Raw genomic sequence first — 55371 nt, 5'->3', positions numbered from 1 at the left:
CTCTCCAATGCGACGGCATCGAGCGCACCGATACCGATCGCAAGCATGGGGCACACCGACCGGCACGCGATCGGCATGAGCAAAGCTCGGCAACAACGAGGGAGAGTCAGGCCAACGGCGGTCGCAGCGGCGGTGCGGCAACCCGCGAGGGCAGGCTGAGCCGCCGCGGCATCGCGTAAGCCGCGGTCAACGCCACCGGGGTGAGTGCCACCGCGGCCGCCGGCGCCAGCGCGGTGACGCAGATCGCCGCGCAAGCGCCATGATGGGCGACCAGCTGGCCGCAACAATCCACCGGGTCGGCCCCCGTGGACGCGATGCCTGTCACCGGCCCGGCTGGATCGGCATGCGCACCGGCCGCCGCCATCGGCACGGCATGGCCCCGAGGCATTCCGGCCATCTGCGGCGACGCGGCCGCCAGCGAGTTGAGGACCAGCATCAGCCACGCCAACACGCCCATCGCGCGGAAGCGACGTGAGCGGACCAGCTGGCGCAGCGAGAAAGTCATGCGGCGAGCTTACCTGTGCGGCCCGACGCCCTCAACTCTGGAGGCGGGTTCCAGCGACTTACGGCTTGCTGAACCCCATGTGCAGCGTGATCTTGTCACCGGCTTTCAGGTCGGCCACGGCGACTGGGGGGAAATGCAGCTTGAGCGCCATGCCTTCGGATTCCGCCTCGACCAGGCCGGTCTTCGTATCCACCGTGGTCACCGTGGCCGGCATCATGTGCATGCTCTTCATGTTGCCATGCATGCCTTTCATCATGCCGGCGTGCTGCGCGCGCATGGAGCTGTTCGCGGGCATGCTGTCCTGCGCGGCGACCACGCCGCTGGCAGCCAGCGCCAGGGCCAGTGAACCGGCTATCGACACCAGCGATTTGCGTGACATGTTCATCTGGTCAGTCCTCATGGATGAGTTGCAGGACGCAACACATGCATCCTGCACCCGGCCATGTGTAGACCGGCTGAAATTTGCCGGCAGCTTTCGTTGTGCGGACCGGCTCGGCGCAGCCCCTATACTGGCGCCATGAATTACCGCCACGCCTACCACGCCGGCAATTTCGCCGATGTCCTGAAACACACGGTGCTGCTCGCGCTGGTCGAGGCGATGCAGGCCAAGCCCGCGCCGTTCTGCTACATCGACACCCACGCCGGCAGCGGCGACTATCCGCTGGAAGGCTTCGAGGCGAAGAAGACCGGCGAGCACAAGGACGGCATCGCGCGCCTGCATCCGGCCGAAAAGGTGCCGCCGCTGCTGCAGCGCTGGCGCGCCAGCATCCTCAAGGGCGAAGGCAACGAACAGGGTCTGAAGCACTACCCAGGCTCGCCGCTGCAGGTCACCCGCCTGCTGCGCCCGGGCGACAGCGCCCAGCTGTGCGAACTGCATGCCGAGGAGGCGACGAAGCTGCGCGAACTGTTCCGCGGCAACCCGCAGGTGCACGTGCACCAGCGCGACGGCTACGAGGCGCTGAAGGCGCTGCTGCCGCCGAAGGAAAAGCGCGGTCTGGTGCTGATCGACCCGCCGTACGAAGCGCAGGAAGCCGAATACAGGCTGATCGAGCAGGCGCTGAAGTCGGCCCTGCTGCGCTGGCCTACCGGCGTCTACGCGGTGTGGTACCCGATCAAGCTGCGCAGCCAGGTGCAGCCGTTCCTGCGCAAGCTGCAGCACAGCGGGGTGAAACGCATCCTGCGCGCCGAGCTGCTGGTGCACCCGGACGATTCGCCGCTGCGCCTCAACGGCTCGGGCATGGTGATCCTCAACGCGCCGTGGAACCTGGACGACACCCTGCGCGAACCGCTGCGCGTGCTGGCCAGCCTGCTGTCGCAGGACCGTCCGGCGGAATGGAAGCTGGACTGGCTGCTGGACGAAGCCGGCAGCCAGCTGAACACGCCCAGCCCGCTGCCCGCGTCGCGGCTACCGCGGCCGCCGGGTCGCCGCTAAGCTCGACATCACCCGCAGCGTTCCTCCAGGAGCCCGATCATGCGCACCCGCCCAGCCTTCCTGCTGACCCGTCTCGCCGCGCCGGCCGCCCTGCTGTTGCTGGCCGCCTGCGCCCCGGCGCCGATCTACAAGACCACCGGCGCCGCGGTCACCGCCGCGCCGTTCCAGGTCGCGCAATCACCGGAAAAATTCAGCAACAGCCAGGTGATCTGGGGCGGCCGCATCGTGCAGGTCAAGGTGCTCGCCGACCACAGCGAGGTCGAGCTGCTGGCCTACCCGCTGGATGCCTCGCAACGGCCGAAGGCGAACGACAGCGGCAGCGGCCGCTTCATCGCGGTGATGCCCGGCTACGTGGAGCCGCTGGATTATCCCTCCGGCGCGCTGATGACGGTCGACGGCAAGCTCAGCGGAAGCCGCGCCGGCAAGGTCGGCGAGGCCGACTACGTGTTTCCCTTGGTCAGCGTGGCGCAGTCGCACGTCTGGACCACCGAGGAAATGAACAAGGGCCGCAACAACGTCCATTTCGGCGTGGGCCTGGGCGTCGGCATCCGCTGACACGCCACGCAAAATCCTGCGCCACCGCTAGACTGGGCGACCTCGTTCCCAGGGATTGAAGCCCCATGTCGTCCGGTCACACCAACCCCGTCAAGGCGATCCTGCTCGCGCTGGGCGCCAACTTCGCCATCTTCGTGGCCAAGCTGTTCGCCGCGCTTGTCACCAGCTCCGGCGCGATGATGGCCGAGGCGGTGCATTCGCTGGCCGACTGCGGCAACCAGGGCCTGCTGTTGCTCGGCATCCGCCAGGCCAGGCGGCCGCCATCGGACGAATTCCCGCTGGGCTGGGGCCGCGCGCTGTACTTCTGGTCGTTCCTGGTCGCCATCCTGCTGTTCAGCGTCGGCGGCATGTTCTCGATCTACGAAGGCATCCACAAGCTCACCGCACCGGAGCCGCTGAAATGGCCGTGGCTGGCGCTGGGCGTGCTCATCTTCGGCATCGTGGCCGAAGGTATCTCGATGCGCGGCTGCCTGCAGGAGGTGAACAAGGCCCGCGGCGAGCAGGACCTGTGGACCTGGTTCCGCCAGACCCGCTCCAGCGAACTGCTGGTGATCTTCGGCGAAGACCTGGCCGCCCTGCTCGGCCTGTGCCTGGCCGCGATCGCCGTGGGCGCCACCATGCTCACCGGCAACCTGTTGTTCGACGCCGCCGGCACCATCGCGATCGGCGTGCTGCTGATCGTGGTGGCGGTGCTGGTGGCGATCGAGGTGAAGGCGCTGCTGATCGGCCAGGGCGTGGAACCGCGCCGCCGCGACGAGTTGCTGGCCTTCCTCAACGCCCGTCCCGAAGTCGCCGAGGTGCTGAACCTGCTCACCCTGCAGATGGGTCCCGACGTGATGGTGGCGGTGAAGGCGCGCATGCAGCCCACTGCCGACAACCAGAACCTGATCGAGGCGATCAACACCGTCGAGGCCGCCATGAAGGCGGAGTTCGGCGACGTGCGCTGGAGCTTCTTCGAGCCGGATTTCGCCGACTGAACCCGGGCTCGCAAGCCGCCGCTCAATCCCCCCGCATCGCCGCCTCGCGCCCCAGCTGGCGGATGATCGCTTCTTCCCGCGCGTCGATGATCGACTGCATCACGCTGTCGACGTCGGCGACGGTTTCGTCGAACTCGAAACGGCCAGTGAGTTCGCTGTCCGGGTGCAGTTCGCCCAGTTCGTACAGCGCCCACATTTCCTCGCCGTAGTGGGTGTCCAGCAGCTCCGGCGCGAAGCGCGACAGGCTGATGGTGATGTTGCCCACGTCACGGCGCAGCATGGTGCGCGCCGCGTTGTTGCCCGACGCGCTGACCACCTGCGGCAGGTCGATGATCACCGGGCCGTGCGGCCCCACCAGCACGTTGTACTCGGACAGGTCGCCGTGGATCAGGCCCACGCACAGCATGCGCGCGACCTGCTGCATCAGGAAGCGGTGGTAATCGCGCGCCGTATCGGCCGACAGCTCCACCTCGCCCAGCCGCGGCGCCGAATGGCCGTCCGCATCGGTGACCAGCTCCATCACCAGCACGCCGCTGAAGTAGCCGTAGGGTTTCGGCACGCGCACGCCGGCGGCGGTCAGCTGGTACAGCGCGTCGACCTCGGCGTTCTTCCAGGCGGCCTCGGCTTCCTTGCGGCCGAACCGGGTGGCCTTGCCCATCGCGCGCGCCTGCCGGCTGCCGCGCACCTTGCGGCCTTCCTGGTATTGCACGCGCTGCTGGAAGCTGCGCTGCGCCATGTCCTTGTAGACCTTGGCGCAGCGGATGTCCTCGCCCGAGCGCACGACGTAGACGGAGGCTTCCTTGCCGCTCTTCAGCGGCCGCAGCACCTGGTCGATCACGCCTTCGTCGATCAGGTCCTGCAGGCCCTTGGGGGTTTTCATGCGTGGGGGAGCTTCAAGGTTTCGTGGAATAACGCCCATTATGGCCGATCGGCGCCCCTGCCCGAACCTCCACGGCAGTGGCGCTCAGCTCGCGGCCGATAGCCGATCGCGCACCGCCGCCGCGATCTCGAACGAATGCCGCCGCGCCGCGTGCTCGAACACGTTGGCGGTAAGCAGCAGCTCGTCCGGCCGGTGCCTGGCGATGAATGCCGCGATGCCGTCCTTCACCGTGCCGGCATCGCCGATCACCGCGCAGGCCAGCGCGCGCTCCACCATCAGCTTCTCCGGCGGCGTCCAGTACGACTCGATGTCGCCGATCGGCGGCGGAATCAGCCCCGGCCGGCCGCGGCGCAGATTGATGAAACTCTGCTGCTGGGTGGTGAACAGCCGTCGCGCCTCGGCGTCGCTGCCGGCGGCAACCACGTTGAGGCCGAGCATCGCGTACGGCTGCTGCAGCCGGGCCGACGGCCGGAAATCGCGCCGGTACAGCGCCAGCGCCTCGTCCATCGCATCCGGCGCGAAGTGCGAGGCGAACGCGAACGGCAGCCCGAGCTGCGCCGAAAGCTGCGCGCCGAACAGGCTGGAACCGAGCAGCCACACCGGCACCTCGATGCCGGCACCAGGCACGGCGCGCACCGGCTGGCCAGGCCGGGCCGGCTCGAAATAGCCGAGCAACTCCAGCACGTCGTGCGGAAACGCGTCGGCACTGTCGAAGTAGCGGCGCAACGCCTTCGCGGTGGGCTGGTCGGTGCCGGGCGCGCGGCCCAGGCCCAGGTCGATCCGCCCCGGATACAGCGAGGCCAGCGTGCCGAACGCCTCGGCCACCTGCAGCGGCGCGTGGTTCGGCAGCATGATGCCGCCGGCGCCGACGCGGATGGTCGAGGTACCGCCGGCCACGTGGCCGATCAGCACCGCTGTCGCCGCGCTGGCGATGCCGGGCATGTTGTGGTGCTCGGCCAGCCAGTAGCGGCGGTAGCCGAGCCGCTCGGCCAGCCGGGCCAGGTCCAGCGTGTTGCGGAACGCCTGGCCGGCGTCGCTGCCTTCGGTGACCGGGGCCAGGTCGAGGATGGAAAACGGGATCATGTCGGGCTCTCGCCAGGATGGATGGCCACGATGTGGGGGCGGCCGAGCGGATTGCCACCGGGGCCTGCGCCTACAATGGCCCATCTCCGCCCCACGGCACCCCGATGACCGAACCCGTCCGCCTCGCCAAACGCGTCGTCGCGCTGACCCAGTGCTCGCGGCGCGAGGCCGAGCAATACATCGAGGGCGGCTGGGTGCGGGTGGACGGCATCGTGGTGGAAGAGCCGCAGTTCATGGTCGACACGCAACACGTCGAACTCGACCCGCAGGCCGAACTGGCACCCGCCGAACCGGCCACCCTGGTGCTGCACAAGCCCGCCGGCTACGACGCCGGCAACGGCCTGAACCCGGCCAGCGCACTGGTCACCCCGCAGACACGCTGGGCCGAGGACGCTTCCGGCGTGCGCCCGCTGAAGCGTCACCTGCACCGGCTCGCCACGCCATTGCCGCTGCCGACCCAGGCCAGCGGCCTGCTGATCTTCACCCAGGACTGGCGCGTCACCCGCAAGCTCACCGAGGACATCGAGCGGATCGAGCAGGAGTTCGTGGTCGAGGTCAGCGGCGAATTGATCCCGAACGGGCTGGCCCTGCTCAACCACGGCCTGCGCTTCAACCACTACGCGATGCCGCCGATCAAGGTCAGCTGGCAGAGCGAACGGCGCCTGCGCTTCGCGTTCAAGGTCCTGCAGCCGAGCCGGATCGAGCCAATGTGCAACGCGGTCGGCCTGGAGGTGCTGGCGATGAAGTGCCTGCGCGTGGGCCGCATCCCGCTGGCAAAACTGCCGCCGGGGCAATGGCGCTATCTCGCGCCGGACGAACGCCTCTGAGCGCGGCCGGCGGCCACCCTGCGCCATGACCGGCGGAACGTCCTAGACTTGCCAGCATACCGTATCTCGCCATCACCCAACACCAACATGGAGAACAGCATGAGCAAGGGCATGGACTCGAAGAAGAACGAGAAGAAGAAACCGGCCAAGACCATGAAGGAAAAGAGGGCCGCCAAGCAGGAAAAGAAGAAGAGCAAGTAGGCCGGTGGCCTCGCCCACGGCGAGACCGGGACGACCGCAGCAGCCGGCGGGCCGTTGCGCGGCACGCCTGCCGGCAGCACGCGCAGGCGGCAGGCGACGGCGTCGCCTCCCTCGCTAAACTTTCCCCGCCCGACGCCGATAATTCGATACGGGGCGCCCGGGAGCCGGCGCGCCGGAACGAGGGGCACGGAACATGGGGAATATGTGGCGGCGCATTTTCCGCAGCCGCAAGCCGGCGGCATCAGCGAACCGCGCACAGCCGGCTGCCGTGATGTCCGTGCGTGCGCTGCCGCTTGCGCCGATCGCCCGGTCGGCGATGCCGCCGGCGGAAATTGAAGATCGGTTCCACCGCTTCGTATTCGACCTGCCCGGCAGCGACGCGGGCGAACCCCGCGCCGCCGAGCTGGCCACGCTCAGGCGGCTCGAACTGCTCGGCGCGCGTTTCGACGTGCGCAGCCTGCCGCGCCTGCCGGTGGTGTTGCCGCAACTGCTGCGCACGCTGAAAAGCGGCAATGCCGCCGGCGGCCAGCTGGCCAGGCTGATCGGCCGCGATCCGCTGATCGTGGGCGAGGTCATGCGGGTCACCGGCAGCGTGCACTACCGCGCCGCGCAACCGATCAACAGCCTGCAGCAGGCGGTCGTGGTGCTGGGCCAGGAGGGCCTGCACCGCGTGCTAGCCCAGCATGTGATGAAGCCCATTCTCCAGGCCAATGCCGGCGCCTTCGGCCACACCGCCGGCGAACGCCTGTGGAACCATGCCGAACGCTGCGCGCACGCCTGTGCATGGCTCGGCAAGGCCAGCGGCTGCGATGCGTTCGAAGCCTACCTGGCCGGCATCGTCTGCCATGCCGGTACCGGCGCCGTGGTGCGCCTGCTCGGCCGGCTGGCCCCCATGGACAGCGCGCCGCCCTCGTCGCCTTTCCTCGCCGGCTGCGCCGATCTGGCCGCACGGCTCACGCTGCAGGCCGCGCAGTACTGGGAATTGCCGCCGCGCGTGGTCGAGGCCATCACGGAATACCGGAACCGGGCCAGTCCGGCGGTATCGGCGCTGGGCAAGGCCCTGGTCGTGGCCGACCAGCTGGCAATGGCGCAGTTGCTGGGCGAGCACGAGCGGATCGCGCAGGATCTCGACCTTGGCCCCGCGTGGCCCGAATGGTTCGCCCCCGCATCGGTGGCGCGCTGCCAGCACGACCTGCGCCGCCATTTCCCGCCGCGGGAAGGCGCATGAACCGGCCCGGCCGGCATAGCCGCGTCAGCGCAGGTCCAGGTGCATCGGCTGGGTGACCAGGCCGGTGTCGCTGACCAGCAGCGGCCCGCTCGGCACGAAACCGAAATGCAGGTACACCGGCACCGCCATGGCCGACGCTTTCAGCGTGAAGCGCCGCGTGCCGGCGCGTCGCACCGCATCGCGCATCGTGCGTTGCCACAGCCGGCGTGCGATGCCGCGCCCGTGCATGCGGGTGCTGACGAAGAACTGGAACAGGTGGGAATCGTCGCGCATCGCCGCCACTCCGACCAGGCGCCCGTCATCCTGCCACGCCAGGTGGAAGCGCTGGCCGGCCAGGATCTTGCCCCGGATCATCCTGGCGCCCATGCCGTGAAGCAGCGGCCCGGCCGCACTGGCCGGCTGCCACGGCAGGATCCAGCGCCGCGTTACCCGGCGCGCCAGCGCCCCGATCGCGAGCGCATCCTGCGGGCGGGCGAGGCGATAGCGGATGGTCATGGTTCCTCCCGGAAAAGGCAGCCGGCTCAGGGATGCCGGGCGCGCCATGCCGCCAATGCGGCCTCGTAGCGTTCGAGCGCTTCTTCGTAGACGTCGTAGACGCAGCGCACGCAACCCTCGCCGCAGCAATCGGCGGCATCCGGTTCGCTCGGGCGCACCGGGGGCGGATCGGTCGGGTCGTCCACGGGCGCCGGGGAGGTGGTGGGGTTCATCATCCGGGTCGGCATCATGTACCAGGCGGCGGGTCCGCCCGGTACATGATGGTGCCGCCGGAGCCACGGCAGCTCAAGCGGGCCGGCGTCACTTCGCCGGCTTGCGGAACCGGTAGACGAACTGGTCGGTATGGCCGCGTATCGACTTGTCGAACACCTTGGCGTCGTGCGGGTCGGCGGGGTTACGCAGGGCGTCGCTCTCGCCGTCGAACACGAAGCCGGCGGCTTCCACCTCGCGCTTCACCACGGCCGGGTCGATGCGGTGCAACGTGTCGGTATCGGCCACGCCGGAGCCGGCCGGGGCCACGTGGTCGATCACCACGAACACGCCGCCGGGCTTGAGCGCGTCGTAGACCTGCCTGTCGAACTTGCCCATGTCCACCGGGCCCATGAAGGGGTCGTGGTAATCGTGGTAGTTCTGCGCGGTGAACACCACGTCCACCGGCTCGGGCACGCTCAACTGCGCCGCCGCCTGCTGCAGCAGGCTGACGTTCGCGTAGTGCGGCGTGGCCACCAGGCCCTGCCAGTTCGCGAAACTCTTGGCGGAGTATTTGTCCATCTCGTGCGGCCACACGGTGTAGACATGGCCCTGCGGGCCGACGACGGCGCTGAACACGCGCGTCCAGTAGCCGCTGCCGGGCACCAGTTCCAGCACCTTCCGGCCCGGCGCGACCCCGGCGAACGCCATCACTTCGGCGACCTTGCGGCGGACATCGTCGGCCTTGTCGGCCCGGCGCGCGGGATCGTCGAGCGCCTTGCGCACCGCGGCGGGAACGGCGGCGCCGTGGGGTGGCGGCGCCGCCGGCGCAGCCGCGGGAAGTACGAGAGCAAGCAGTACAGCAAGGACCGTCTGGCGCATGACATCTTCCTCCGCAGACCCAACCAAGCGCCCATTGTGCGCCCGAATCGGCCGTCCGGTCCCGTGACGTCCGGCACGGTGCGCCAGGCCGGCATTGGATCCATGCTGGCCGCCGGACGGCGCGGCCACGCGGCACGATACCCCGTCGCGCGACATCGCCGGCCCGCGCTGGTAAAACAGGGACGAACCGCCTGAACATCCGATCCGGGGAACCCGATGCCGAGCCGCTCGACTCTCCTTGCGTTTTGCCTGGCACTGGCAACGGTGTCCTGCAACATGCCGATACGCGCTCAAACGGCCGGCCAATGGCAGGCGGAACAGCTCGCCGCATCCGAGAAATCCGAGCAGATCATGCGGGAAGCCAACCTGCGCAAGGGCCTGCTGGCCCGCTACCAGGTGATGCGCTACGCCTATGCCGCCGACAGGCATCCCGCGTTCCGACCGATCTTCAGCCAGTACCTGAGCTGGTACCAGACCTTCATCGGCGACTACCCCGACGCCGCAGCCAGCTTCTCCATCAAGCAGCCGCCGCAGAAGGACGACCACCCCTCGCCGCTGGCCGATGGCAGCTGGCAAGCCAGGCCTGCGCTGGAGGCGATACCGGCATTGGCCCGCGGCTACCGGCTGGTCTATCTCAACGAGGCGCACAACATCCCGCTCACCCGTACCCTCAGCGTGCAGTTGCTGAGCCGGCTGCGCCGGGAAGGGTTCGATTATTTCGCCGTCGAAACCGTCTACCAGACCGATACCAGGCTGCAATCGCGCGGCTATCCCACCGACGCCAGCGGTTTCTACACGGAGGAACCGATCAGTGCCGAAATGGTGCGCACCGCCTTGAAGCTCGGCTTCAAGGTGATCGGCTACGAGGCGCTCTCCGACGCCACGGGCGACACCCGCGAAGCCGAGCAGGCGCGCAACCTCTACCGCGAGACGTTCGCGAAGGATCCGCAGGCGCGGGTGGTCGTCGAAGCCGGCTACGCGCATATCCAGAAATCGGGCACGTTCCTGGGCGGCTCCTCGATGGCCAGGCACCTGTATGAAATTTCCCGCATCGACGGGCTCTCGGTCGAGCAGACCATGCTGATCCCGCACCCGGCCAGGGACGACGACCACCCCTATTACGCGCCGATCATCGAAAAATTGCAGCCGACCGCGCCAATCGTGTTCGCGAACACGGAAGGCAAGCCGTGGACGCTGCGCACCGGCTACGACGTCAGCGTGGTGTTCCCGCCGCAGCAGCTGAGCCGCGGGCGGCCGACCTGGCTCACTCTCGGCGGGTTGCGCCGGCCGTATTTCGTCGACAGCGAACGCTGCAAGCACCATTACCCGTGCCTCATCGAGGCACGCTATGCCGGCGAAGGCAATGACGCGATCCCGGCGGACCGCATGGTGCTCGACCCGGTGCCATTGAACGCCACGCCGCAGGACCGCGTGCTCACCGGCATGGAAGCGCCGCCGGGCGAACTCTACCTGCGGCCGGGCAAGTACCACCTGACCATCGGCGACGAGCAGAACCCGACGATCTACTCGCAGAACATCGACGTGCCGGCATCGCCCGCCGGCCCGTCGCCGTAGCACGCTTCACCGCCCGCACGCGCTCCGCCGCCGCGGCGATGCCGCCACCCGCCTTCCGCCCCACCGAGAGATCGCCCATGACCCACCCCAAGATCCGCCCACTGCTGGCGATGGCCTGCCTGCTGGCCACCGCCGCCGGCGCCATCGCCGCCCCTGCCGATCGCGACGACGGCGCGATGCTCGGCTTCAGCCGCGCCGCCGCCACCGCCCAGCAAAGCCTGGAGCAGCGTTTCGACGCGCAGCTCGATCCCGCCGAACTGCGCGGCTGGCTCAAGCAGATGGCGTCGCAGCCGAACCAGGTCGGCTCGCCGCACGACAAGGCGAATGCCGAATTCATGCTGGCGAAATTCCGCGAATGGGGCTGGGACGCGCATATCGAGACATTCAGCGTGCTCTACCCCACGCCGAAGAAAGTGGCGCTGGAACTGCTGGGCCCCAACCCTTACACCGCGGCGCTGCACGAACCGGCCGTCGCCGGCGATGCCACCTCCGACCTCCCGGGTGTCCTGCCGCCGTACAACGTCTACGGTGCCGACGGCGACGTCAGCGCGCCGCTGGTCTACGCCAACTACGGCATGCCGGACGACTACAAGGAGCTGGCGCGGCGCGGCATCGACGTGCGCGGCAAGATCGTCATCACCCGCTACGGCGGGGGCTGGCGCGGCCTGAAACCCAAGCTGGCGCAGGAACACGGCGCGATCGGCTGCCTGATCTATTCCGACCCGCACGACGACGGCTACGCACGGGGCGAGGTCTACCCGCAAGGCGGCTGGCGCCCGGCGCAAGGTGTGCAGCGCGGCTCGGTGGCCGACATGCAGTTGTACCCGGGCGACCCACTGACCCCGGGCATCGGCTCCACGCCCGGCGCCAAACGGCTGGCGCTGAAAGACGCGAAGACCATCCTGAAGATTCCGGTGCTGCCGATCTCCTACGCCGACGCCACCCCGCTGCTGCAGGCGCTGAGCGGCCCGATGGCGCCGGCCAGCTGGCGCGGCGCGCTGCCGCTGAGCTACCGCGTCGGCCCCAGCGCGGCCAAGGTCCACCTGACCGTGCTGTCGGACTGGAGCCAGAAACCGGTTTACGACGTAATCGCCGTGCTCAAGGGCGCCACCGCGCCGGACCAGTGGGTCGTGCGCGGCAACCACCACGACGGCTGGACCTTCGGCGCGTGGGATCCGCTCTCCGGCAACGTCACCCTGATGGCCGAGGCCAAGGCCATCGGCGGCCTGGTCAAGCAGGGCTGGCGGCCCCAGCGCACGCTCGTCTACGCCAGCTGGGACGGCGAGGAGCCGGGCCTGCTCGGTTCCACCGAATGGGCCGAGGCGCATGCCGCGGAACTGCAGCAGAAGGCCGTGCTGTACCTCAACTCCGACACCAACGGCCGCGGCTTCCTCGATGCCGGCGGCAGCCATTCGCTGCAGCATCTGGTCAACCAGGTGGCCGACGGCGTGACCGATCCGGAAACCCATGTCAGCGTGCGCGAACGCCTGCGCGCGCACATGCTGGTCGACGGCAGCAACAAGGACGCCAAGCCCGAGGCCAAGGCGATCGCCAAGCTGGCCGCCGAAGGCGGCGACGTGCCGATCCAGGCGCTGGGCTCCGGTTCCGACTACAGCGCCTTCCTGGAACACCTCGGCATCGCCTCGCTGAACCTCGGCTTCGGCGGCGAGGACGACGACGACGGCATCTACCACTCGCGCTACGACTCGTTCGACCACTACGTGCGCTTCGGCGACCCGGACTTCGGGTACGGCGTGGCGCTGGCCAAGGTCGCCGGCCACATCGTGCTGCGCACCGCCGATGCCGACGTGCTGCCGCTGCGTTTCGGCGACTTCAGCAGCACGCTCGACCGCTACATGGGTGAACTGCACAAGCTGGTCGACGACACCCGCAAGGCCACCGAACAGCAGCACAAGCTGCTGGACGGCCGCGCGTTCGCGCTCGACGCCGACCCCACCCGGCCGGTCGCACCGCCCGCGCGCGACTCGGACATGCCGGCGATCGACCTGGCTCCGCTGGACCAGGCGGCAAAGCGGCTCGCGCAGAGCGCCAAGGCCTGGCAGGCGGCCTACGACAGGCGCGCCGCCAGCGGCTTCGACCTGACCGCGGCGCAACGGCAGCAGCTCAACCAGTCGATGGGCCGGATGGAGCAGGCCCTCCTCGATCCTGCCGGTCTGCCCGGCCGCGACTGGTTCAAGCACCTGATCTACGCACCCGGCATGCTCACCGGCTACGGCGTCAAGACCGTACCCGGCGTGCGCGAAGCCATCGAGGCACGCCGCTGGGACGAGGCCAACCGGTACGCCCGGGTCACCGCCAACATGCTCGACCGCTACCGCACGGACCTCGACCGGCTTACCGCCTTGTTGAACAAGCAGTCCTGAGCGGCCGCGCTGCATGCATCGTGACAGGGGCGGCCTTCCGGGCCGCCCTTTTCGCATGCAGGCCCGGGCTCGACCGCCACGCTGCGCAGGGGCTGCCCCGATGGAATGCCCGGTTCCATGGCGAAGCGAACAGTACCGACCCGTGCACCCAACCGATGGGCTACACGCAGACCTTGCCGTTCTGGCAGAGTGCGGGACTCGTTGCCTCCAGCCCGGGGAAGTCCTGATCATGCGCGTGTCCATCCATTTCCCGCTGGTCGTCCTGCTGGCATGCGCTGCTGCCGGCGTGCTCGCTGCAACCCCGCATGACGGTTCGGAACCGTACGCCCGTGACCCTGCCCAGCCCGTCGACCAGGCCTATACCGACCAGATCCTGAAGTTCACCACCGCCCCCTCGTTCAACTCGCCGCTGACCGACTACCTGCCTGCCTCGGCGACCGTGCCGACGCCGCAGAAGGTACTCGGCCACATTGCCGGCGCGCCGGACTACCTGCCCTACTCGGCCGACGTCTACCGCTACTTCCGTGCGCTGGCCGCGGCCAGTCCGCGGGTGAAGGTGTTCTCGATCGGCAGGACCGAGGAGGGCCGCGAGATGATCGCCGTGGCGGTCGCCGACGAAAGCCTGCTCGCCGACCTGGAGGCGAACAAGGCGCGCCTGGCCAAGCTGGCCGATCCCCGCCTCATCGGCATGGACGACGCCACCGCCGACCAGCTGATCGCGCAGTCCACGCCGGTCTACTACATCACCGGGACGATCCACTCCACCGAGAGCGGCGCGCCGACCGCGCTGATGGAGCTGGCGTATCGCCTGGCGGTGGACGAGGCGCCGTACATCCGGCACATCCGCTCGCACGTGGTCACCCTGATCACGCCGATCGTCGAGGTGGATGGCCGCGACCGCATGGTCGACCGCTACAACTGGCACCTGGCGCATCCGGGCGAGAACTACCCGCCGCTGCTGTACTGGGGCCATTACGTGGCGCACGACAACAACCGCGACGCGATGGCGATGACGCTGAACCTCACCCGCAACGTGGCCGACACCTATGTCGGCTGGCATGCGCAGGTGCTGCACGACCTGCACGAGTCGGTGCCGTTCCTGTACGACAACACGGTGGGCGACGGCCCGTACAACGCGTGGATCGACCCCATCCTCACCGGCGAGTGGCAGCAGCTGGGCTGGGACAACGTGCAGCAGCTGACCCGCCTGGGCATGCCAGGCGTGTTCACCCACGGCGACTTCGACACCTGGAGCCCGGGCTACCTGATGTTCATCGCCGCCATGCACAACGGCATCAGCCGTCTGTACGAGACGTTCGGCAACGACGGCGCCGACACCGTGCAGCGCATCCTCGATCCCGGCGAGTACCAGCGCACCTGGTACAAGCCGAACCCGCCGCTGCCGACCGTGCTGTGGTCGCAGCGCAACAACAACAATTACCAGCAGACCGGCCTGCTCACCGCGCTGGACTATTTCTCCGGCAATGGCCGGCTGTTCCTGAAGAATTTCTACCTCAAGAGCAAACGCTCGATCGAGAAGCCGCAGGAAGCCGGCCCGGCCGCCTATGTCTTCCCGGCCGACGACAGGCGCAGCGGCTCGCGGGCGCAGCTGCTGCGCATCATGCAGCTGCAGCATGCGGAGGTCAGCCGCCTCACGGCGCCGGTCACGGTGGCGTCGCCGAAGCAGGACGACGACAAGAAGGACGCCGGGACGCGCACCTTCCCCGCCGGCAGCTACGTGGTGCGCATGGACCAGCCGTACTCGCGCATCGCCGATGCGCTGCTGGATCGCCAGTACTGGTCGCCGAAGGATCCGCAGCAGCATCCCTACGACGATACCGCCTGGTCGATGGGCGACCTGTTCGACGTGCAGGTGGCGCGCGTCACCGACACCGCGATCCTCAAGGCGCCGATGGAGCCGGCCGGCCAGCCGATCGCGGTGCCGCAGGGCCTGGCCGCGATCGACATGCCGCCCGCCGCGAAGCTGCCACGCATCGCGCTGATGCACACCTGGCTGGATACGCAGACCGAGGGCTGGTGGCGCATGGCGCTGGACCGGCTCCACGTGCCGTACAGCTACATCAGCACCCAGGACGTGGCGAGGGCCGGCAACCTGCGCGCGAAGTACGACGTGATCCTGTTCGCCCCGGTCGGCGGCGCCAGCCTGCAGCAGATCGTCGATGGCCTGCCGATGTGGGGCAACCCGATGCCGTGGAAAACCACCGCGCTGACGCCGAACCTCGGTCACATCGACGCCACCGACGACATCCGCCCCGGCCTCGGCGCCAGCGGCCTGGCCCACCTCAAGCAGTTCGTGCAGGCCGGCGGATTGCTGGTCACCGCCGAGGACACCGCGAAGTTCGCCATCGACGCGGGCCTCGCGCCCGGCGTGTTCGTTACCCCGAGCACCAGGCTGAAGGTCGTCGGCAGCGTGCTGCAGGCGAAGTTCGCCGACCGCCGCAGCCCGATCGCCGCCGGCTACGACCGCGACGAACTGGCGCTGTACAGCGCGGCCGGCCAGTCGTTCAGCGTGTCCAACCTGGTCACCGGCGACAAGGGCCTGCCGACCGCGAAGGATTTCCAGCGCCCGACCGGACGCGGCGGCCCGCACGACACGGACGCGCCCGAAGGCCGTGCCTCGGTCGCCGTCGCTCCCCTGCCCGACGTCAAGCCGTGGCAGCCGCTGCCGCTGAACGCCGAGCAGATGCGCAACAACCCGTGGGTGATCCCGGCCGATCAGCGCCCGCGGGTGATCCTGCGCTACGCCGACGCGAAGAATCTGCTGATTGCCGGCCTGCTCGACGGCGGCGACGAGATGGCCGAGCGTGCCGCCGTGGTCGACGCCCGCTACGGCAAGGGCCACGTGCTGCTGTTCGCCAGCAACCCGATCTGGCGCGGCGAGACGATCGGCAGCTATCCGCTGGTGTTCAACGCCATCGTGAACTTCGACAAGCTGGATACGCCGCCGGCGAAACCCTGAGGCCGGCGCCGAACCCGCCCGGTCATTTCGACGGCGGCGCGGCCGGCTTCGACGGCGGCTTCATCATGGCATCGCGCGCGGCCTTGAACGGGTTGCCGGCGTACCACTGCGGCCACACCCCCGCATGGCTGAGGTGCCGGCCCAGCTCGTACAGCGCCTGGGTATCCTCGAGGATGCCCTGCAGGTTCCAGTGCGGGTCGAACACGTCGTTCGTCGTGTGGTAGCGGTGCGCCGTATAGTCGTCGGCCGCCTTCTGGCCGGCGGCCCTGCCGCCATCGAGCAGATCGAGGCCCGAACTGGCCAGCATCGCCGGCACGCCGGCCCGGGCGAAATTGAAATGATCGGAGCGGAAGTAGAAGCCGTTCTCCGGCGTGGTCTCCGGCGAGATCACCCGACCCTGCCTGTGCAACACGCCGGCGAGCATGTCCTCCAGCTCGGACTGGCCCTTGCCGATCACCGTCATGTCGCGCGCGGGGCCGATCACCGGCAACGCGTCGACGGCGATGTCGGCCACCGTGCGATCGAGCGGAAACACCGGCTTAGCCGCGTAGTACTGCGAACCGAGCAGGCCCGATTCCTCCAGCGTCGGCATGAAGAACAGCACGCTGCGCTCGGGCGGCCGCGCCTGGTGCGCGAACGCGCCGGCGATCTCCAGCAGCATGCTCAGGCCGGTGCCGTTGTCGATCGCGCCGGCATAGACCTGGTGGCCCTTGCGGGTCGGGTCGGTGCCCAGATGATCCCAGTGCGCGGTATAGACCACCACCTCATCGGGCTTGTCGCTGCCCTCGACCATCGCCACCACGTTCTTCGATTCGATATGGCCGATCTGGTTGTGCAGGGTGATGGAGGCCGTCGCGTGCAACGGCACCGGCTCGAAGCCTGGCTTCGCTGCGGCCCGTTCGAGTTCAGCGAAATCGAGACCGGCGGCGGCGAACAGCCGGGTGGCCGCATCGCGCGTCAGCCAGCCGGCCACCGGCAACCGCGGCGACGGATCGACACTGGCCGGCAGGCTCAGCTGCGGCCCGACCGCGCCGTTCTGCAGCACGCTCCACGGATAGCCGGCCGCGGCGTCGCTGGTATGCACGATGAAGCAGGCAGCGGCACCCTGCAGCGCGGCCTCCGCATACTTGTACGGCCAGCGGCCGTACCAGGTCATCGCGCGGCCGTTGAACAGCTTCGGGTCGCGGCTGGCGAAGCCGGGGTCGTTGACCAGCACGATCACCGTCTTGCCCTTCACGTCGACATCCCGGTAGTCGTTCCAGTGCCAGGCGGGCGCATCCGCGCCGTAGCCGAGGAACACCACCGGCGAATCCTTCAGCGCGATCTCGGGTTTCGCCTGCAGGGTCTGCGCCACCATGTCGGTGCGGTACGCCAGCTTCAGCGGCTTGCCGCGGGCGGTGACGTCCAGGGTGACGTCGGTATTCAGCAGCAAGGTGGAATCGGCCGGCACGGTCTGGTACCACGAGCCGTGGTTGCCCGGCTGCAAGCCCATCCGTTCGAACTCGGCCACCAGGAAATCGGTGGTGCGCTGCGCGCCGATCGTGCCGGGTTTGCGCCCGCCGAACGCGTCGGAGCTGAGTGCCTGGTCGAAGCGCGCGAAATCGGCGGCGTTGATCGACGGCGCCCGCGCCATGTCCGGTTCGGCCGCTGCCGCCTGCAGCGGAAACACGGCCAGGCCCAGGGCGGCCAGCAAGAAGGAACTCTTCACGTGCATCGGAACGCCCCATCGGTGAAATCGACCACCTTTGTAGCGCGCGCCTGCCCGGCTGTCCATGCGGCATGCCTCACCCGCAATCGCCGGTGAGGCGGCAAACGCCGGGCGCCATGGTCGCCACGGCGCCATCATGATGCTGCAGCCATCGCCTGGGCGGCAGGCCATCATGCGTCCGCACGACATTGAGCTGCGCAGGGCGGCAGACAAGCGGCAGGAGCTGTCACTGCACCTCTTCGGTCGCCGCACCAACAGCGTTCAGACGCGGTTTTGCGCGACCGTCGCTCACGCTGACCCGGTTGCGCCCCTCGCGCTTGGCCTGGTACAGCGCATCGTCGGCGTGGATCAGCAACTGGCGCAGTTCGTGGCCGGAACGCGTGGTGCTGGCCACGCCAAAGCTGGCTGAGACGCAAATATCGTCAGCAGCATCGCCGCGGACTACCTCCACGATCGCCAGCCGGATCCGTTCAGCCCGGCCCAGCACCTGCTCGAGCGTGCACTCCGGCAACACGATGCCGAACTCCTCTCCCCCCAGGCGGCCGAGGATATCGGTGGAGCGCAGATGCGCCTGGCAGGCCGCCACGGCGCGTTTCAGGACACGATCGCCAACCGCATGCCCATAGGTGTCGTTGACGGCCTTGAAGTGATCCAGGTCGATCAGCACCAGGCAGGCTTCCCGACCCGACTTCCGGCAGTACTGCAATTGCTGCTCGGCCTCACTGACAAAATGCTGCCGATTGAATATGTCCGTAAGTCCGTCACGACGCGCCTGCCGCATGAAGCGCAGCTGGGAGCGCTTGATGCGATAGGTCCAGAAGGCGATGAAGGCCAGCACCGTGGCCAGCAGGATGATGTACAGCCGGCTGGTTTCGGTGACCTTGCGGTCGAGGCTTTGCTGCAGCTTCAGGATCTCATTCTGCTTGCTCAAGGTATCGACCTGGAGCTTGTTCGCCAGCAACTCCCGCTGCACGGCCTGGTATGCCGCGACCCGCCTGCTGATATCGCCCGCATAGCCCTTGTCCGCCGCCATATAGTGCTCGTGGTAGGCAAGCGCCGCTGCGGGGTTGCCCTGCCGCTTCTCGATCAGGTACAGGACCCTGTAGGCAATGCTGCGAGATTCCGGGAACTTGTTCGGGATGCCCTCCGCGACGACAGCCTGCGCCGACTGCCTGGCCAGCGCCACTTGGCCGACCTTCAGGTACGCCTCGGCGAGCAGTGCGTCGAACTGCGAAATCTGCATCTGGTACCGACTGCGTTCCACGTCGGGATAGTTGTCCAGCAACAGCCGGATCGCCGCCTGCGGCTGATTCCGTTTGATCGCCAGGCCCGCCACGTAGACGCGGATGGCATTGGAATAGAGCGTGTTCCTGGCTGCCATGCACGTGTCTATGCCGTGCTGGAACTGCGCGTCGATGCCCTGCAAATGACCAGCCTTATAGAGCGCGCCCAGTCTCGACAGCTGGATCTTGCAGGTGTACTCGTCGATCGCCGGGGTCATGGCCAGCAGGCGATCGGCATAGTTCAACGCCAGTTCGTATTGCCCCGCTTCCTCGTAAAGCATGGCGGCTGTGGTGAGTGCCTGCGCGCGGACGCTCGGGTCGCTGATGTCTGGTAGATCAGTCGTCAGCAGCGTGTTCAGCCGCTGGAATGCCTCCTCGTTGTGGGCGCGTTCCGCCAGGGTGTTCACCAGAAACAGGCCCGCGCGGAAATGCAGCGTGGTCTCGTCGGGCTGATCCAGCACATGCCGGATCAGCGAGTCCGAAGTGGCGTAATCACCGTGATAGGCAGCCTGCCATGCCCGCAGGTAATCCAGCTGCAGTCGCTGTGAATGGCTCAACGAGGCGTCGTGATCGCCCAGCCGCTTGAGGATGTCCGCGAACTGGGCCGGATCCGACGTCTTGCTGATCTCGGCCTGACGAAGCAGGGCCTCTGGATCGCCCACAGCTGCGGGCACGGTCGCCGCGACCGTGCCCGCCAGCAATAGTGCTCCGAGCAGGATCCACCCCGCGATGATCCGCCGAAGGCGAATGCCAGGCGCGAACATCCGGTCAGTCCAGGGCCCCCGCGAACTTCCGCGCGGAACGTTCGACATCGTCCTCGTGCCCGGGATCCTCGCCGCCGTCCTCGTCCTCCTCCCGCTCCTCCTCCTGTTCCTCACCCGGAATCAGGTAACCCGCATTCGGGACGATTTTCAGCAAACTCCGCAGCTTGAACCCATCCTTCGCAAGGATGGCCTCCTGCATGGCCGGGTCCAGCACCGTGCCCGCCAATTCACGTGCGAGCGCGTCGTGCGAGGCACAATTCAGCGGCGCGTCCTGTCCGATACGCGCAAGAAACTCGACAACATCCGACATATCCCCCCCCTGGCTGATAATCGAGCGCACCGGGGAGTCGAGATTCCTTCGCGCAGTGCGCCAGCGAATCCTTCCTGCCTCAGGCACGCCGTTGGTGGTAGTACTCGTCCCCATCGGTGCCCGAATCCCGGTCGGGCTGCACCATGGCAGGCACCAGCATGCAACACACGTTCCTTGCTCCCGCCAATGCCGTCAATCGCGCCTGATCCTTCGCCAGCACGGCATCCCGCACTTCGGGGTCGATCCGGGTATCCGCCAGCATGCGCTGCATTTCCCCATTGGAAGCATAACGCAAACTGGCGTTCTGCCCGACGGCCTCAAGAAAATCGACGATATTCGACATGGCGTATCTCCCGGATATTCGATGGACTGGATTGGCGCAGCTCGCCGAGTTCCCGGAATGAAATAACCCTGCTCCGGTACCGGGATCTCGACCTGCGCGGATCCAGCCTAGGATTTACGCCCTTGCCCGCTTGCCTACCCGTTCACAGAATGCCCAATTCCGGCCTGATTTCCGCCTTGTCCAGCGCATCTAGCCGCGCGCGCATTTCCGCGTCGGGCTGCAGCGGTCCAGCCGGCGGCAGCACCACCGTGTCTTCCATGCCGATTTCCGTCGGTGGCAGGTCGCCCAACCGGAGCCGCCGGATTCGCGGCGGCTGGATCGGCAGGGTGGCGCCGCGGTAGATGGTGATCTCGTGGTCGAGCGGGTAGTCGCGCGCCAGTACCTCGACCAGCACCTGCCGGTAGGCCGGCCCGGTGGAGAAACGGGCCAGCGACTGGTCGCCCACCAGGCCCACCTGCCACAGCACCAGGTAGGCGGTCGGGTCGATCCGGCGCCGGTAGAACAGCAGCTGGCTGGCCTCGAAGTGCTGGCAGCCGTAGCGGCCGGGGTCGATGCCGAGATCCGCGTAGAGGCAGTCCTCGGCGGAAATGCCCGGCTCCATGTGCGCGGCATAGCCTTCGCTGCGGGCCACCTCGATCGACTTGTGCGGTGCCCAGGCGAACACGCCGGGATGGCCGTAGAACACCCCGCACACCCGCTTGCCCGCACGCACCTCGGTGAGGATGGCCTCGACCATCTCGCGATAGGTCTGCATGCGCGACTTGCCCTCGCGGTAGTACGGCTGCAGGCTGCGCACGTCCGCATGCATCTTGTTCAGCCACAGCTCGACGATGCCGTCGGAGAGCCCGGCGAACACCACGTCCGCCTGTTCGATGTGGCTGCGTGCCAGCGGGCCGAGGTGCGAGCCCAGGGTCATGCCGAGGCCCACGCAAACCAGGCTTCCGGGTGAACGTGCTGCATCCATGGTGATCGCTCGTCGCGGCAAGGGGGTGAACGGCATTATTCATCGGCCCTGGACGACGGCGCCAGTTCAGCGGTCCGGGGCCGGGCCGGGCTTTGCCGGGAACGCCTCCACCAGCGGCCGGATCAGGTCCAGCGGCAGCGGGAACACGATGGTGGAGGACTTGCCGTTGTTGGACATGTCGGCCAGCGTCTGCAGGTAGCGCAGTTGCAGCGCTTGCGGCTGCTGCGACAGCATCGCGGCGGCGTCGCGCAGCTTCTCGGCGGCCTGCAACTCGCCTTCGGCATGGATCACCTTGGCGCGGCGCTCGCGCTCGGCCTCGGCCTGGCGGGCGATCGCGCGCACCATGGTCTCGTTGAGGTCGACGTCCTTGATCTCCACGTTGGCAACCTTGATCCCCCACGGGTCGGTGGCCTCGTCGAGGATGGTCTGCAAGGTGTGGTTGATCGAATCACGCTGCGACAGGATCTCGTCCAGCTCGTGCTGGCCCAGCACCGAGCGCAGCCGGGTCTGCGCCAGCTGGCTGGTCGCCTGCAGGAAGTTCTCCACCTGCAGCACCGACTTGTCCGGCTCCACCACGCGGAAGTAGACCACCGCATTCACGCGCACGGAAACGTTGTCGCGCGAGATCACGTCCTGTGGCGGCACGTCCATCACGGTCACGCGCAGGTCGACGCGGATCATCCGCTGCACGAACGGCACCAGCAGCACCAGCCCGGGCCCCTTGGTGCCGGTGTAGCGGCCCAGGGTCAGGATCACCCCGCGCTGGTACTCCGGCAGAATCTTCACCGCGGAGAACAGCAGCAGCGCGCCGAGAATGATCAGTACACCGACGAATCCGAACATGACACTCTCCCGTGAACCGAATTTTGAAGCCGCCTTCGCCGCTCCACTCCACCACGTCACCAACCCGAACATCCGAAAGTAGGGCGGGCACTGCCCGCCGCTCTCGCTCCGCCTCCTCGCATCACCGCGGGAAGCAGAAGCCGGCGGGCAATGCCCGCCCTACAAAATCACAGCGGCTCGACCCGCAACAGCAATCCCTGCCGCGACACCACGCGCACCCGCGCACCGGCCGGCAACGCGGTATCGCAGCGCACGCGCCAGCGCTCGCCGCGCACCAGCATCCAGGCCTCGCCGCCGGCGCTCACCGGCTCCAGCAGCTCGCCGGTGTCCATCAGCATCGCCGCATCGCCGGTGACCTGGTGGGCGCGGCGCGAACGGAACACCAGCCACACGATCAAGGCCAGCAATCCCGCCGCACATAGCGCGATGCCGGCGATGACGCCGAGATTGACGCCATAGCCGGGCACGCCGGTATTCATCAGCATCACCGAACCCACCACGAACGACACCAGTCCACCGGCGCCGAACGCACCCACGCTGGGATTGGCCGCCTCGGCCACCAGCAGGCCGACCCCCAGCGCCATCAGCGCCAGCCCGGCGTAGTTCACCGGCAGCAGTTGCAATGCGTACAGGCCCACCAGCAGGCAGATGCCGCCGGCGATGCCCGGCAGCATCGCGCCGGGATGCATCGCTTCCAGCAGCAAGCCGAAGATGCCGGCCAGCAGCAACAGATAAGCGATGGTGGGATTGGTGATGATCGCCAGGAAACGCGTGCGCGCACCGGGCGCATACTCGTGCACGGACGCGCCCTTGAGCCGCAGCGTGACGTCGCGATCGCGTACCTGCACCTTGCGCCCGTCCGCCTTGGCCAGCAGGTCGGCCACGTCCGCCGCCACGAAGTCGATCACATGCTGCTGGGCGGCCTCGCTGGCGGTCAGCGTGGCCGCGCCGCGCACCGCCTGTTCGGCCCACTGCGCGTTGCGCCCGCGCAACTGCGCCAGCGAGCGGATGTAGGCAATCGCATCGTTCATGGCTTTGTGCGACTCGGCGTCGTCGCCCGCCGCCTGGTCTTCCGCAGCGGAACCCGCCGACGCCGGCTGCTCGCCGGTTTTCGGCAACGGCATCGGTTTGGCGCCACCCAGCTGCACCGGCGTGGCCGCGCCCAGGTGCGTGGCCGGTGCCATCGCGGCGATCTGCCCGGCATACAGGATGTACGTGCCGGCCGACGCCGCGCGGGCGCCGCCCGGGGTAACGTACACCAGCACCGGCACCTCGCTGGCCAGCATGCTGGCGATGATCTGCCGCATCGAGTCGGACAGCCCGCCGGGCGTGTCCAGCCGCAGCACGATCGCCACCGCGCCGTCGGCCACGGCGCGTTTCGATGCGTCGTCGAAGTACTCGGCGGCGGCCGGGCCGATCGGGCCGTCCAGCGTGATCTGCGCCACCATGCCAGGGGCTGCCGTGCGGTCAGCAGCCACCGGTTCGGCGGCAAGCACCGCCTGCATCGGCAACGTGCAAAGAGCCGCCATCCAGGCCAACCACAGCCAACGCCTCATCCCACCGACCTCCGCAAGACATCAGCGACGATGCCGCCACTGTAACGCGGCCGGCGTTCAAAAACCGATCAGCGGGCGGGAGCAACGCGGCGACGGCCCGCGGAGGCACAATGCCCCATCGGATGAAGCCCGGCCGCCGCGAGGAACAAACCATGCCGAAAATCGATGTCGCCAAGGTCCCCGAACGCCAGGGCTCGGACTATCCGGCGCCTTACGGGAAGCCCGTCAGCGGGCGCATCCGGCAGGCGCTGGGCCGTGCCGGCGGGCTGACCGATTTCGGCGTCAACCTGGTGCATCTGCCGCCCGGCGCGTGGTCGAGCCAGCGCCACTGGCACAGCCACGAGGAGGAATTCGTCTACGTGCTGACCGGCGAACTGACCCTGGTCACCGGAGCCGGCGAGCAGTTGCTGCGCGCCGGCGATGCCACGGCCTTCCCGAAAAACCTCCCCGACGGCCACCACCTGATCAACCGCGGCGAAGCAACAGCCGTCTATCTCGACATCGGCACCCGCCGCGACGACGACACCTGCCATTACTCCGACATCGACCTGCACCTGGAACCCGGCGCCGATCACTACTCGCACAAGGACAGGACGCCCTACGCCTGAGAGCGCCCTACGCCACCGCCTGCAGCGGCCATTCCGCCAGCACCTGGTAGTCCGCCTGGCCGACCACGCTGTGGACCAGCGCGAGCCGTTCGACCTGCCATGCCACGGGTTCGACCGGGGTGGCATCCAGCAACACGCCATGGCTGTAGGCGACCGTGACATGCGGCGTGAAGTGGCGTGCGACATGGCGGCCCTGCCCGGCCAGCACCAGCGCTTGGCGCAGATCCTGCCATAGCTGTTGCAGCGGCCCGGGCACACTCGGACTGCGCAGGACGCACGGCGGTTGTCGGCCATGGAAACTGGCCGCCTCGTGCAGCACCCACTCGAACGGCGCCATGCGCAGCTTGCCTGCGGCGGCCACGGCAGCGGTGACCACGTCCTGCCGCAGCAGCGCGTGGTCGCCGAGGAAATGCAGCGTGGCGTGGTAACGCGCCGGGTTCACCCAGCGTGCGTACAGGCCGGGATGGCTGGCCTTGAGCGCGGCCGCCGCCTGCGCCAGCCGTGCACGCGTCGCCGCATCCGGCAGCAGGGCGAAGAACAGCCGGTGCAGCCGGGCCGCTTCGGCCCCGGTGCTGCCGAACAGGTCGGCCTGGGGTGGGGCGGGCATGTTCAATTCCATCGTCATCGGCTGCCTGCACGGCGTGCGCGGCCCGAGCGTGGGCCGCCCGCCCCTCAGTGCGTCGACGTGCCGGGCAGCGCCTGCCCGATCAGCAGGTCGCGGATCGCGCGCAGCCGGGCCTTGATCCGCGCCTCGTCGGCGGGGCCGCTGCGCAGCAGCAGCTTCTGCCCCGTCGACAGCGATTCCAGCGCAGGATCAGCGTACACGTAGTACACGTCCGAGCGCCGCAGCGCCGGCGGCTCGGCTGGCTCCGGCGCGGCCAGCATGTCGTCGATCGCCACGATCAGGCGGTCGTTGAAATAGCCCCTTGGGTAGCCCAGCTGCCGGTAGGCCTGCTGGAACAGCGGATAGGCGTGAACGTACCAGGCCACCAGCGCCTGCGGATCGACCGCATCCACCACCCGCATGTACGGCGCGTGACGCGCCGCGTTGGCGGCACCGAGCACGCTGGCGCCGCCGGCCTGGTCGACCGCGAACGCGCCCTTCGGCGGCTGCACCGGCAGGGTGAACTGGCCCAGCCCGTCGTGGCGCGGCAGCGCGTCGACGGTGGTGACGATGCGCGTGACCAGCTGCCGGCCTACCAGCAGCGAGGAGAGGTCGCTGCCGCCGGCCAGCGCAATCAGCGCCGCGGCCACGCTGGCGTCGCTGTCGTCCAGCGCGGGCAAGGCGGCGGTCGAGGCCGCGGCCGGCACGGCCTGTCCGATCGGATGGCGGATCGCCGAGGTCGCCGGCGCGGGCGACGAAGCCGAGGCCGACGCTGCCGGCGCGGCGGGCGACGGTGCGGCGGCCTGCATGGCCTTGCGCGCCAGATACACCCCCGCGGCCACCAGGGCCGCCACCACGATGATCGCCACGATCCAGCTGCCTGTCGCCGTCTGCTTGCCCACGGTCCACTCCCGATGCGCGTCGAATACCCGTGATGGACTCGCCTGCGCGCGATTCGTTCCGCGCGCCGCGGCCCCGTCGCGCCACCGTAGCAGGTGCGACGCCACCGCCGCCGCGATCCACGCGGCGATTCGCCTCGCTCCGGCGATAACAACCCGGTCACGCGCCGGCAACGTCGCGGCGACTAAAGCATGGGGCGTGCAATTCCGCCCGACCCGCGCGGCCTCGGGCCGACCGGCACCGGCCGCACGGCGGGCGCCACGCCGGATGGAGGGCCGCGCCATGAAAACCCGATGCGTCTTCAGCACCCCCGACCTGACCGCCGCGCGCACCGCCATGGCGGCGGCGCGGGCCGCCGGCATCGACGACCGCGACATCTCGCTGGTGGCCCGCGAGGACATCGAGCTGGAAAGGATTCCCGACCACCTGATGCTGGGCCGCAACGATTTCTATCCTGCCGCCGTGCGCGGCGGCGTCTGCGGCGGCGGCACCGGCCTGCTGCTGGGGCTGATCGCGGTCGCCGTGCCGCCGCTGGGCGTAACGCTGGCCGGCGCCGCGGCGATGACCATCGCCGGCGCGGCGTTCGGCACCTGCATCGGCGAGATCGTCGGCTTCGAAGTGCCGGATGCGGTCAGCCGCAAGTTCAGGGACGAGATCGCGGCAGGACGCATCCTGGTGGTGATCGACGCCAGCAGGGAGCGGCTCGACGCGGCCGAACCGGCGGTGGCGCGCACCGGCGCCACGCCGCTGCCGTTCCACGCGCATACCGCGCTGACCTAGGGATGCCCTGATCTATCCAGCGCAGGCGGCATGATATCCAGGAGGCTCGCAGGTCGCAGGCAAGGCTGGCCGCCTTGGCAAGCCGCGCGCTGTCGCCTGCGGGCCTTCCGGATATCACCCCATCATTGTGTTTCAAGCTATGGGGCCGGCCCTGTCTGTCCGCACCTCCGCGGCGCGCCTCCTTGACAGGCGGACGCCTGCCTTCGTCAGCGCACCACGAATCTGCGAACAGACAGGGCCGGTGACGCCTGCGCTGGATAGATCAGGGCATCCCTACCCGCTCAGGCCTTCAACCGGTATCCGCTGCGGAAGATCCACCACACCACGGCAAGGCAGATCGCGAGGAACACCGCGGTCATCCCCACGCTGACGCCCACGCCGACGTCGGACACGCCGTAGAAGCTCCAGCGGAAGCCGCTGATCAGGTAGACCACCGGGTTGAACAGGGTGACCTTCTGCCAGAACGGCGGCAGCATGCGGATCGAGTAGAAGCTGCCGCCGAGGAAGGTCAGCGGCGTCACCACCAGCAGCGGCACCAGCTGCAGCTTCTCGAAGTTGTCCGCCCAGATGCCGATGATGAAGCCGAACAGGCTGAAGGTGACCGCGGTGAGCAGCAGGAACGCCAGCATCCACAGCGGATGCTCGATCTGGAACGGCACGAACAGCCGCGCGGTGGCCAGGATGATCAGGCCCAGGATGATCGACTTGCTCGCCGCCGCGCCCACGTAGCCGGCGACGATCTCGAACGGCGACACCGGCGCCGAGAGGATCTCGTAGATGGTGCCCACGAACTTCGGGAAGTAGATGCCGAACGAGGCGTTGGAGATGCTCTGCGTCAGCAGCGACAGCATGATCAGCCCCGGCACGATGAAGGCGCCGTAGCTGACCCCGTCGATCCCGTTCATGTGCGAGCCGATCGCCGCGCCGAACACCACGAAGTACAGCGAGGTGGAGATCACCGGCGAGACGATGCTCTGCAGCAGGGTGCGCCAGGTGCGCGCCATCTCGAAGCGGTAGATCGCGCGGATCGCATGGATGTTCATGCGCGTTCCCTCACCAGGCTGACGAAGATGTCCTCCAGCGAACTCTGGCGGGTCTGCAGGTCCTTGAAATCGATGCCCGCCTCGCCGAGCCGGCGCAGCAGCACGTCGATGCCGGTGTGCTCGCCCTGCGCATCGAAGGTGTAGACCAGTTGCTGTCCATCGGACGACAGTTTCAGCGGGTAGCCGGCCAGCGCGGCGGGAATGGTTTCCAGCGGGTTCTGCAGGTGCAGGGTCAGCTGCTTGCGGCCGAGCTTGTTCATCAGCTCGGCCTTGTCCTCGACCAGGATCAGCTCGCCCTTGTGGATCACCCCGATGCGGTCGGCCATCTCCTCGGCCTCCTCGATGTAGTGGGTGGTGAGGATGATGGTGACGCCGGTGGCGCGCAGCCCGCGCACCATCGCCCACATGTCGCGGCGCAGCTCCACGTCGACGCCGGCGGTGGGCTCGTCGAGGAACAGGATCTGCGGCTCGTGCGACAACGCCTTGGCAATCATCACGCGCCGCTTCATGCCGCCGGACAGGGTGATCAGCTTGTTGTGGCGCTTGTCCCACAGCGAGAGGTCCCGCAGCACCTTCTCGACATGCGCCGGGTTGGCGGCGCGGCCGAACAGGCCGCGGCTGAAGCTCACCGTGTTCCACACCGTCTCGAACGCGTCGGTGGTCAGCTCCTGCGGCACCAGGCCGATCTTCGCGCGCGCCGCGCGGTAGTCGCGCACCACGTCGTGGCCGTCGGCCAGCACCGTGCCCTCGCTGGGGTTGACGATGCCGCAGATGATGCTGATCAGGGTGGTCTTGCCGGCGCCGTTCGGGCCCAGCAGGGCGAAGATCTCGCCCCGGCGGATCTCCAGGTCGATCTGCCTGAGCGCCTGGAAACCCGAAGCGTAGGTCTTGCCGAGCTGCCTGACGGTGATGATCGGCTGCATGCGATCTCCTGGGGAACGGATCGGCCGCGAAGAGCGTCGATGGTATGCCATGTTGCCTTTCGCATGTCGCCGCGCCGCCACTCGACGGAACGGCAACCGTGTTGCTAAGGTCGAAAACGCGCCCTGGACCTCCCCCATGAACTCGATCGAAGTCACCCTGGCCATGTTGCTTGCCGTGGTGGGCAGCGGCTACCTGGTGCGGCTGCTGCCGTTCTCGCTGCCGCTGCCGCTGGTGCAGATCGGGTTGGGCGCAGTGATCGCCGGCGTGTTCCGGCATGGCGTGGCGCTGGACCCGGACGTCTTCTTCCTGCTGTTCCTGCCGCCGCTGCTGTTCCTTGACGGCTGGCGCATCCCCAAGGACGGCCTGTTGCGCGACCGCGGCGCGATCGTGGCGCTGGCGCTGGGGCTGGTGGTGTTCACCGTGGTCGGCGCCGGCTTCCTGATCCACTGGCTGATCCCGGCGATGCCGCTGGCGGTGGCGTTCGCGCTGGCGGCGATCGTGTCGCCGACCGACCCGGTGGCGGTGTCGTCGATCAGCGCGCGCGTGCCGATCCCGAAGCGGCTGATGCACATCCTCGAGGGCGAGTCGCTGCTCAACGACGCGACCGGCCTGGTCTGCTTCCGCTTCGCCGTGGCGGCGGCGATGACCGGCGGCTTCTCGCTGTTGTCCGCATCGTTGACCTTCCTGTGGGTGGCGCTGGCCGGGCTCGGCGTGGGCGTGCTGTTCACCGTGGCGGTGAGCTTCGCGCAGCGCTGGCTGTCGCGGCACTTCGGCCAGGAGGCGGGTTCGCCGATCCTGATCAGCCTGCTGATCCCGTTCGGCGCCTACCTGCTGGCCGAGCAGGTCGCCGCCTCGGGCATCCTCGCCGCGGTCGCGGCGGGCATCACCATGAGCTATGTCGAACTCAGCGGCCGCCTGCTGGCCACCACGCGGGTGCAGCGCGCGGCGGTATGGAACACCGTGCAGTTCGCCCTGAACGGCATCATGTTCGTGCTGCTGGGTGAACAGCTGCCCGCCAGCCTGCAGGGCGCGATGGCGTCGGTGGCGCAGAGCGGCCATCGCAACCCGTGGTGGCTGCTGGTGTACGCGCTGGCGATCAACGTGGGCCTGGCGCTGCTGCGCCTCGCCTGGGTCTGGGTCTCGCTGCGGCTCAACGTGCTGAAGGCGCATCATCGCGGCACCCAGGCGGCCCGGCCGCACTGGCGACTGCTGCTGGCTACGTCGCTGGCCGGCGTGCGCGGCGCGATCACTCTGGCCGGCGTGATGACGCTGCCGTTGCTGCTGCCCGGCGGCACGCCCTTCCCCGCGCGCGAGCTGGCGGTGTTCCTCGCCGCCGCGGTGATCCTGCTGTCGCTGCTGGCCGCCAGCATCGGCCTGCCGCCGCTGCTGAAAGGCCTGGAACTGCCGCCGGAGCCGGCCGCGCAGCGGGAGGAAAACCTGGCGCGCCGCACCGCCGCCACGGCCGCGATCGCCGCCGTGGAGAAGGCCCGGCGCGGGTTGCTGGACGAGGCCCCGGCCGGCGACGTCGATACCTACGCCAGCGCGGCCACCCGGGTGATCGCGCTGTACCAGCACTGGCTGGACGAGGACGCCTCCGGCGAGGACGAGGCGCGGCAACTGCGCAAGGCCGACCTGGCCGAACGCGAACTGCGCCTGGCCGCGCTGCAGGGCCAGCGCGAGGCGATCTTCGAACTGGCGCGCCACCGCCGCATCTCCGATGAGGTCTCGCGCCGGCTGGTGCGCGAGATCGACCTGCAGGAAGCACGCTACCGCTGAGCGCGAGCCGCGCCCGGCGTTCACCAGCCGCCCACGCGGGCGCCGGCATGCTGCGCCGGCAGCCGGGAGAGCCGCATGTTCCGCCCATTGCCGACGATCGCCATGTGGCTGGCCGCCCTGCCGCTGCTCGCGGCCACCTTGCCCAACCGCCCGGTAGCCACGCTCGACCTGGCCCGCTACAGCGGCAGATGGCACGAGATCGCGCACCTGCCGATGTACTTCGAGCGCAGGTGCCTGGACGCCGTCACCGCCACCTATACGCCGAACCCCGACGGCACCGTCGGTATCCACAATACCTGCCGCACCGACAAGGGCGTGATGGCGGTCGACGGCGTGGCGCGGATCAAGGGCCGCCAGCCGGCCGCGCTGGAAGTGCGTTTCGTGCCGGCCTGGCTCACCTGGCTGCCGGCGGCGTGGGCCGACTACTGGGTGATCGAGGTGGACGCGAACTACCAGTGGGCGGTGGTAGGCAGTCCCGGCCGCCGGCACCTGTGGATACTCTCGCGCCGACCCGCGCTCGACCACGGGCTGTTTGCCGCCCTCAAGGAACGCGCACGCCAGCGCGGCTACCCGGTCGACCGGCTCATCGTCACCGCCCCGCTGGATTGACCGCGGGGGCGGCTGCGTAGACATTTTCCGCGTGGAATCGGGATAGGCTGCAGCCGGTACCGCCGCCATCCCAATTGCTGCCCGGGCACGAATGAACCAACCGCTTTTCCCGCCCCCATCCGGCGGCGCCCCTCCCATCGGCCACGTGATGGATCTCCTGCTCGACGCGGTCTGCGTGGTGGATGCCGAGGGACGCTACGTGTTCGTCAGCGCCGCGTTCGAACGCATCTTCGGCTATGCGCCGGAAGAGATCATCGGCCGGCCGATGATCGAACTGGTGTATCCCGACGATCGCGAACGCACCCTGCAGGCGGCGAACGAGATCATGGCCGGCCAGCCCAAGCCGCATTTCCAGAACCGCTACGTGCGCAAGGACGGGCGGGTGATCCACATCATGTGGTCGGCGCGCTGGTCGGAGGCGGATGGGGTGCGCATCGCGGTGGCGCACGACATCACCGAGTTCAAGCGCGCCGAACAGATGCAGGTGGCGCTGCATGCGATCTCCGAAGCGGCACACTCGGCGGCGGATCTGATGACGCTGTTCCGGCACATCCACCAGATCGTCGGCAAGCTGCTGCCGGCGAACAACTTCTTCGTGGCGCTGTATGACGCGAAGAAGGACGAGCTGAGCTTCCCCTATTTCGTCGATCAATGCGACCAGGCGCCTGCGCCATGCCGGCTGGACTCGGGCACGCTCAGCGGCGAGGTGATCCGCAGCGGCCAGGCCCTGCTGCTGACGCCTGATACGCGGGCATCGGCCGAACCGGCCCGGCCGCCCGCCGGCCGCGATCTGCTAGACTGGCTGGGCGTGCCGCTCGCCGGCCAGCACGGCGTGATCGGCGCGCTGGTGGTGCAGAGCTACTCCGGCGATGTGCGCTACACCGAGCAGGACAAGGCGCTGCTGCAGTTCGTCTCCACCCAGGTCGCCGCGGCGATCGAGCGCAAGCAGACCGAAACGCGGCTGCACTACCTCGCACGGCACGACCAGCTCACCGCCCTGCCCAACCGCGAACTGTTCCACGACCGCCTGTGCGCCGCGCTGGCGGAGGCACGTCGCGACGGCCAGCGGCCAGCCGTGCTGTACCTGGACCTGGACCGGTTCAAGTCGGTCAACGACAGCTACGGCCACGACATCGGCGACCTGCTGCTTTGCGAAGCCGCCGCGCGCATCCGCCGGTGCGTGCGCGAGTCGGACACGGTCGGCCGCATCGGCGGCGACGAGTTCGTGGTGCTGCTGCCCGGCATCGGCCGGCCCGGACATGCCGCCGCGATCGCCGCCGACATCCTCGCCGCGCTGGCGCAGCCGTTCGAGCTGGGCGGCCGGCACGTGCGGATGTCGGCGAGCATCGGCATGGCCATCTACCCCGAGCACGGCGAGGACGATCGCACGCTGCTGCGGCGCGCCGACGATACGATGTATGCGGCCAAGCGGCGGGGCGGCAACTGCGCGCTGATGAGCGAGGCGCCGCCCTAGCCGGCGCCGTCAGGCCTTGCGCAGGTAGCAGGTCTTCAGCACCAGGCCCTTGATCCTGTCCGAGTTGCCCTCGATATGCTCGGCGTCGCCGTCGACCAGGCGGATGTTGCGGATCACCGTGCCCTGCTTGAGCGGGATCGACGAGCCCTTCACCTTCAGGTCCTTGATCACCGTCACCGTGTCGCCGCTGCCGAGCACGTTGCCGTTGACGTCGCGCACCACCACCGCGGCATCGGCCTCGTCCGCGGCACCCGCCACCGGCCATTCATGGCCGCAGTCGGCGCAGATCCAGCTGTCGCCGTCGGCATAGGTGTTCTCCATCGCGCACGACGGGCAAGCGGGGAAATCGGACATCGGCAGATCCTGGCGATCGTTCAAGCAGGACGGAATTATACGGGCCAGCCACCCTTCACACGACCGACATCGGTCGGCGGCTATAAACACGACGAGCCATTGCGGAGACTCGACATGAATGCCCACCAGGTTCTCGCCACGGTTGCCGCGAGCGACTTCGCAGCCTCCAGCGCCTGGTATGCCCGCCTGTTCGGGCGCGTGCCCGACAACACCCCGGGCGCCGACTGCGCGGAATGGCAGCTCGCCGACTGCACCCGGGTCCGCATACGTTCGCGGGACGGGCTGGCCGAGTCGGGCCGGCAAAGGGGCGTCGCCTCGCTGGGCATCATCGTCGATGACCTCGACGGCATCCTGCAGGATCTGCAGGGCCGGCAGATCGACGTGCCCGTACCGCAGCTGGCGACGCACTACCTGCGTTTCGCTCCGGTATGCGACCCGGACGGCAACATGGTCACCTTCGTCGAGTCGGCGACCGCCTGAGACACCGGCGCGGCGTCCGGCCCGCTTCGGGTATCGTGTCGCTTCCATCGGCTGGAGGCATCCGGAATGTTCCGCTCGCTGCTGCTGTCGCTCGCCCTCGGGCTCGCCGCCGGCGTCGCGCTCGCCGCGACACCGGCCGAGACCACCCTCGCCGGACTGTCCCACGTGGCATTCCCGGCGCCGCACCGGGTCGCCTCCGGACGCCTGCAGGCGAGCGACATCGCCACGTTGCGGCATGCCCGCATCCGGCAGGTGATCGACCTCAGCACGGACAGCGAGAAGGCGGGTTTCGACGAGGGCGCCGCCGTGCGTGCGGCCGGCATCGGCTACCGCAACCTGCCGATTCGCGGCGCCGCCGACCTCACCCGCGCCAACGTCACGCAGTTCGACCGGCTGCTGCGCGATGCCGGCGAGCGGCCGACCCTGGTGCATTGCGCCAGCGGCAACCGGGTGGGTGCGATGATCGCGCTGCGCGCCGCGCTGGTCGGCGGCCAGCCGGCCGAGGCGGCCGTCGCTGAAGGCCGCCGCTGGGGCCTGAAGAGCCTGGAACCGGCCGTGCGCGAGCGGCTGCAGGCATGGTCGAACGGCGCAATCGGCACCGCGACGCCGCCCGTGCATTGAGGTTCGGCGGCGGCAGCGCACGCACGCCGCCCGCGGCGCGGAAGCCGCGGCGCAAGTGGGGTACCATGCGCGCCTCCCCAAGTTTCCCCGGCAAGGCCCTGGACCCGACCTCCGCATCGCCGCCCGCTTCCACGCCGCTGCCGCTGCGCGCGGTGCTGCTGATGCTGGGCAGCGCCGGTTTCTTTGCGCTGATGGCGGTGACGATCCGCTTCGCCTCCGCCCAGCTGCACCCGTTCCAGATCACCTTCTTCCGCAGCACGTTCGGCGCGCTGTTCGCGCTGCCGCTGCTGCACGTGCACGGCTGGCAGCTGCTGCACACGCCGCGCTTCGGCTTCTACGTGATGCGCTGCGTGCTGGGCATGGGCGGCATGCTGGCCGGCTTCTGGGCGATCGTGAACCTGCCGCTGGCCGAGGCGGTGGCGCTGTCGTACTCCTCGCCGCTGTTCGTCACCATCGGCGCGGTATTGTTCCTCGGCGAGGTGGTGCGCCTGCGCCGCTGGAGCGCGGTGGTCGCCGGCTTCATCGGCGTGCTGGTGATCGTGCGCCCCGGCAGCGACGCATTCGCCGCCGGCAGCCTGGTCGCCCTGCTGGCGGCGGCGCTGACCGGCGCGGTGACGATCAGCATCAAGTCGCTGACCGGCAGCGAGCCAGCCGACCGCATCGTGCTGCTGACCACCCTGCTGTGGGTGCCGCTGTCGCTGCCCGCCGCGCTGGCCGTGTGGCAGTGGCCGCACGCCAATATCTGGCCGTGGCTGGTGCTCTCCGGCGCACTCGGCACCGGCGGGCACTACTGCTGGACCCGCGCGCTGCGCCTGGCCGACGCCTCGCTGCTGGCCCCGTTCAGCTACCTGCAACTGCTGATCGTGGCGGTGCTGGCCTGGTGGATCTTCGGCGAAGGCGTGGACCGCTACACCGCGGCGGGCGCGGCCATCATCATCGGCGCCAGCCTGTACATCGCCCATCGCGAGCACCAGCTGGCGCGCCAGCGACGGCAATTGCCCGTGGCGGGTGGCGAGCCGGCGGGCTGACCACGCCGTCCGATGGCGGGACGAGGTGGACACTACGGTGAGGCTTCCACCTTCGGAACTACGCATGTAGTTTCATCGGGACATGCCCGCGTGATCCAACCCATGCCGACACGATTCGCAGCCGCCCTGCTCTGCCTGTCCTCGCTGCTTGCGCCCACGGCAATCGCCACCGAGGCGGCGCAGCCGGTGACACACAACTTCTTCAATGAACTCCGGCCGCTGCCCAACGACCTGGCGCGCTACCAGTACCTGCATCGCCTGATGCCGCAACTTTCCGTCGACGACCAGATGCAGGCGCGCCAATTCCTCGCCTTCGCCGACGCCAACCTCGGTCTGTACCGGGCTGCCGTCAGCGACTTCCCGTTCACCAATGCGGCCCCTGCCGACCTGATCATGCCGACCCCGTCGCACTGGCGGGGAATCAACGCCGTGGATGCCATCGTCGGGCTTGCCGTGAACCGTCGCATCGTGATGGTCAACGAGGCCCATCACGATCCGCACACCCGTCTGCTCACGCTGGCGTTGCTGCCGCGCCTGCGCGCGCTGGGTTTCACCCATTTCGCGGCCGAGGCGCTCGACGAAAAAGACACCGGCCTGACCCGCCGCGGTTATCCACTGACGGCGAGCGGCAGCGAATACGTGCGCGAACCGCTGTACGGCGAGATCGTGCGGGAAGCGATCCGGCTCGGCTTCGTGATCGTGCCGTACGAGTCCTTCGACAAGGCGCAACAGGTCCGGGAAACCGGCCAGGCCAATAACCTGTATCGCCGCGTGTTCGTGGCCGATCCGGCGGCGCGCCTGTTCGTGCATGCGGGCTACGCACACATCGACAAGGCACCCGGCGGGCTGGGGGACGATGTCAGACCGATGGCGATGGAACTCAAGCGATTGAGCGGCTTCGATCCCCTGTCCATCGACCAGATCCGGTTCCGTGGGGTCGACCCTGCGCGCCAACCGCGAAATTACCGGCAATTGATCGCGGCATTCCATCCGACCAAGGCCATGGTTCTGCTGGGCCGCGGCGACGGCAAACCATGGAGCGCCCATCCGCAGCGTTATGACATCAGCGTGATCCTGCCATCGACCACTGACGCCCCACGCCCCAACTGGCTGCGCCGCGATCGCCAGCGCCACGCATGGCCCATCGACACCGCCCTGTGCGCCCGGGCGCGTCCCTGCGTGATCGAGGCACGGCTGACAAACGAACCGGACGACGCCACACCGGCCGACCGCTACACCTTGTTGGACATGCACGCGCAGGCTGCGCTTTATTTGCGGCCGGGCAGGTACCAAGTGCGGGCATGGGAAGCAAGCGGCAGGACACTAGGTGAGCGTCGCATCTCCATCATCCGGTGACGAGGCCCCACCACGCTCCTTGCACGGGCATCAGCGCAGTTGGCTGTCCTTGCTGCCGCGGCGGTTGTACAGGCTGGCGCTGCGCTGCTCCGCATCCTGCGCTGCCTGGCAGGCCACGCACAGGCGCACGCCGGGCACGGCCTGGCGCCGCGCTTCGGGAATCGGCGCGTCGCATTCCTCGCAATGCGCCAGGCCCGGGCCTTGGCGCAACTGCCGGCGCGCCCGCTGCACCGCGTCGTTGACGGTGGCGTCGATCTGTTCCTGCACGGCGCCGTCGCCGGCCCAACCGGTTGCCATGGCATACCTCCGCAAGACGGGAATCCGGCACCGCGCGCCCAGTGCGCACTTGTCCGCAAACCCTCGATACAAGCCAGTCTATGTCACGACTTGGGTTCGCCCCGCATCGGTTTCAAGCCGTTCCGCTGCGCCTGCCGGCCTTCTCCGGAGGCGGAGTGGCGCGGCATGAATCGAAGCGGCGGCCGGCGCAGGCTGCGTCGATTCGTGGCATGTCCAGCGGCGGTCGAAGTGCCAGAATGGACCTTTGCCCGCCCAGGAGAATGCACGTGAACACGCCATCGCCCGCCGGCCCCGAGCAGCCCGCGCTGCGCAGCGACGATAGCGTCGCCAAACAGCTGTTCCTGGGCAACATCCTGGAAGAAAACCTGTTCCCCTACCCGGAGATCCGCGCCCGCGACCGCGAGATGCTGGGCGCGATGACCGACGCGATCGACCAGTTCCTCGCCGGCAAGGGCGCCGAGCTGAAGCAGTACGACCGCGACGCCGAGCAGCCGGCCGAATTCATCCAGGCGTTGCGCGAGATGGGCCTGTTCGGCCTGATCATCCCCGAGGCGTTCGGCGGCATGGAGCTGTCCAACGGCGCCTATGCGCGCGTGTTGGGCCAGACCAGCAGCCACGACAGCTCGGTTTCGCTGACCATCGGCGCGCACAGCTCGATCGGCATGAAGGGCCTCTTGCTGTTCGGCACCGACGCGCAGAAGCAACGCTACCTGCCACGGCTTGCCACCGGCGAGATGATCGCCGCGTTCTGCCTCACCGAATCCGGTGCCGGCTCCGATGCCGCCTCGATCCGCACCAAGGCGACGCGCAACGGCGACGGCAGCTGGACGCTCTCCGGCGAGAAGATCTGGATCACCAACGGCGGCATCGCCGATTTCTACACCGTGTTCGCGCGCACCGACACGCCGGAAGGCAAGATCACCGCCTTCCTGGTCGAGGCGAAGTGGCCCGGCGTAAGCCACGGCCCGCACGAGGACAAGATGGGCATCCGCGCCTCAAGCACCACCACCGTCGCGTTCGCCGACGTGCGGGTGCCGGCGGAGAACGTGCTCGGCCCGGTCGGCAAGGGCTTCAAGGTGGCGATGAGCATCCTGAACTCGGGCCGCACCGGCCTGGGCGGCGGCGCGGTGGGCGGCATGCGCACGCTGATCCGGCTCGCCTGCGCGCAGGCGAAGGAGCGCAAACAGTTCGGCCAGCCGATCGCCGAGTTCGGTCTGGTGCGCGAGAAGATCGCGCAGATGGCGGTGGACTGCTACGCCGCCGAAAGCGCGGTGTGGATGGTGGCGCACCTGATCGACAGCGGCGGCAGCGACTACTCGGTCGAGGCGGCGATGAGCAAGGTGTTCGCCAGCGAGGCGGTGCAGCGCGCCTCCTACGAGGCGCTGCAGATCGCTGCCGGCAACGGCTTCATGCGCGAGTTCCCGTACGAGCAGATCACCCGCGACACGCGCATCCTGTCGATCTTCGAGGGCACCAACGAGATCCTGCGCCTGTACATCGCGCTGTCCGGCCTGAAGGGCGTGGGCGCCGGCCTCTCAGAACTGAAGGCCGCGGTGGGCGACATCTTCAACGACCCGATCAAGGGCTTCGGCGTGCTCGGCAGCTACACCGGCCGGCGCATGCGCGAGGCCACCGGCTACGGCATCGACCGCATCGCGCACGAATTGTCGCCGCGGCTGCGCAAGGTCGCCGCCACCTACGAGAAGTACACGGTGGAACTGTCCAAGTCCTCCGACGCACTGCTGCGCCGCTACGGCAAGAAGGCGGCCGACCAGCAGCACGCGCAGAAGCGGCTGGCCGACATCGCGATCGACCTGTTCGTGGGCCTGTGCGTGCTGTCGCGCGCCGACAGCCTGGCGAGACAGTCGCACCCGGCTGCCGACGAGGCGGCCAGCATCGCCGAGATCTTCGCCAAGCAGGCGCGCCGGCGCATGGCGCGCAACGTGCGCGGACTGGAGCGCAACGAGGACGAGGCGATCGAGCAGCTGGCCGGCGCGGTGCTCGCGCACGACGGCTACATGTGGGACGTGATCTGAAACCCGCCGAAGGAGAACCCGCCATGAGCATAGCCACCGTCCGCGCCAGCACCGGCAACGCGCCGTATGCGGTCGATTTCACCGACGACCAGGGCAACACCTGGCACGCCGACGAACCGATCGAGGAAGGCGGCGCCAACACCGGCCCCGCGCCGCACAGGCTGCTGCTGTCGGCGCTGGGCGCGTGCACCGCGATCACGCTGCAGATGTACGCGGCGCGCAAGCAGTGGCCGCTGCGCCACGTCGACGTCGAACTCAAGTTCAACCCCGACGGCACGCCCGAGTCGGGCAACGACATCACCCGCGTGATCACCCTGCAGGGCGAACTGGACGACGGGCAGCGCGAACGCCTGCTGCAGATCGCCAACAAGTGCCCGATCCACAAGGTGCTCACCGGCGAAGTGCGCATCGCCTCGCGGCTTGGCGGCGATTCGCCGTAACGCGCTGACGCCACGGCCGTCTGGAAGGCCGTTCCGAAGCGGACTGCGGGCCGGAATCGCGGCTTCCCGCCACTTCCATGCTTCACTCGACCTTGACACCTTCGCCAAGGTGGGAGTAGATGGTGGGCACGTGGCGCTTTCCGGGGAGAGAACGACCATGGTCTTGCAGAACGTGATTTGGGCGATCACGCTGGCGGGGATGGGGCTGGTGGCACTGGGCTTCATCTACGCCATCACGCAGGCCGGCAGGCCGGCCGATACCGCCGAAGCGGAGCGGGCACACCGAACCTCCATGACCTTGCGCCGCGCCTTGTTCGTGGCGCTTTTGCTGTTGGGCATCGGGATCGCCTGGGCCAGCCTGCGGCCCTTTCCCATCCCGTTGCAGCATGGACCGTTGCAGGCGGCGCAGGTGGTCGAGGTGGTCGGCCACCAGTGGACGTGGGATGTCAGCCAGACCCGCCTGAGGGCAGGCGAACCGGTGGAATTCCGGGTAACCGCCAGCGACGTGAACCACGGCTTCGCGATCTATGCCCCGGATGGCCGCATCGTCATCCAGACCCAGGCGATGCCCGGCTTCACCAACAAGATCCTGTACACGTTCCACACGCCGGGCACCTACAGGATCATGTGCCTTGAATACTGCGGCGTCGCACACAACGGGATGACCGCCGAATTCGACGTGGCCCCGCGGGAGGACAAGTCATGAGCTCGCTCGAACTCTACCCGCGGGACGAGAAACTGCCGCGCGGCGAACATGGGGCGTTCAACCTGTACATGGTCACCGCCCTGCTGCTGTTCGTGCTGATGATGCTGCTGGGCCTGACCATGCGCATGACCCAGGCCGACTGGACGCCGATCCAGGCCGCGATGTTCTACAAGGTCATGACGATGCATGGCGCCGGCATGGTCGGCACCATGAGCCTGGCCAGCACCGCGGTGATGTGGTTCTTCCTGCGCAAGTACGTGTCGCTGCACCTGTGGGCGTTCCTGAGCAACTACGTGCTGTTCATGCTGGGCGCGCTGTGCATCATCGGGGCGGTGTTCGTCGGCAACTTCGCCAGCGCGTGGACCTTCCTCTACCCGCTGCCGGTGCACTCGATGGGGCTGTGGAGCAACGGCGCAGCCGCCGTGTTCATGGTCGGCTACCTGCTGATCGGCGTGGGCATGCTGATCTTCTACCTGGACGCCGCGGCGGCGATCATCCGGCGCTACGGCAATCTCGCCCGCGGGCTGGGGTTGCAGTGGCTGTTCGGCGGCACGATCGACCCGACCCATCCCAAGGCCGTCGTTGCCGGCACCATGGTGATCATCGCCAACTCGCTGGGCATCCTCGCCGGCGCGGTGGTGCTGGTGATGTGCCTGATCAATGCCTACGACCCGGAGGTCGCGCTCAACGCGCTGGTGGTGAAGAACCTGATCTACTGGTTCGGCCACATGGTCATCAACGCCACGATCTACATGGGCGTGATCGCCGTCTACGAACTGCTGCCGCGCTACACCGGCAAGCCCTACGGGATCTCGCGGCCGTTCCTGTGGTCATGGGCGGTGAGCACCGTGTTCGTGATCATCGTGTTCCCGCACCACCTGCTGATGGATTACGCCGAACCGCGCTGGATGCTGGTGATGGGCCAGATCATCTCCTATGCAGCCGGCTTCCCGGTGTTCCTGGTCACCGCCTACGGCGTGCTGACCAACATCCACCGCTCCGGCCTGCGCTGGCAGATGCCCTCGATGCTGGCCGTGCTGGCGCTGTTCGGCTGGGCCGCGGGCATCGTGCCGGCGATCATCGACGGCACCATCCGCGTCAACCGGGTGATGCACAACACGCAGTGGGTGCCGGGGCATTTCCACTTCTACCTGCTGCTCGGCGTATTGCCGATGATCCTCACCCTGCTCTACCACGTGGTCGGCAGCCGCCGTCGCGTGCCGGTCAATGGCGGCGCGGATCGCGCCGGCCTGTTCCTGTACGCGGTCGGCGGCATCTGCTTCTGCATGGTGTTCCTGTACGCCGGCCACATGAGCGTGGCCCGGCGCTTCGCCGCGCACCTGCCGGAATGGCTGCCGTACGACAGGGTCGGTTCGGTCGCCGCGATGGTGCTGATCCTCGGCATGCTGCTGTTCGCCACGCGCCTCATCGGCGGCCTGCTCAGGGCGCCGGTCGATGCCGATCCTGCGCACCCTGCTGGCTAGCGTCCTGCTGCTGGTGCTCGGTGGCGCCGTGCTGACGGTCGCCACCGACGGCTTCCACGCGTTCACCAGCGAAACCGCGCGCCGCCTCGCGGTGCAGCGCGACCCGCCGCCGGTACCGGCCGTGCGGCTGGAAACCCAGTCCGGCGCCCGCCTCGACCTGGCCGAACTGCGCGGTCGCTGGGTGCTGGTCGACTTCGTCTACACCCGCTGCCTGACCTGGTGCCTGGCACTGGGCGGCGAGTTTGCGCAATTGCAAGATCGGCTTGCCGCCCCGCTGGCCGACGGCCGGCTGGTTCTGCTCAGCATCAGTTTCGATCCGGTGCACGACACGCCCGCCGAACTGGCGGCCTACCAGCAGCGCTTTCGTGGCCGCGGCCACGGCTGGATCGCCGCCCGGCCGACCAGCGAGGACGGCCTGCGGCAGTTGCTGCGCACGTTCGGCGTCACCGTGGTGCCAGACGGCATGGGCGGCTACGTGCACAACGCCGCGATCCAGGTGGTCGACCCGCAGGGGCAACTGGTGCTGATCCTCGATGCGGGCAACCCGCGGGCCGTCGCGCAAACCATGCGGCGCAAGCTCCCATGAGGATCGCCGGCCGGCAACGCCTGGCCCCGGCCTTCGCCGCCGTGCTGTTCGCGATCCTGCTGCTGCCACCGGTGCGGCACGGGCTGGAAGGCAGCATGACGGCGCAGATGCTGGTGCAGATACCGCTGCTGATCGGGGTTGGCTGGCTGCTGCCCGCCGCGTTGCCGCGATGGCTTGGCGAGGGCATCGCGCGCTGGAACCAGCACGGCATCAGCAGCGTGGTGCTGGCCAGCCTGGCCGGCATGTTCTGGATGCTGCCGCGCTCGCTCGACGCGGCGGTCGGCGAACCGTGGATGGCCGTGGCGAAGTTCGCCAGCGTGCCCCTGCTGATCGGCCTGCCGCTGGGACTGGGCTGGCCGCGCATGGGCTTCGTCGTGCGCGGCGTGTTCCTGCTCGAACTGATCGCCACGTTTTTCCGGCTGGGCTGGTTGTACCTGGTCTCGCCGGTGCGCCTGTGCAATAACTACCTGCTCGACGACCAGCAGCGCGCGGGCGAAACCATGCTGGTGATCGGCGGCGTGATCCTGGCCGGCATCCTGGCCAAGCTGTTGTGGGGGCGCTTCAACTCGGCCTGAAGGGCCACCGGCACGACGTCAGCCAATACCCGCCAGCCGGAGCAGCGCCGCCGCCAGCGCGCCCATGACCACCACCAGCAGGAACGGCGCGCGCAGCCACAATGCGACAGCTGCAGCAAGCAGCGCACCGAGCCGCGCGTCGAACGCCAGTGCCGGGCCGGCGCTGAACGTATTCATCGCAGTCAGCGACGCCAGCAGGCCGATCGTCAGCGTGCCGGCGACGCGGCTCATGTGCTCGTTCTCCAGCCAGCGCGCCGGCACCAGGTAGCCGGCCAGCTTGATCGCATACGCCGCCGCGCTGGCCAGCAGCAGCCATCCCCACAGCGCCATCAATCGTGCTCCCGCGGCGGCGCGGCGGCGCCGTCGTAGCCGGCCGGATCGACGTCCGGCTCCAGTCCCTCGTCCGCCGGCCCGCGGCTGAACCAGCCCCACAGCGCCGCGACCAGCGCGGTGAGCAGGATCGGCACGCCGGGCGGCACCCGCGGCAAGGCCAGCACGGTGGCCAGCGCGCAGACCACGGCCAGCGCCACCGGCTCGCGTGCGCGCAAGCGCGGCCACAGCAGGCCGAGGAACGCGGCCACCGCCGCGCCGTCCAGGCCCCAGCGCCGGGGATCGCCGAGCGCGTCGCCGAGCAGCGCGCCGGCCAGGGTGAACAGGTTCCACAACGCGAACACGCCCAGCCCGGCGGTCCAGAAGCCGCGGCGCTGTTCGTCGGGATCGAGCTGGCCCGCGGCGGTAGCGGCGGATTCGTCGATGGTGACCTGGGCGGCGATCAGCCTGCGCCAGCCGCGCGGCCCGAGCATCCGGTTCATCTGCATGCCGTAGACCGCATTGCGCACGCCGAGCAGGGTGGCCGCGCCGAACGCGGCCGAGCCGGCGCCGCCGCCGGCCACCACGCCGATGAAGGCGAACTGCGAGCCGCCGGTGAACATCAGCGCGCTCAGCGCCACCGTCTGCCACACGCCGAGCCCGGAGGCGACGCCCAGCGCACCGAACGACACCCCGTACAGCCCGGTCGCCACGGCGATCGAGAGGCCGATTTTCACGGCGGGTGATGGGGAGAAGCTCATCCCCGGATCTTATCGCATGCCCGGGGTGGAACCTCACCTCACCGCGTGCGCGACACCTCTCGAATCCGCTCCGGCTACGCCGACCGCTGCGAACGCCGCAGCAACCGCAGCGGCGCCGGGACACCGCCGCGATCGGCGGTGAGACCGGACATCACCAGCCGCCGGAACGGCCCCAGCCGCGCACCGGCGCCCAGCGCCAGCTTGCGCACCACCCGCGCCGGGCGGCGGTCGTCGGTATACAGGCCGGCCAGCATCCGCGTGGCAAGATACAGCGGCCGCGTGGCCAGGCGGTGTTCGCGTTCGTAGCGTTGCAGCAGCGCGGGGTTCCAGATCGGCCGCCCCGCGTCCACCGCCGCGCGCAATTCGCGCGCCAGCGTGGCCTGCCCGAGCAGGCCGAAATTGAAGCCGTGCGCGGTGACCGGATGCATGCCCACCGCCGCATCGCCGATCAGCGCGAAGCGCTCGGCCACGAAACGCTTCGCATACACGCCCACCAGCGGATAGGCGCAGCGCGGGCCGGCCACCTTCATCGTGCCCAGGCGCTGCCGGAAGCGTTCGGCCAGCACCGCCTCCAGCGCCGCATCGCCCAGCGCCAGCAGTTCGCGCATCGCCGGCGGCGGCAGGGTCAGCACCACCGAGGAGGTGTACGCATCGTGCAGCGGCAGCAACGCCAGGGTCTGGCCGACGCCGAACCACTCCCACGCCACCTGTTCGTGCGGCACCTCGTGGCGCATGCGCAGCACCAGCATGCTCTTGCCGAAATCGTGCATGTCGGCAGCGATGCCCATGGCGCGGCGCGTGTCGGAGAAACGGCTGTCCGCCGCCACCACCAGCTGCGCGTGCAACGTGCCGCCGCGGTCCAGACTGACTTCCGCGCCATCGCTGCCGGTGCGCACCGCGCCCACCCGCGCGCCGGTGATGCGTTCGACCTCGGGCAGGCCCGCCACCTCGGCATACGCGGCGCGGCGGATCGCGTGGTTGGACAGCAGCCAGCCCAGCTGCGGCTTGCCGGCCTCGCCGTGGCGGAACATCAGGCCGTCGCGGTCCTCGCCGTCGAGCACCATCGCGTCGCGCAGGGTGCCGATTTCGTCCTCGCGCAGGCGCGTCCACAGCCCCAGCTCGCGCAGCAGCCGCTGCGAATGGTGGGTGATCGCGATCTCGCGCCCGTCGTCCGCCGGCGCCACCAGCGCCGCCTCCTCCTGCCGTTCCACCAGCGCGATGCGCAGGCCGCTGCCGGCCAGCGAACGGGCGAAACACAGCCCGGCGGGGCCGGCACCGATGATCACGATATCGAACGACATGCACCGCGCTCCCATAGGATGACCGCAGCAAGCTATCGGCCCGCGCCGGAGCCAGCGCTGACACCGGTCAAGAAAGCGGCATCGGCAGCCGCGTCAGCCGCCGCAACCGCCGCAGCAGATCGACGGCAGCTGCACCACCTGTTCCGGCGTCACCGGCCAGCCGACCTGCCGCAAGACCTCGACCAGGTCCGCTGTCGTCGCCGAGGCGGATACCCGCAGCACCAGGCCGCTCATGTCGAGATCGACCACCGCGGTGGGGTCGACGTCGAACAGGGCGTCCTGCACCACGCCGGGGTCGGGGGACGCGTCGGTCAGGGCGATATGGAATTCCATCGGACTACCCGTTTCATGGGCACCGCCGCGGTGCCGTTGGCACCGATGTTCGGCAGTACCGGCCGGCGCCACCCTGATCCCGGTCAAGCACGGCTGAGGCAAATTGCCCCACCCGGCGCGGCGGCTGTCGATTCCCTGGCGCGCCATTCGTCGCAGGTACAGTCCCCCGCGAAGGCAATCCACGATGCCTCCCAGGCTCCGTGCCAACTGCAGGGGAACCGATCACATGGCCCAGCCCCCGCGAAGGCAATCCACGATGCCTCCCAGGCTCCGTGCCACCCATTTCTCCTCCTGCTGCCGGAGGGTGCTGGCCGCGCCGGACGAGAACGGCACGCCGTCCGGGCGACGCGGGCCGGACCGTTTCTTCGACAACCCTGTCCGGACGTCACTGCGGAAGATCGTGCCTGCTCGCCTGTACCCGAGGCCGATGGCGACTGAACGCCCCATCCCATGCATCCCGAGGAAATCGCCATGAACCACCCACCCATCGTCACGCGCGAACAATGGCAGGCCGCACGCCGCGCCCTGCTGGCCGACGAAAAGGCGCTCACCCGTGCGCAGGACGCCGTGAGCGCGCGCCGCCGACGCCTGCCGATGACGCGCGTCGACGATGGCTACACGTTCGGCTCGCCCGCCGGCGCGCACACGTTCGCCGAGCTGTTCGAAGGCCGCCCGCAACTGATCGTCTACCACAACATGCTGGCGCCGGATTCGGACCACGTCTGCCCCGGCTGCTCGTTCTACTGCGACCAGATCGGCAACCTGGCGCACCTGCATGCGCGCGGCGTCGCCTTCGCGGTGGTCTCGCGTGCCCGGGTGGCCGAGATCGAGCCGGTCAAGGCACGGCTGGGCTGGAGCTTCCCCTGGTATTCCTGCCACGGCACGAGTTTCCACGAAGACTTCGTCGGCGCCGAGGGCGCGCCGTTCGGCCTGTCGGTGTTCCTGCGCATGGACGAGGGGATCTTCCAGACCTGGTTCACCACCGGCCGCGGCATCGAGTTGCCCATCAGCACCTTCGGCCTGCTCGACGCCACCCCGTGGGGTCGCCAGGAAGCCTGGGAGGACTCGCCCGCCGGCTGGCCGCAGCAACCCACCTGGAGCCAGGTGAAGATCCACGACCAGTACCCCGAATAACCCCGCCTGGAACCCGTGTAGGAGCGCACCCTGTGCGCGAATGCTTTTGAGGGTTGATTACAACCAAAAGCATTCGCGCACAGGGTGCGCTCCTACAGAAATGGCACCCTCACTTCAGCGGAACACCCACCGATCCGACCGACGGATCACTCGGCGGGCAATGCCACGGCGCGGCGCGCCTGGCGCCCCTTCCATGCATAGCCGATCCCCAGCAGCACGAACCACACGGGGCTGGCAATCAGCGCTTCGCGGGTATCCGGCTGCAGGCTCAGCAGCACCAGCACGAATACGAAGAACGCCAGGCAGGCCCAGCACATGAACACCCCGCCTGGCATCTTGTAGATCGAGGCCTCATGCAACTGCGGGCGCTTGCGCCGGTAGGCCATGTAGGCGAACAGGATCAGCGACCACACGAACATGAACAGCACCGCCGACAGCGTGGTGATCAGCGTGAACGCGGTGATCAGGTCGGGGATCAGGTAGATCATCGCCGCGCCCAGCAGCAGGCAGAAGCAGGAGAACAGCAGGCCCAGCGACGGCACCGCCGCGCGCGACAGCCGCGCGAACGTCTTCGGCGCATGCTGTTCCTCGGCCAGGCCGTACAGCATGCGGCTGGTCGAGAAGATGCCGCTGTTGGCCGAAGACGTGGCCGAGGTCAGCACCACGAAGTTGATCAGGCTGGCCGCGGCCGGGATGCCGGCCAGCACGAACAGTTCCACGAACGGGCTCTTGCCGGCTTCCACCAGACGCCACGGCGTCACCACCATGATCGCGACCAGGGCCAGCACGTAGAAGATGATGATGCGCACCGGGATCGAGTTGATCGCCTTGGGCAGGTTGCGCTTCGGGTCGGCCGTCTCGGCGGCGGTGGTGCCCACCAGCTCGATGCCGACGAAGGCGAACACCGCGATCTGGAAGCCGGCGAAGAAGCCGCTCATGCCCTTCGGGAACAGCCCGCCGTCATTCCACAGGTTGGCGAACGAAGCCACGTGCCCCGACGGCGAGCGGAAACCCCAGGCGACCAGCGCAAAGCCGGTCACGATCAGCGCGCAGATCGCAATGATCTTGATCAGCGCGAACCAGAACTCCAGCTCGCCGAACAGCTTCACCGTCACCAGGTTCAGGCTCAGCAGCAACAGCACGCACAGCACCGCCGGAATCCACGGCGCCAGCCCCGGGAACCAGAACTGCGCATACGCGGCGATCGCGATCACGTCGGCGATCGCGGTGATGACCCAGCAGAACCAGTAGGTCCAGCCGCAGAAGAACCCGGCCCACGGCCCGAGCAGGTCGGTGGAGAAGTCGATGAAGGACTTGTACTCGAGGTTGGACAGCAGCAGCTCGCCCATCGCCCGCATCACGAAGAACAGCATCACGCCGATGATCAGGTAGACCAGCAGGATCGACGGCCCGGCCAGGCTGATCGTCTTGCCCGAACCCATGAACAGGCCGGTGCCGATCGCGCCGCCGATGGCGATCAGTTGCAGGTGCCGGTTGGAAAGGCTGCGCCTCAGGTGGTCCGGGTGTTCCAGCGATGCGGTCATGCGGCGCGCCTTGGCGAGGGGAAGGGGCCAACATACAGAAAAGCGGACGCGGCGTGCACTCCCGTCGTGCGCCTGCGCAAGTTTTCGGCAGGCGCCCGCATTTCGAGTCGGTCCGCGCAGGCGGCATCCACGCCGCGCAACGCCTTGCGTTCTTGTCTCTAACCCTGCCCGCGCGGCTTGGCCGGCAGGCCGCGGAGGTAGGCGTACAGCGCGCTGATCTCCTCGTCCGTGAAATACCGGGTCACCCGCACCGGCATGTAGTCGGTCTTCAACCCCCGGCCGCCCGGCGCCACGCCTTCACGCAATGCCTTCCTCAAATCGGCCTCGCTCCAGCTCGCCAGGCCGCTCGGGTCCGGCGTGAGGTTGGCGGCGTCGGGCCAGTCCGGCGGCGTACCGGGGATATGCCCACCGGAGAAACCCGCGCCGTGGCAGCCGGCGCAACCCATCGCCAGGTAGGCGCCGTACGCGGCAGTCGGCCCGACCGCCGGCGGCCGGGCCGGCCGGGCCGAATGATCGACGATCTCCGCCGGCAGCAGCGGCACCTTGCCGGCCACGAACAAGATGCGTCCCAGCGGACCCACGCGGTTCACCGGGGGCGTGCGTCCGACCGCCGGCACGCTGTGCAGATAGGCCAGCAGATCGCCCAGGTCCTCGTCGCTGATGCCATTGAAATCCTGCGCCGGCATGAACAGCAGCGAGCGACCGTCCGGTGCGACGCCATGTCGGATCGCACGAACCCGGTCCACGTCACTGAGCTTGCCGCCCGCACCGCCGGGCGTCAGGTTGCTGCCCGACAGGCGGGCAAACAGCGCATCGTCGATGAAGGTGGCGCTACCCAGGTCTGGGCCATGGCAGTCCTTGCAACCGCGGATCGCGGCAATGTGGTCACCACGCCCGACTGCCGCCGCATCGGTCGGAACCGCCGGCACCGGCGGATCGACCCGGTACACCTTGGCCATGCGCCGCTCGCTCAGCACATAAGCCGAGAGCAGCACCGCCCCCAGCAACACGAGCACGACGACCACCAGGCGGCCAAGCCACTTCCATGCCTTGCGCATAAAGCCCCCTTCCCCATTCCCCATGCGGAAGCGCGCAGGCTAGCGCGATGTCCCATGCCGCGCCATCGGAATCTTGGGCAGGCGTAAGGCCCCCGCCGGCGCGCCATCGTGGTCGCCGCCATGGCATGAACCGGTTCCATGCCAGCGTGAAGCGGTAACAACGGGGGCAGACCCACCCGGAGAGAACCTGACCAGCATTCTGGACGTCCCAACGTGTTTCGGCCGATCCCCGGGCGCCGGACAGTCCGATGAACGAACGCGGTCTTCGGGTGCGGTTTATACACAGGTCCGAGTCGGCGGCATCGGCTCAACAAGACCGTTCATGACCGAAGGAAATCCCCTTGCGGGACGGAAATGCAGTCTGACAATCGTTGCAACGGGAGCGAAAACGCCGCGGTTGCCGGGTCAGGTGCGGGCGCGTCGGGGACATGCAGTCCGGTTGATATTCCCGAGACGGAAAACGAACTCGTCCTTGCCTCGGTCCCTCTACGCCCCCGGATTCCAGGCTACCCGATTGCGGCCCTGGTGCTTGGCCTGGTACAGCGCGACGTCGGCGGCGCTGATCAGGTGTTCGAAATCCGCACCGGTGGCGGTGGCTCCGCCGACGCTGGTGGTGATGTTGATGGCGCGGCCGCCGAACGCCGCCGGCTTCGCCGCCACGGCGGCACGCATGCGCTCGGCCAGCAGGCCGGCGTGCGCGGGCTGGATGGCGGGCAGCACCAACGCGAACTCCTCGCCGCCGTAACGCGCAAACAGGCTGCCGTCAGGCAGGCCCAGGTCGCGGATCACCCCGACGAAATGGCTGAGCACAGCGTCGCCCGCGGCGTGGCCCCAGCCGTCGTTGATCGACTTGAAATGATCCAGGTCGAACATCAGCACGCTGCACGCCTGCCCGCGCGCGCGGCAGGCCTCGACCAGGCGGCCGCCCGCCTCGATCAAGGCGCTGCGGTTGAGCAGGCCGGTGAGCCCGTCGGTGCGTGCCAGCCGGCGCAGGTCCAGGGTCAGCCGCTCGGCCAGCATCAGGGTGAAGCCGGTGCTGAGCAGGAACGAGGACAGGATGCCGAACAGGTAATTCCAGGTGGTGAGCAGTTCGTCGAGCGGCGTGTGCGCCAACAGCCGCGGAAACAGCACCACCACCGAACGCAGCAGGTAGAAGACCGCGTCGATGGCGAAGATCAGGGCGGTGAAGCCGCAGGTGTTGCGCATGTCGCGCGGCGAGCGCCACAACAGCACCCAGATCATCCACACGTCCCAGACCACGCTGTACGCGCCGAACATCAGCGCCGAGACCGTCTGCGTCGGCGGCCACAGGTAGACGCAGATCTGGCAGGCGACGAACAACCCGACGACCGCCAGCGGCCAGCGCCAGCGCAGCGGGTAGCGCAGGTGGATGGCGATACCCATCAGCATCAGCGCATTGGCCAGCGCGATCATGCCGCTGCCGACGATCGTCGAGAGCACGCTGCCGTTTTCGTTCAGCCCCTGGGCGAGCGCGGCGACGGTCAGCACCCAGAACGCGCTGGCCCAGATGCGCAGCGCCGGCAGGCCGCGCAGTACCAGGCCGAGCAGGGTGAAGCTGATCGAGATGGCGATGCCGATGGCCGCGCCGATGACGCCGAGCGTGAAAAGATCGAAGTGCATGCCCATTCCCGTGATACGGACCCGCGAAGCGGAGTCAGCGTGCCGCTTCCGTCGTGCGTACGCGGGACGTTCGGACTGACACCGCGCCCAAGTTAACACGGTGCCGGGGCGGACCCAGCCGACCGCGTCCCCGGCGTACCGTCCCGGCACCGGCTTCCGGCAGTTCCTGCCGGCAGTGGCGGCCACTCGGGACCGGCATGTCGATATCGCACGCGCCCGTTCGTCGCACCGGCAGAACCCCACGCACGAGGCCGCCTGGCATGACGCTCAAGCTCTACGCCCACCCCTTCTCCTCCTACTGCCAGAAGGTGCTGATCGCACTCTATGAAAACGGCACGCCGTTCGAGTGGCGCCTGCTCACGCCGGACGATCCCGCGCTGATGGCGGAGTTCGCGGCGCTGTGGCCGCTGAAGCGATTCCCCATGCTGGCGGACGGCAACCGCACGGTGATCGAGTCGAGCATCATCATCGAGTACCTGGCGCGGCATCATCCCGGGCCGGTGCGGCTGATCCCCGCCGACGCCGATGCGGCACTCAAGGCGCGCACCATGGACCGCTTCTTCGACCAGTACGTGTCCACGCCGCAGGGAAGGATCGTGTTCAACGCCCTGCGCGCCGAAACCGACCGTGATCCCCGCGGCATGGCCGAGGCGCGCGGCATGCTCGACACCGCCTATGCGTGGCTGGACGGCGTGATGGCCGCGCGCCCCTGGGCGGCCGGCAAGGATTTCAGCCTCGCCGACTGCGCCGCCGCGCCGGCGCTGTTCTACGCCGACTGGACACACCCGATCCCGGCGCAATACGCCCACCTGAAGGCGTATCGCCAGCGCCTGCTGGCCCGGCCGTCGTTCGCGCGGGCGGTCGACGAGGCGCGTCCCTACCGCCCGCTCTTCCCGCTCGGCGCACCGGATCGCGACTGAACCGACGCGACCGAACCGGCGCAATGGATACCTGCCTTAGCGGAGACCGCCATGACCCACGCCCATGCTCTTTCCCCCGTCCTCGTTCCCGCCACCGAGCTGGCCGGGCGCAACACCCTGCGTTTCCCCAACGAAAGCGACGCCTACCGCCGCGCGCGCCAGGCCCTGCTCGCCGAGGAAATCGAGCTGCGCCGGCACATCGAGCGCGTCGCCGAGCAGCGCCGCGCGCTGCCGCCCGGCGGCGAGGTGACGGGGCACTACCGCTTCCAGGGCGAACACGGGCCGGCCGATTTCGCCGGCCTGTTCGGCGACAGGCCGACCCTGGTCGTCTACAGCTACATGTTCGGCCCGCAGCGGGCGCGGCCCTGCCCGATGTGCACCTCGCTGCTGGCCGCGTGGGACGGCGAGGCGCGCGACGTTGGCCAGCGCGTGGCGCTGGCCGTGGTGGCGCGCTCGCCGATCGAACGCCTCGCCGCGTTCAAGCGCGAGCGCGGCTGGCGCGACCTCAGGCTGTACGCGGACGTCGACGGGGCCTACAGCCGCGACTACTTCGCCGTCGACCCGGACGGCGGCGACGGCGACCAGGCCGCCTTCAACGTGTTCACCCGCCGCGACGGCACGATCCGCCATTTCTGGAGCGGCGAGATGGGCTTCGAGAGCGCCGACCCCGGCCAGGACCCGCGCGGCGCGCCGGACCTGATGCCGTTGTGGACCATCCTGGACTGCACGCCGGAAGGCCGCGGCACGGACTGGTACCCGAAGCTCGAGTACTGACCTCGCCGTCGGCGGAGACGCGCGGCCGCCGCCGGCCGCCCCTCAGGCCTGCGGCGGCCCGCAGCTCTCATCCAGCTGGCGCACTTCGCACTCGATCTCCCACGCGTCGCCATGCACCCGCAGGAAGCGGCGGGTCAGCTCCAGCGCCTGCTGCATCGAACCGGCCTGCAGCAGCGCATAACCGCCGATCACCTCCTTGGTCTCGGTGAACGGGCCGTCGGTGGTGCCCCGCTTGCCGTGCGACAGCCGCACCCGCACGCCTTCCGCGGTGGGACGCAGGCCGCCGGTATCCAGCAGCGTGCCGTCCGCCTTCATCTGCGCCATCAGCTTGCCCATGTCGTCCATCAGCTGCTGGCTGGGCCTCTGCCCGGTGCTCTCGTTGATCCGGATCATCGAAAGGAATCGCATCGTCGTCACTCTCCCGCGGGTTTACGGCGGAGCCGCATGACCGGACCGCGCCGGCCCGCCCAACGTGCTCCTGCCATGGCGACGAACGGCTACGCGCCGGATCGACACCTGCCGCCGCAGGAGCCCATCCGATGCGATGCCTTACTTACGAAAGCGGGTTCTGCCCTGATACCCCGGCATCCGCCTCGCAACGGCCGTCGGCGCAATGCCCCGCCGCCGGCGCCGCATCCGTTGCCTCGAGGCGTTGCTGCCTCGCCTCGGCCAGCAGGGTGCCGATCTCCGCGCCGAGCAGCAGGTCGTCGTACGCGCCGAACACCTGGCGGCGCAGCCGCCCCTGCGCATCGATCAGGATCGTGGTCGGCGTGCCCTGCATGGCATAAGCGCGCATGGTGCGCGGAATCGGATCGGCGTCCGGGCCGGGCGCGTCGATGCCGACCGGGAAGCCCACGCGATACTCGTGCAGGAACGCGCGCAGCGACTCCGGCCCCATCGCCGCATGGTGCTCGAACACCGTGTGCAGGCCGACCACCGCCAGCGGCGCGCCTTCGAACAACTTCGCCACGCGTTGCGCCTGCGGGATGCCGTGCGCCACGCAGCCGGGGCAAAGCATCTGGAAGGCATGCAGCAGCACCACCCGCCCCCGGAAGTGCCCGAGGTTCAACGGCTCGGGAGTATTCAACCAGGCCGTGGTGCGCCATTCGGGGGCCGGTTCCGGCGTCATGGGAAATCTCCATCCTCGATGTGCGGGCAGGTCCGCAACGTCAATCTGCAGCAGGCACGACTTCAGCCACGCAGCCTACATCTTCCCCGCGCTCCCGGCGGCGTTTCCCTCGCTGGCATGCCGTCGGCCCTGGCGGCGAGTGGCGCCGGACGGGTGCGGCCATGGGTCAATGGCGTGAGGCGAAGTCGCCCGCGGCGACCGGTCGCATGCCGAAGGCGGGTCGTGCAGCAGGGACGGCTATCCGCCGTTCCGGGATCGTGCAGGGCGTGTCCGGCCCGTTGCCTATCCGTCCGGTGCGTGCGCTTCCGCGATCAGCGTGGGGATCAGTTCGGAGACGGTCGGGTGGATCGGCACCGTGCGCTGCAGCTGCGTGGCGGTGGCGTTCACGCTCATCATGTCGATGATGCCGTGGATGGCCTCGTCGCCTTCGACGCCGAGGATCGCGGCGCCGAGGATCGCCTTTGTTTCGGCGTCGACGATCACCTTCATGAAACCCTGCGTCTCGTCCTTCTCCACCGCGCGGCCGACCCGGCCCATCGGCCGCTTGCCGACCAGGAACGGACGCCCACGCTTGCGTGCCTGCGCCTCGTTGAGGCCGACGCGGCCCAGCGGCGGGTCGATGTACAGCGCGTAGCCACTGACGCGCTCGCTGAGCCGGCGCTGCCCGCCGTCGAGCAGGTTAGCCGCGACGATCTCGTAGTCGTTGTAGGCGATATGCGTGAACGCGCCGCGGCCGTTGCAGTCGCCCAGCGCCCATATGCCCGGCACGCTGGTGCGCAATTCGTCGTCGACGGTGACGTAGCCGCGCGCGTCCGTCGCCACGCCGGCCTGGTCGAGGCCGAGGTCGCCGGTGTTCGGCACGCGTCCCACCGCCACCAGCACGTGGCTGCAAGGGATCCGTTCGCCATCGGCCGTCACTGCGAGCGTTTCGCCCTCGCCCGCGAACGCGAGGTCGGCGACGCCGGTGCGGATGTCGATGCCCTCGCCTTCCAGGATCCCGCGCACGGCCGTCGATACATCCTCGTCCTCGCGCCCGATCAGCCGCGGGCCTTTTTCCACCACGGTGACGCGGGCGCCGAAGCGCCTGTACATCTGCGCGTACTCCAGCCCGATGTAGCTGCCGCCGACGATCAGCAGGTGCGCCGGCACGCGGTCCAGGCCCAGGATCGAGGTGTTGGTGAGGTACGGGATGCCGTGCAGGCCGGGCATCTCCGGCACCGCCGCGCGGCCACCGACATTCAGGAAGACCTGCGGCGCGCCGAACCGTTCGTCGCCCACGCGCAGGGTTTGCGCATCCTCGAACCGCGCATGGCCCTCGATCACCGTGCAGCCGTCCATGCCGTCCAGCCACGAGCGCACACCGTGGCGCGCGTTCGCGATGACGGTGTCGGCGCGCGCTTTCACCCTGGCCATGTCGATGCCCACCCCGCCCGCCAGCACCACACCGAAATCCGCGGCGCGACGGGCCATGTGCGCAGCGCGCGCGCTGGCCACCAGGGTCTTGGTCGGCATGCAGCCGGTGTTGACGCAGGTGCCGCCGAACAGCTTGCGTTCGATCAGGGCCACCGACCGACCGGCCCGGGTCAACCGGTTCGCCAGCGGCGGGCCGGCCTGGCCGGCGCCGACAATGATCGCGTCGAAACGGCGGTTCATGACACAACCGCCACGGCCAGCGGCGCCATGCCGGTCGGGTTCTACCCCGTTTTCGCGGACAGTTGAGTTAAGGCCGTAAAGGCCCGGTCCCGAACCTCGATTCTGCGTTGCATTCGGGGATTGTGAAAGCGCTCGATATAGTCAAAGACGTCGGACCTTGCCTCGGCCA

Annotated in this window: 56 protein-coding genes and 1 pseudogene; 26 read left to right on the top strand and 31 right to left on the bottom strand. The window is 68.8% G+C overall.

From position 1 onward, the window contains the following. Positions 1-106 precede the first annotated feature (106 nt). Together AC3WRN_RS14560 and AC3WRN_RS14555 are read right to left on the bottom strand one after the other, a co-directional pair. Entirely contained in the window at positions 107-505 is a 399-nt protein-coding gene (locus AC3WRN_RS14560) for a hypothetical protein (RefSeq protein WP_492623501.1), read from the bottom strand. 58 nt (positions 506-563) lie between these two features. After that, positions 564-890: a hypothetical protein gene (locus AC3WRN_RS14555; RefSeq protein WP_068095466.1), complete on the bottom strand. Its 327-nt coding sequence runs from the start codon at positions 888-890 to the stop codon at positions 564-566. A gap of 132 nt (positions 891-1022) precedes the next feature. On the opposite strand from AC3WRN_RS14555, the gene AC3WRN_RS14550 reads away from it, so the two are divergent. From AC3WRN_RS14550 to AC3WRN_RS14540, 3 genes are all read left to right on the top strand, one after another. After that, positions 1023-1937 carry a 23S rRNA (adenine(2030)-N(6))-methyltransferase RlmJ gene (locus tag AC3WRN_RS14550; RefSeq protein WP_068095464.1) on the top strand — a complete coding sequence of 305 codons (915 nt, stop codon included), beginning with the start codon at positions 1023-1025 and terminating at the stop codon, positions 1935-1937. A gap of 39 nt (positions 1938-1976) precedes the next feature. Continuing rightward, positions 1977-2492, top strand: coding sequence for a Slp family lipoprotein (locus AC3WRN_RS14545; RefSeq protein WP_068095462.1), 516 nt, complete (start codon positions 1977-1979; stop codon positions 2490-2492). A gap of 65 nt (positions 2493-2557) precedes the next feature. Continuing rightward, complete coding sequence (locus AC3WRN_RS14540) at positions 2558-3469, top strand: cation diffusion facilitator family transporter (protein ID WP_068095460.1); 912 nt, start codon at positions 2558-2560, stop codon at positions 3467-3469. 22 nt (positions 3470-3491) lie between these two features. Here AC3WRN_RS14540 and AC3WRN_RS14535 read toward each other — a convergent pair whose 3' ends face one another. Together AC3WRN_RS14535 and AC3WRN_RS14530 are read right to left on the bottom strand one after the other, a co-directional pair. Beyond that, positions 3492-4349, bottom strand: coding sequence for a PA4780 family RIO1-like protein kinase (locus AC3WRN_RS14535; protein ID WP_492623500.1), 858 nt, complete (start codon positions 4347-4349; stop codon positions 3492-3494). An 84-nt stretch (positions 4350-4433) separates the two neighbouring features. Then, complete coding sequence (locus AC3WRN_RS14530; RefSeq protein WP_068095456.1) at positions 4434-5432, bottom strand: LLM class flavin-dependent oxidoreductase; 999 nt, start codon at positions 5430-5432, stop codon at positions 4434-4436. 104 nt (positions 5433-5536) lie between these two features. Between AC3WRN_RS14530 and AC3WRN_RS14525 the strand changes: the two genes are divergently transcribed. Together AC3WRN_RS14525 and AC3WRN_RS14520 are read left to right on the top strand one after the other, a co-directional pair. Beyond that, a complete protein-coding gene (locus AC3WRN_RS14525) occupies positions 5537-6259 on the top strand; it encodes an rRNA pseudouridine synthase (RefSeq protein ID WP_492623499.1) in 723 nt (240 codons plus the stop codon). Positions 6260-6731: 472 nt separating this feature from the next. Next, positions 6732-7688, top strand: a complete 957-nt coding sequence (locus tag AC3WRN_RS14520) for an HDOD domain-containing protein (RefSeq protein ID WP_492623498.1) — start codon at positions 6732-6734, stop codon at positions 7686-7688. Between the two features lie 24 nt (positions 7689-7712). Here AC3WRN_RS14520 and AC3WRN_RS14515 read toward each other — a convergent pair whose 3' ends face one another. The 3 genes from AC3WRN_RS14515 to AC3WRN_RS14505 form a co-directional block, all read right to left on the bottom strand. Continuing rightward, positions 7713-8183, bottom strand: a complete 471-nt coding sequence (locus tag AC3WRN_RS14515; protein WP_492623497.1) for a GNAT family N-acetyltransferase — start codon at positions 8181-8183, stop codon at positions 7713-7715. 26 nt (positions 8184-8209) lie between these two features. Beyond that, on the bottom strand, positions 8210-8395 hold the full coding sequence (locus AC3WRN_RS14510) for an oxidoreductase-like domain-containing protein (RefSeq protein ID WP_492623530.1): 186 nt from the start codon (positions 8393-8395) through the stop codon (positions 8210-8212). Positions 8396-8483: 88 nt separating this feature from the next. Continuing rightward, the gene (locus AC3WRN_RS14505) at positions 8484-9254 is read right to left on the bottom strand and encodes a class I SAM-dependent methyltransferase (protein WP_492623496.1); all 771 of its coding nucleotides are present in this window, start codon (positions 9252-9254) and stop codon (positions 8484-8486) included. Positions 9255-9530: 276 nt separating this feature from the next. On the opposite strand from AC3WRN_RS14505, the gene AC3WRN_RS14500 reads away from it, so the two are divergent. From AC3WRN_RS14500 to AC3WRN_RS14490, 3 genes are all read left to right on the top strand, one after another. Next, the gene (locus tag AC3WRN_RS14500) at positions 9531-10829 is read left to right on the top strand and encodes a hypothetical protein (protein ID WP_492623495.1); all 1299 of its coding nucleotides are present in this window, start codon (positions 9531-9533) and stop codon (positions 10827-10829) included. Between the two features lie 77 nt (positions 10830-10906). Further along, complete coding sequence (locus AC3WRN_RS14495; RefSeq protein WP_492623494.1) at positions 10907-13213, top strand: transferrin receptor-like dimerization domain-containing protein; 2307 nt, start codon at positions 10907-10909, stop codon at positions 13211-13213. Between the two features lie 229 nt (positions 13214-13442). Next, the gene (locus AC3WRN_RS14490) at positions 13443-16193 is read left to right on the top strand and encodes a M14 family zinc carboxypeptidase (protein WP_492623493.1); all 2751 of its coding nucleotides are present in this window, start codon (positions 13443-13445) and stop codon (positions 16191-16193) included. A 22-nt stretch (positions 16194-16215) separates the two neighbouring features. On the opposite strand, the gene AC3WRN_RS14485 is transcribed toward AC3WRN_RS14490, so the two are convergent. From AC3WRN_RS14485 to AC3WRN_RS14455, 7 genes are all read right to left on the bottom strand, one after another. Next, entirely contained in the window at positions 16216-17907 is a 1692-nt protein-coding gene (locus tag AC3WRN_RS14485) for a M28 family metallopeptidase (protein ID WP_492623492.1), read from the bottom strand. A 220-nt stretch (positions 17908-18127) separates the two neighbouring features. Next, the gene (locus tag AC3WRN_RS14480) at positions 18128-19948 is read right to left on the bottom strand and encodes a tetratricopeptide repeat-containing diguanylate cyclase (protein WP_492623491.1); all 1821 of its coding nucleotides are present in this window, start codon (positions 19946-19948) and stop codon (positions 18128-18130) included. A gap of 4 nt (positions 19949-19952) precedes the next feature. Further along, positions 19953-20288 (bottom strand): hypothetical protein, encoded by a 336-nt coding sequence (locus AC3WRN_RS14475; RefSeq protein WP_492623490.1) that lies wholly within the window; start codon positions 20286-20288, stop codon positions 19953-19955. Between the two features lie 49 nt (positions 20289-20337). Continuing rightward, complete coding sequence (locus AC3WRN_RS14470; RefSeq protein WP_492623489.1) at positions 20338-20601, bottom strand: hypothetical protein; 264 nt, start codon at positions 20599-20601, stop codon at positions 20338-20340. A gap of 142 nt (positions 20602-20743) precedes the next feature. Next, entirely contained in the window at positions 20744-21565 is an 822-nt protein-coding gene (locus tag AC3WRN_RS14465; protein ID WP_492623488.1) for an SAM-dependent methyltransferase, read from the bottom strand. A gap of 66 nt (positions 21566-21631) precedes the next feature. Then, on the bottom strand, positions 21632-22408 hold the full coding sequence (locus AC3WRN_RS14460; RefSeq protein ID WP_492623487.1) for a slipin family protein: 777 nt from the start codon (positions 22406-22408) through the stop codon (positions 21632-21634). Positions 22409-22575: 167 nt separating this feature from the next. Beyond that, positions 22576-23964, bottom strand: coding sequence for an NfeD family protein (locus AC3WRN_RS14455; protein WP_492623486.1), 1389 nt, complete (start codon positions 23962-23964; stop codon positions 22576-22578). A gap of 152 nt (positions 23965-24116) precedes the next feature. Here AC3WRN_RS14455 and AC3WRN_RS14450 point away from each other — a divergent pair, with 152 nt between their 5' ends. Further along, positions 24117-24572: a cupin domain-containing protein gene (locus AC3WRN_RS14450; RefSeq protein WP_492623485.1), complete on the top strand. Its 456-nt coding sequence runs from the start codon at positions 24117-24119 to the stop codon at positions 24570-24572. Between the two features lie 7 nt (positions 24573-24579). On the opposite strand, the gene thpR is transcribed toward AC3WRN_RS14450, so the two are convergent. Together thpR and AC3WRN_RS14440 are read right to left on the bottom strand one after the other, a co-directional pair. After that, a complete protein-coding gene (gene thpR, locus AC3WRN_RS14445) occupies positions 24580-25179 on the bottom strand; it encodes an RNA 2',3'-cyclic phosphodiesterase (protein WP_492623484.1) in 600 nt (199 codons plus the stop codon). A 65-nt stretch (positions 25180-25244) separates the two neighbouring features. After that, a complete protein-coding gene (locus AC3WRN_RS14440) occupies positions 25245-26078 on the bottom strand; it encodes a DUF3014 domain-containing protein (RefSeq protein WP_492623483.1) in 834 nt (277 codons plus the stop codon). Positions 26079-26358: 280 nt separating this feature from the next. Here AC3WRN_RS14440 and AC3WRN_RS14435 point away from each other — a divergent pair, with 280 nt between their 5' ends. After that, positions 26359-26856, top strand: coding sequence for a hypothetical protein (locus AC3WRN_RS14435; protein WP_068095991.1), 498 nt, complete (start codon positions 26359-26361; stop codon positions 26854-26856). Positions 26857-27137: 281 nt separating this feature from the next. Here the strand turns inward: AC3WRN_RS14435 and AC3WRN_RS14430 are convergent, their stop codons facing one another. Together AC3WRN_RS14430 and AC3WRN_RS14425 are read right to left on the bottom strand one after the other, a co-directional pair. After that, positions 27138-27899, bottom strand: coding sequence for an ABC transporter permease (locus tag AC3WRN_RS14430; protein ID WP_492623482.1), 762 nt, complete (start codon positions 27897-27899; stop codon positions 27138-27140). Then, complete coding sequence (locus tag AC3WRN_RS14425) at positions 27896-28822, bottom strand: ABC transporter ATP-binding protein (RefSeq protein ID WP_492623481.1); 927 nt, start codon at positions 28820-28822, stop codon at positions 27896-27898. Before AC3WRN_RS14425 ends, AC3WRN_RS14430 begins: the two co-directional genes overlap by 4 nt. A 136-nt stretch (positions 28823-28958) precedes the next feature. On the opposite strand from AC3WRN_RS14425, the gene AC3WRN_RS14420 reads away from it, so the two are divergent. The 3 genes from AC3WRN_RS14420 to AC3WRN_RS14410 all read left to right on the top strand — a co-directional run bounded on the left by AC3WRN_RS14420 (position 28959) and on the right by AC3WRN_RS14410 (position 32682). Then, the gene (locus AC3WRN_RS14420) at positions 28959-30599 is read left to right on the top strand and encodes a Na+/H+ antiporter (protein WP_492623480.1); all 1641 of its coding nucleotides are present in this window, start codon (positions 28959-28961) and stop codon (positions 30597-30599) included. Between the two features lie 75 nt (positions 30600-30674). Beyond that, entirely contained in the window at positions 30675-31208 is a 534-nt protein-coding gene (locus tag AC3WRN_RS14415) for a lipocalin family protein (protein ID WP_492623479.1), read from the top strand. 148 nt (positions 31209-31356) lie between these two features. Next, complete coding sequence (locus AC3WRN_RS14410) at positions 31357-32682, top strand: diguanylate cyclase domain-containing protein (RefSeq protein WP_492623478.1); 1326 nt, start codon at positions 31357-31359, stop codon at positions 32680-32682. 9 nt (positions 32683-32691) lie between these two features. Here the strand turns inward: AC3WRN_RS14410 and AC3WRN_RS14405 are convergent, their stop codons facing one another. Next, positions 32692-33036, bottom strand: coding sequence for a zinc ribbon domain-containing protein YjdM (locus AC3WRN_RS14405; RefSeq protein ID WP_068096025.1), 345 nt, complete (start codon positions 33034-33036; stop codon positions 32692-32694). Positions 33037-33150: 114 nt separating this feature from the next. Between AC3WRN_RS14405 and AC3WRN_RS14400 the strand changes: the two genes are divergently transcribed. The 4 genes from AC3WRN_RS14400 (at position 33151) to AC3WRN_RS14385 (ending at position 36521) form a co-directional block, all read left to right on the top strand. Continuing rightward, the gene (locus AC3WRN_RS14400) at positions 33151-33516 is read left to right on the top strand and encodes a VOC family protein (protein WP_068095979.1); all 366 of its coding nucleotides are present in this window, start codon (positions 33151-33153) and stop codon (positions 33514-33516) included. A 66-nt stretch (positions 33517-33582) separates the two neighbouring features. Next, positions 33583-34137 (top strand): protein tyrosine phosphatase family protein, encoded by a 555-nt coding sequence (locus AC3WRN_RS14395; RefSeq protein ID WP_492623477.1) that lies wholly within the window; start codon positions 33583-33585, stop codon positions 34135-34137. Between the two features lie 65 nt (positions 34138-34202). Further along, positions 34203-35165, top strand: coding sequence for a DMT family transporter (locus AC3WRN_RS14390; RefSeq protein ID WP_492623476.1), 963 nt, complete (start codon positions 34203-34205; stop codon positions 35163-35165). Between the two features lie 102 nt (positions 35166-35267). After that, positions 35268-36521, top strand: coding sequence for a hypothetical protein (locus AC3WRN_RS14385; RefSeq protein ID WP_492623475.1), 1254 nt, complete (start codon positions 35268-35270; stop codon positions 36519-36521). Positions 36522-36551: 30 nt separating this feature from the next. Here AC3WRN_RS14385 and AC3WRN_RS14380 read toward each other — a convergent pair whose 3' ends face one another. Continuing rightward, positions 36552-36818 carry a DksA/TraR family C4-type zinc finger protein gene (locus AC3WRN_RS14380; RefSeq protein WP_492623474.1) on the bottom strand — a complete coding sequence of 89 codons (267 nt, stop codon included), beginning with the start codon at positions 36816-36818 and terminating at the stop codon, positions 36552-36554. Positions 36819-37084: 266 nt separating this feature from the next. On the opposite strand from AC3WRN_RS14380, the gene AC3WRN_RS14375 reads away from it, so the two are divergent. From AC3WRN_RS14375 to AC3WRN_RS14350, 6 genes are all read left to right on the top strand, one after another. Further along, positions 37085-38854, top strand: coding sequence for an acyl-CoA dehydrogenase family protein (locus AC3WRN_RS14375; RefSeq protein WP_492623473.1), 1770 nt, complete (start codon positions 37085-37087; stop codon positions 38852-38854). A 23-nt stretch (positions 38855-38877) separates the two neighbouring features. Then, complete coding sequence (locus tag AC3WRN_RS14370) at positions 38878-39294, top strand: OsmC family protein (RefSeq protein ID WP_492623472.1); 417 nt, start codon at positions 38878-38880, stop codon at positions 39292-39294. A 157-nt stretch (positions 39295-39451) separates the two neighbouring features. Continuing rightward, positions 39452-40000, top strand: a complete 549-nt coding sequence (locus AC3WRN_RS14365; RefSeq protein WP_492623471.1) for a cytochrome oxidase — start codon at positions 39452-39454, stop codon at positions 39998-40000. Continuing rightward, on the top strand, positions 39997-41484 hold the full coding sequence (locus AC3WRN_RS14360) for a cbb3-type cytochrome c oxidase subunit I (RefSeq protein ID WP_492623470.1): 1488 nt from the start codon (positions 39997-39999) through the stop codon (positions 41482-41484). Before AC3WRN_RS14365 ends, AC3WRN_RS14360 begins: the two co-directional genes overlap by 4 nt. Continuing rightward, the gene (locus tag AC3WRN_RS14355) at positions 41456-42070 is read left to right on the top strand and encodes an SCO family protein (RefSeq protein ID WP_492623469.1); all 615 of its coding nucleotides are present in this window, start codon (positions 41456-41458) and stop codon (positions 42068-42070) included. Before AC3WRN_RS14360 ends, AC3WRN_RS14355 begins: the two co-directional genes overlap by 29 nt. Then, on the top strand, positions 42067-42645 hold the full coding sequence (locus AC3WRN_RS14350; protein WP_492623468.1) for a hypothetical protein: 579 nt from the start codon (positions 42067-42069) through the stop codon (positions 42643-42645). The genes AC3WRN_RS14355 and AC3WRN_RS14350 overlap by 4 nt, the downstream gene beginning before the upstream one ends. 18 nt (positions 42646-42663) lie before the next feature. On the opposite strand, the gene AC3WRN_RS14345 is transcribed toward AC3WRN_RS14350, so the two are convergent. The 4 genes from AC3WRN_RS14345 to AC3WRN_RS14330 all read right to left on the bottom strand — a co-directional run bounded on the left by AC3WRN_RS14345 (position 42664) and on the right by AC3WRN_RS14330 (position 45349). Continuing rightward, positions 42664-42975, bottom strand: a complete 312-nt coding sequence (locus tag AC3WRN_RS14345) for an AzlD domain-containing protein (protein ID WP_492623467.1) — start codon at positions 42973-42975, stop codon at positions 42664-42666. Further along, complete coding sequence (locus tag AC3WRN_RS14340; RefSeq protein ID WP_492623466.1) at positions 42975-43691, bottom strand: AzlC family ABC transporter permease; 717 nt, start codon at positions 43689-43691, stop codon at positions 42975-42977. The genes AC3WRN_RS14345 and AC3WRN_RS14340 overlap by 1 nt, the downstream gene beginning before the upstream one ends. Before the next feature lie 98 nt (positions 43692-43789). After that, on the bottom strand, positions 43790-45016 hold the full coding sequence (ubiM, locus tag AC3WRN_RS14335; protein ID WP_492623465.1) for a 5-demethoxyubiquinol-8 5-hydroxylase UbiM: 1227 nt from the start codon (positions 45014-45016) through the stop codon (positions 43790-43792). Positions 45017-45109: 93 nt separating this feature from the next. After that, the gene (locus tag AC3WRN_RS14330; protein ID WP_492623464.1) at positions 45110-45349 is read right to left on the bottom strand and encodes a hypothetical protein; all 240 of its coding nucleotides are present in this window, start codon (positions 45347-45349) and stop codon (positions 45110-45112) included. A 471-nt stretch (positions 45350-45820) separates the two neighbouring features. On the opposite strand from AC3WRN_RS14330, the gene AC3WRN_RS14325 reads away from it, so the two are divergent. Further along, positions 45821-46483 (top strand): DUF899 domain-containing protein, encoded by a 663-nt coding sequence (locus AC3WRN_RS14325; RefSeq protein WP_492623463.1) that lies wholly within the window; start codon positions 45821-45823, stop codon positions 46481-46483. A 146-nt stretch (positions 46484-46629) separates the two neighbouring features. Here the strand turns inward: AC3WRN_RS14325 and cycA are convergent, their stop codons facing one another. The 3 genes from cycA to AC3WRN_RS14310 form a co-directional block, all read right to left on the bottom strand. Continuing rightward, positions 46630-48027, bottom strand: coding sequence for a D-serine/D-alanine/glycine transporter (cycA, locus tag AC3WRN_RS14320; RefSeq protein ID WP_492623462.1), 1398 nt, complete (start codon positions 48025-48027; stop codon positions 46630-46632). A 158-nt stretch (positions 48028-48185) separates the two neighbouring features. Next, positions 48186-49085, bottom strand: coding sequence for a c-type cytochrome (locus tag AC3WRN_RS14315; protein ID WP_492623461.1), 900 nt, complete (start codon positions 49083-49085; stop codon positions 48186-48188). A gap of 486 nt (positions 49086-49571) precedes the next feature. Beyond that, entirely contained in the window at positions 49572-50726 is a 1155-nt protein-coding gene (locus AC3WRN_RS14310) for a GGDEF domain-containing protein (protein WP_492623460.1), read from the bottom strand. A 260-nt stretch (positions 50727-50986) separates the two neighbouring features. Between AC3WRN_RS14310 and AC3WRN_RS14305 the strand changes: the two genes are divergently transcribed. Both AC3WRN_RS14305 and AC3WRN_RS14300 read left to right on the top strand, forming a co-directional pair. Further along, positions 50987-51646: a glutathione S-transferase family protein gene (locus AC3WRN_RS14305; RefSeq protein WP_492623459.1), complete on the top strand. Its 660-nt coding sequence runs from the start codon at positions 50987-50989 to the stop codon at positions 51644-51646. A 51-nt stretch (positions 51647-51697) separates the two neighbouring features. Further along, the gene (locus tag AC3WRN_RS14300; RefSeq protein ID WP_492623458.1) at positions 51698-52420 is read left to right on the top strand and encodes a DUF899 family protein; all 723 of its coding nucleotides are present in this window, start codon (positions 51698-51700) and stop codon (positions 52418-52420) included. Positions 52421-52462: 42 nt separating this feature from the next. On the opposite strand, the gene AC3WRN_RS14295 is transcribed toward AC3WRN_RS14300, so the two are convergent. The 4 genes and pseudogenes from AC3WRN_RS14295 to AC3WRN_RS14280 all read right to left on the bottom strand — a co-directional run. Next, the gene (locus AC3WRN_RS14295) at positions 52463-52828 is read right to left on the bottom strand and encodes a YciI family protein (RefSeq protein WP_492623457.1); all 366 of its coding nucleotides are present in this window, start codon (positions 52826-52828) and stop codon (positions 52463-52465) included. Between the two features lie 145 nt (positions 52829-52973). Beyond that, a complete protein-coding gene (locus AC3WRN_RS14290; protein ID WP_492623456.1) occupies positions 52974-53549 on the bottom strand; it encodes a peroxiredoxin family protein in 576 nt (191 codons plus the stop codon). Between the two features lie 282 nt (positions 53550-53831). Further along, the gene (locus tag AC3WRN_RS14285; protein ID WP_492623455.1) at positions 53832-55202 is read right to left on the bottom strand and encodes an FAD-containing oxidoreductase; all 1371 of its coding nucleotides are present in this window, start codon (positions 55200-55202) and stop codon (positions 53832-53834) included. 41 nt (positions 55203-55243) lie between these two features. Further along, positions 55244-55371: pseudogene (locus AC3WRN_RS14280) on the bottom strand (IS3 family transposase); the annotation flags it as partial.

This window comes from Rhodanobacter sp. FW101-FHT13A11 (genome assembly GCF_058790335.1).
The sequence above is the reverse complement of the archived record's forward strand: the minus strand, read 5'-3'. Positions and strand labels throughout refer to the sequence as shown.

Bases quoted from the DNA above. Each gene is read 5' to 3' on its own strand.
- AC3WRN_RS14560 (WP_492623501.1), bottom strand. From the start codon at position 505: ATGACTTTCTCGCTGCGCCAGCTGGTCCGCTCACGTCGCTTCCGCGCG.
- AC3WRN_RS14555 (WP_068095466.1), bottom strand. From the start codon at position 890: ATGAACATGTCACGCAAATCGCTGGTGTCGATAGCCGGTTCACTGGCC.
- AC3WRN_RS14550 (WP_068095464.1), top strand. From the start codon at position 1,023: ATGAATTACCGCCACGCCTACCACGCCGGCAATTTCGCCGATGTCCTG.
- AC3WRN_RS14545 (WP_068095462.1), top strand. From the start codon at position 1,977: ATGCGCACCCGCCCAGCCTTCCTGCTGACCCGTCTCGCCGCGCCGGCC.
- AC3WRN_RS14540 (WP_068095460.1), top strand. From the start codon at position 2,558: ATGTCGTCCGGTCACACCAACCCCGTCAAGGCGATCCTGCTCGCGCTG.
- AC3WRN_RS14535 (WP_492623500.1), bottom strand. From the start codon at position 4,349: ATGAAAACCCCCAAGGGCCTGCAGGACCTGATCGACGAAGGCGTGATC.
- AC3WRN_RS14530 (WP_068095456.1), bottom strand. From the start codon at position 5,432: ATGATCCCGTTTTCCATCCTCGACCTGGCCCCGGTCACCGAAGGCAGC.
- AC3WRN_RS14525 (WP_492623499.1), top strand. From the start codon at position 5,537: ATGACCGAACCCGTCCGCCTCGCCAAACGCGTCGTCGCGCTGACCCAG.
- AC3WRN_RS14520 (WP_492623498.1), top strand. From the start codon at position 6,732: ATGTCCGTGCGTGCGCTGCCGCTTGCGCCGATCGCCCGGTCGGCGATG.
- AC3WRN_RS14515 (WP_492623497.1), bottom strand. From the start codon at position 8,183: ATGACCATCCGCTATCGCCTCGCCCGCCCGCAGGATGCGCTCGCGATC.
- AC3WRN_RS14510 (WP_492623530.1), bottom strand. From the start codon at position 8,395: ATGAACCCCACCACCTCCCCGGCGCCCGTGGACGACCCGACCGATCCG.
- AC3WRN_RS14505 (WP_492623496.1), bottom strand. From the start codon at position 9,254: ATGCGCCAGACGGTCCTTGCTGTACTGCTTGCTCTCGTACTTCCCGCG.
- AC3WRN_RS14500 (WP_492623495.1), top strand. From the start codon at position 9,531: ATGCCGATACGCGCTCAAACGGCCGGCCAATGGCAGGCGGAACAGCTC.
- AC3WRN_RS14495 (WP_492623494.1), top strand. From the start codon at position 10,907: ATGACCCACCCCAAGATCCGCCCACTGCTGGCGATGGCCTGCCTGCTG.
- AC3WRN_RS14490 (WP_492623493.1), top strand. From the start codon at position 13,443: ATGCGCGTGTCCATCCATTTCCCGCTGGTCGTCCTGCTGGCATGCGCT.
- AC3WRN_RS14485 (WP_492623492.1), bottom strand. From the start codon at position 17,907: ATGCACGTGAAGAGTTCCTTCTTGCTGGCCGCCCTGGGCCTGGCCGTG.
- AC3WRN_RS14480 (WP_492623491.1), bottom strand. From the start codon at position 19,948: ATGTTCGCGCCTGGCATTCGCCTTCGGCGGATCATCGCGGGGTGGATC.
- AC3WRN_RS14470 (WP_492623489.1), bottom strand. From the start codon at position 20,601: ATGTCGAATATCGTCGATTTTCTTGAGGCCGTCGGGCAGAACGCCAGT.
- AC3WRN_RS14465 (WP_492623488.1), bottom strand. From the start codon at position 21,565: ATGGATGCAGCACGTTCACCCGGAAGCCTGGTTTGCGTGGGCCTCGGC.
- AC3WRN_RS14460 (WP_492623487.1), bottom strand. From the start codon at position 22,408: ATGTTCGGATTCGTCGGTGTACTGATCATTCTCGGCGCGCTGCTGCTG.
- AC3WRN_RS14455 (WP_492623486.1), bottom strand. From the start codon at position 23,964: ATGAGGCGTTGGCTGTGGTTGGCCTGGATGGCGGCTCTTTGCACGTTG.
- AC3WRN_RS14450 (WP_492623485.1), top strand. From the start codon at position 24,117: ATGCCGAAAATCGATGTCGCCAAGGTCCCCGAACGCCAGGGCTCGGAC.
- thpR (WP_492623484.1), bottom strand. From the start codon at position 25,179: ATGCCCGCCCCACCCCAGGCCGACCTGTTCGGCAGCACCGGGGCCGAA.
- AC3WRN_RS14435 (WP_068095991.1), top strand. From the start codon at position 26,359: ATGAAAACCCGATGCGTCTTCAGCACCCCCGACCTGACCGCCGCGCGC.
- AC3WRN_RS14430 (WP_492623482.1), bottom strand. From the start codon at position 27,899: ATGAACATCCATGCGATCCGCGCGATCTACCGCTTCGAGATGGCGCGC.
- AC3WRN_RS14425 (WP_492623481.1), bottom strand. From the start codon at position 28,822: ATGCAGCCGATCATCACCGTCAGGCAGCTCGGCAAGACCTACGCTTCG.
- AC3WRN_RS14420 (WP_492623480.1), top strand. From the start codon at position 28,959: ATGAACTCGATCGAAGTCACCCTGGCCATGTTGCTTGCCGTGGTGGGC.
- AC3WRN_RS14415 (WP_492623479.1), top strand. From the start codon at position 30,675: ATGTTCCGCCCATTGCCGACGATCGCCATGTGGCTGGCCGCCCTGCCG.
- AC3WRN_RS14410 (WP_492623478.1), top strand. From the start codon at position 31,357: ATGGATCTCCTGCTCGACGCGGTCTGCGTGGTGGATGCCGAGGGACGC.
- AC3WRN_RS14405 (WP_068096025.1), bottom strand. From the start codon at position 33,036: ATGTCCGATTTCCCCGCTTGCCCGTCGTGCGCGATGGAGAACACCTAT.
- AC3WRN_RS14400 (WP_068095979.1), top strand. From the start codon at position 33,151: ATGAATGCCCACCAGGTTCTCGCCACGGTTGCCGCGAGCGACTTCGCA.
- AC3WRN_RS14395 (WP_492623477.1), top strand. From the start codon at position 33,583: ATGTTCCGCTCGCTGCTGCTGTCGCTCGCCCTCGGGCTCGCCGCCGGC.
- AC3WRN_RS14390 (WP_492623476.1), top strand. From the start codon at position 34,203: ATGCGCGCCTCCCCAAGTTTCCCCGGCAAGGCCCTGGACCCGACCTCC.
- AC3WRN_RS14385 (WP_492623475.1), top strand. From the start codon at position 35,268: ATGCCGACACGATTCGCAGCCGCCCTGCTCTGCCTGTCCTCGCTGCTT.
- AC3WRN_RS14380 (WP_492623474.1), bottom strand. From the start codon at position 36,818: ATGGCAACCGGTTGGGCCGGCGACGGCGCCGTGCAGGAACAGATCGAC.
- AC3WRN_RS14370 (WP_492623472.1), top strand. From the start codon at position 38,878: ATGAGCATAGCCACCGTCCGCGCCAGCACCGGCAACGCGCCGTATGCG.
- AC3WRN_RS14365 (WP_492623471.1), top strand. From the start codon at position 39,452: ATGGTCTTGCAGAACGTGATTTGGGCGATCACGCTGGCGGGGATGGGG.
- AC3WRN_RS14360 (WP_492623470.1), top strand. From the start codon at position 39,997: ATGAGCTCGCTCGAACTCTACCCGCGGGACGAGAAACTGCCGCGCGGC.
- AC3WRN_RS14355 (WP_492623469.1), top strand. From the start codon at position 41,456: ATGCCGATCCTGCGCACCCTGCTGGCTAGCGTCCTGCTGCTGGTGCTC.
- AC3WRN_RS14350 (WP_492623468.1), top strand. From the start codon at position 42,067: ATGAGGATCGCCGGCCGGCAACGCCTGGCCCCGGCCTTCGCCGCCGTG.
- AC3WRN_RS14345 (WP_492623467.1), bottom strand. From the start codon at position 42,975: ATGGCGCTGTGGGGATGGCTGCTGCTGGCCAGCGCGGCGGCGTATGCG.
- ubiM (WP_492623465.1), bottom strand. From the start codon at position 45,016: ATGTCGTTCGATATCGTGATCATCGGTGCCGGCCCCGCCGGGCTGTGT.
- AC3WRN_RS14330 (WP_492623464.1), bottom strand. From the start codon at position 45,349: ATGGAATTCCATATCGCCCTGACCGACGCGTCCCCCGACCCCGGCGTG.
- AC3WRN_RS14325 (WP_492623463.1), top strand. From the start codon at position 45,821: ATGAACCACCCACCCATCGTCACGCGCGAACAATGGCAGGCCGCACGC.
- cycA (WP_492623462.1), bottom strand. From the start codon at position 48,027: ATGACCGCATCGCTGGAACACCCGGACCACCTGAGGCGCAGCCTTTCC.
- AC3WRN_RS14315 (WP_492623461.1), bottom strand. From the start codon at position 49,085: ATGCGCAAGGCATGGAAGTGGCTTGGCCGCCTGGTGGTCGTCGTGCTC.
- AC3WRN_RS14310 (WP_492623460.1), bottom strand. From the start codon at position 50,726: ATGCACTTCGATCTTTTCACGCTCGGCGTCATCGGCGCGGCCATCGGC.
- AC3WRN_RS14305 (WP_492623459.1), top strand. From the start codon at position 50,987: ATGACGCTCAAGCTCTACGCCCACCCCTTCTCCTCCTACTGCCAGAAG.
- AC3WRN_RS14300 (WP_492623458.1), top strand. From the start codon at position 51,698: ATGACCCACGCCCATGCTCTTTCCCCCGTCCTCGTTCCCGCCACCGAG.
- AC3WRN_RS14295 (WP_492623457.1), bottom strand. From the start codon at position 52,828: ATGCGATTCCTTTCGATGATCCGGATCAACGAGAGCACCGGGCAGAGG.
- AC3WRN_RS14290 (WP_492623456.1), bottom strand. From the start codon at position 53,549: ATGACGCCGGAACCGGCCCCCGAATGGCGCACCACGGCCTGGTTGAAT.
- AC3WRN_RS14285 (WP_492623455.1), bottom strand. From the start codon at position 55,202: ATGAACCGCCGTTTCGACGCGATCATTGTCGGCGCCGGCCAGGCCGGC.